The sequence below is a fragment of the Pantoea sp. X-Soil-OKNW-556 genome (assembly GCF_059730695.1).
In genome coordinates this window covers 57,134-114,132 of record NZ_AP035994.1, presented here as the reverse complement: position 1 = coordinate 114,132, position 56,999 = coordinate 57,134, and the positions used below count along the sequence as shown (strand labels likewise).

55 protein-coding genes and 1 pseudogene (2 of these 56 running past the window's edge) are annotated in these 56,999 nt (G+C 52.8%); 28 read left to right on the top strand and 28 right to left on the bottom strand.

Annotated features, from left to right (window positions below; genetic code table 11):
* The 5 genes from AC6I8T_RS26995 to AC6I8T_RS26975 form a co-directional block, all read left to right on the top strand.
* Positions 1–971, top strand: the 3' portion of a protein-coding gene (locus tag AC6I8T_RS26995) for a nitrilase family protein (protein ID WP_208727161.1). 16 nt of this gene lie to the left of the window's left edge; the window shows 971 of its 987 coding nt (coding positions 17–987); its start codon lies beyond the left edge, outside the window; it ends in the stop codon at positions 969–971.
* A 276-nt stretch (positions 972–1,247) separates the two neighbouring features.
* Positions 1,248–2,324 (top strand): alpha/beta fold hydrolase, encoded by a 1,077-nt coding sequence (locus AC6I8T_RS26990; protein WP_497834885.1) that lies wholly within the window; start codon positions 1,248–1,250, stop codon positions 2,322–2,324.
* Positions 2,325–2,435: 111 nt separating this feature from the next.
* A complete protein-coding gene (locus AC6I8T_RS26985) occupies positions 2,436–4,055 on the top strand; it encodes a methyl-accepting chemotaxis protein (protein WP_208727165.1) in 1,620 nt (539 codons plus the stop codon).
* 239 nt (positions 4,056–4,294) lie between these two features.
* Complete coding sequence (locus tag AC6I8T_RS26980; RefSeq protein ID WP_208727167.1) at positions 4,295–5,656, top strand: putative bifunctional diguanylate cyclase/phosphodiesterase; 1,362 nt, start codon at positions 4,295–4,297, stop codon at positions 5,654–5,656.
* Positions 5,657–5,751: 95 nt separating this feature from the next.
* Positions 5,752–6,300, top strand: coding sequence for a GNAT family N-acetyltransferase (locus AC6I8T_RS26975; RefSeq protein WP_208727357.1), 549 nt, complete (start codon positions 5,752–5,754; stop codon positions 6,298–6,300).
* A gap of 101 nt (positions 6,301–6,401) precedes the next feature.
* Here AC6I8T_RS26975 and AC6I8T_RS26970 read toward each other — a convergent pair whose 3' ends face one another.
* From AC6I8T_RS26970 to AC6I8T_RS26930, 9 genes and pseudogenes are all read right to left on the bottom strand, one after another.
* Complete coding sequence (locus AC6I8T_RS26970) at positions 6,402–7,148, bottom strand: anti-sigma factor family protein (RefSeq protein ID WP_497834884.1); 747 nt, start codon at positions 7,146–7,148, stop codon at positions 6,402–6,404.
* The gene (locus AC6I8T_RS26965; RefSeq protein WP_021185476.1) at positions 7,145–7,654 is read right to left on the bottom strand and encodes an RNA polymerase sigma factor; all 510 of its coding nucleotides are present in this window, start codon (positions 7,652–7,654) and stop codon (positions 7,145–7,147) included. The genes AC6I8T_RS26970 and AC6I8T_RS26965 overlap by 4 nt, the downstream gene beginning before the upstream one ends.
* Positions 7,655–7,663: 9 nt before the next feature.
* Positions 7,664–8,203, bottom strand: a complete 540-nt coding sequence (locus AC6I8T_RS26960) for a cytochrome b (protein ID WP_208727171.1) — start codon at positions 8,201–8,203, stop codon at positions 7,664–7,666.
* A complete protein-coding gene (locus tag AC6I8T_RS26955) occupies positions 8,200–9,255 on the bottom strand; it encodes a catalase family peroxidase (protein WP_208727173.1) in 1,056 nt (351 codons plus the stop codon). The genes AC6I8T_RS26960 and AC6I8T_RS26955 overlap by 4 nt, the downstream gene beginning before the upstream one ends.
* A gap of 538 nt (positions 9,256–9,793) precedes the next feature.
* A pseudogene (locus AC6I8T_RS26950) lies at positions 9,794–9,895 on the bottom strand (VapC toxin family PIN domain ribonuclease); the annotation flags it as partial.
* Positions 9,892–10,110 (bottom strand): type II toxin-antitoxin system VapB family antitoxin, encoded by a 219-nt coding sequence (gene vapB, locus AC6I8T_RS26945; protein ID WP_497834883.1) that lies wholly within the window; start codon positions 10,108–10,110, stop codon positions 9,892–9,894. The gene vapB and the pseudogene AC6I8T_RS26950, both read right to left, overlap by 4 nt.
* A gap of 80 nt (positions 10,111–10,190) precedes the next feature.
* The gene (locus AC6I8T_RS26940) at positions 10,191–10,733 is read right to left on the bottom strand and encodes a DUF924 family protein (RefSeq protein ID WP_208727175.1); all 543 of its coding nucleotides are present in this window, start codon (positions 10,731–10,733) and stop codon (positions 10,191–10,193) included.
* A gap of 50 nt (positions 10,734–10,783) precedes the next feature.
* Positions 10,784–11,506, bottom strand: a complete 723-nt coding sequence (locus tag AC6I8T_RS26935; RefSeq protein WP_208727177.1) for a metallophosphoesterase — start codon at positions 11,504–11,506, stop codon at positions 10,784–10,786.
* 7 nt (positions 11,507–11,513) lie between these two features.
* Positions 11,514–11,909 (bottom strand): ACT domain-containing protein, encoded by a 396-nt coding sequence (locus AC6I8T_RS26930; RefSeq protein ID WP_497831352.1) that lies wholly within the window; start codon positions 11,907–11,909, stop codon positions 11,514–11,516.
* A 115-nt stretch (positions 11,910–12,024) separates the two neighbouring features.
* Here AC6I8T_RS26930 and AC6I8T_RS26925 point away from each other — a divergent pair, with 115 nt between their 5' ends.
* Entirely contained in the window at positions 12,025–12,654 is a 630-nt protein-coding gene (locus AC6I8T_RS26925) for a LysE family translocator (RefSeq protein ID WP_208727359.1), read from the top strand.
* A gap of 49 nt (positions 12,655–12,703) precedes the next feature.
* Here the strand turns inward: AC6I8T_RS26925 and AC6I8T_RS26920 are convergent, their stop codons facing one another.
* Both AC6I8T_RS26920 and AC6I8T_RS26915 read right to left on the bottom strand, forming a co-directional pair.
* The gene (locus tag AC6I8T_RS26920; protein ID WP_208727178.1) at positions 12,704–13,246 is read right to left on the bottom strand and encodes a carboxymuconolactone decarboxylase family protein; all 543 of its coding nucleotides are present in this window, start codon (positions 13,244–13,246) and stop codon (positions 12,704–12,706) included.
* A 1-nt stretch (position 13,247) separates the two neighbouring features.
* The gene (locus AC6I8T_RS26915; RefSeq protein WP_208727180.1) at positions 13,248–14,054 is read right to left on the bottom strand and encodes an SDR family NAD(P)-dependent oxidoreductase; all 807 of its coding nucleotides are present in this window, start codon (positions 14,052–14,054) and stop codon (positions 13,248–13,250) included.
* Positions 14,055–14,232: 178 nt separating this feature from the next.
* Between AC6I8T_RS26915 and AC6I8T_RS26910 the strand changes: the two genes are divergently transcribed.
* Positions 14,233–15,177: a GlxA family transcriptional regulator gene (locus AC6I8T_RS26910; protein ID WP_021185465.1), complete on the top strand. Its 945-nt coding sequence runs from the start codon at positions 14,233–14,235 to the stop codon at positions 15,175–15,177.
* On the opposite strand, the gene AC6I8T_RS26905 is transcribed toward AC6I8T_RS26910, so the two are convergent.
* Genes AC6I8T_RS26905 through AC6I8T_RS26890 form a run of 4 tightly spaced genes read right to left on the bottom strand, consistent with a single transcriptional unit; the run spans position 15,129 to position 20,209 of the window.
* Positions 15,129–16,148, bottom strand: coding sequence for an XdhC family protein (locus tag AC6I8T_RS26905; protein WP_244634111.1), 1,020 nt, complete (start codon positions 16,146–16,148; stop codon positions 15,129–15,131). The genes AC6I8T_RS26910 and AC6I8T_RS26905 overlap by 49 nt on opposite strands.
* 18 nt (positions 16,149–16,166) lie before the next feature.
* A complete protein-coding gene (locus AC6I8T_RS26900) occupies positions 16,167–17,495 on the bottom strand; it encodes a c-type cytochrome (protein WP_208727182.1) in 1,329 nt (442 codons plus the stop codon).
* Positions 17,496–17,513: 18 nt separating this feature from the next.
* Complete coding sequence (locus tag AC6I8T_RS26895) at positions 17,514–19,754, bottom strand: xanthine dehydrogenase family protein molybdopterin-binding subunit (RefSeq protein ID WP_208727184.1); 2,241 nt, start codon at positions 19,752–19,754, stop codon at positions 17,514–17,516.
* Positions 19,751–20,209: a (2Fe-2S)-binding protein gene (locus AC6I8T_RS26890; protein ID WP_021185461.1), complete on the bottom strand. Its 459-nt coding sequence runs from the start codon at positions 20,207–20,209 to the stop codon at positions 19,751–19,753. Before AC6I8T_RS26890 ends, AC6I8T_RS26895 begins: the two co-directional genes overlap by 4 nt.
* A gap of 365 nt (positions 20,210–20,574) precedes the next feature.
* Between AC6I8T_RS26890 and AC6I8T_RS26885 the strand changes: the two genes are divergently transcribed.
* From AC6I8T_RS26885 to AC6I8T_RS26865, 5 genes are all read left to right on the top strand, one after another.
* Complete coding sequence (locus AC6I8T_RS26885) at positions 20,575–21,462, top strand: LysR family transcriptional regulator (RefSeq protein WP_021185460.1); 888 nt, start codon at positions 20,575–20,577, stop codon at positions 21,460–21,462.
* 275 nt (positions 21,463–21,737) lie between these two features.
* Positions 21,738–23,300, top strand: coding sequence for a PTS sugar transporter subunit IIA (locus tag AC6I8T_RS26880; RefSeq protein WP_208727186.1), 1,563 nt, complete (start codon positions 21,738–21,740; stop codon positions 23,298–23,300).
* 26 nt (positions 23,301–23,326) lie between these two features.
* The gene (locus AC6I8T_RS26875) at positions 23,327–24,346 is read left to right on the top strand and encodes a PTS fructose transporter subunit IIC (protein ID WP_208727188.1); all 1,020 of its coding nucleotides are present in this window, start codon (positions 23,327–23,329) and stop codon (positions 24,344–24,346) included.
* Between the two features lie 8 nt (positions 24,347–24,354).
* A complete protein-coding gene (locus AC6I8T_RS26870; RefSeq protein WP_497834882.1) occupies positions 24,355–25,209 on the top strand; it encodes a helix-turn-helix transcriptional regulator in 855 nt (284 codons plus the stop codon).
* The gene (locus tag AC6I8T_RS26865) at positions 25,206–25,595 is read left to right on the top strand and encodes a PTS fructose transporter subunit IIB (RefSeq protein WP_021185456.1); all 390 of its coding nucleotides are present in this window, start codon (positions 25,206–25,208) and stop codon (positions 25,593–25,595) included. Before AC6I8T_RS26870 ends, AC6I8T_RS26865 begins: the two co-directional genes overlap by 4 nt.
* On the opposite strand, the gene AC6I8T_RS26860 is transcribed toward AC6I8T_RS26865, so the two are convergent.
* Entirely contained in the window at positions 25,592–26,341 is a 750-nt protein-coding gene (locus AC6I8T_RS26860) for a phosphatase (RefSeq protein WP_208727361.1), read from the bottom strand. The two genes, AC6I8T_RS26865 and AC6I8T_RS26860, sit on opposite strands and share 4 nt — an antisense overlap.
* A gap of 395 nt (positions 26,342–26,736) precedes the next feature.
* On the opposite strand from AC6I8T_RS26860, the gene ptsP reads away from it, so the two are divergent.
* The 5 genes from ptsP to tal all read left to right on the top strand — a co-directional run bounded on the left by ptsP (position 26,737) and on the right by tal (position 33,192).
* Positions 26,737–29,247: a phosphoenolpyruvate--protein phosphotransferase gene (gene ptsP, locus AC6I8T_RS26855; protein ID WP_497834881.1), complete on the top strand. Its 2,511-nt coding sequence runs from the start codon at positions 26,737–26,739 to the stop codon at positions 29,245–29,247.
* A 59-nt stretch (positions 29,248–29,306) separates the two neighbouring features.
* Positions 29,307–29,627: a PTS fructose transporter subunit IIB gene (locus tag AC6I8T_RS26850; RefSeq protein ID WP_497831350.1), complete on the top strand. Its 321-nt coding sequence runs from the start codon at positions 29,307–29,309 to the stop codon at positions 29,625–29,627.
* Between the two features lie 174 nt (positions 29,628–29,801).
* The gene (locus tag AC6I8T_RS26845; protein ID WP_021185452.1) at positions 29,802–30,905 is read left to right on the top strand and encodes a PTS fructose transporter subunit IIC; all 1,104 of its coding nucleotides are present in this window, start codon (positions 29,802–29,804) and stop codon (positions 30,903–30,905) included.
* Between the two features lie 9 nt (positions 30,906–30,914).
* On the top strand, positions 30,915–32,168 hold the full coding sequence (locus AC6I8T_RS26840) for a class II D-tagatose-bisphosphate aldolase non-catalytic subunit (protein WP_021185451.1): 1,254 nt from the start codon (positions 30,915–30,917) through the stop codon (positions 32,166–32,168).
* A 73-nt stretch (positions 32,169–32,241) separates the two neighbouring features.
* Positions 32,242–33,192 carry a transaldolase gene (tal, locus tag AC6I8T_RS26835; RefSeq protein ID WP_244634112.1) on the top strand — a complete coding sequence of 317 codons (951 nt, stop codon included), beginning with the start codon at positions 32,242–32,244 and terminating at the stop codon, positions 33,190–33,192.
* A gap of 71 nt (positions 33,193–33,263) precedes the next feature.
* On the opposite strand, the gene AC6I8T_RS26830 is transcribed toward tal, so the two are convergent.
* The 4 genes from AC6I8T_RS26830 to rpiB all read right to left on the bottom strand — a co-directional run bounded on the left by AC6I8T_RS26830 (position 33,264) and on the right by rpiB (position 36,563).
* Entirely contained in the window at positions 33,264–33,563 is a 300-nt protein-coding gene (locus AC6I8T_RS26830) for a helix-turn-helix domain-containing protein (protein ID WP_208727194.1), read from the bottom strand.
* A gap of 8 nt (positions 33,564–33,571) precedes the next feature.
* Positions 33,572–33,919 (bottom strand): type II toxin-antitoxin system RelE/ParE family toxin, encoded by a 348-nt coding sequence (locus AC6I8T_RS26825; protein ID WP_208727196.1) that lies wholly within the window; start codon positions 33,917–33,919, stop codon positions 33,572–33,574.
* 162 nt (positions 33,920–34,081) lie between these two features.
* Entirely contained in the window at positions 34,082–36,073 is a 1,992-nt protein-coding gene (gene tkt, locus AC6I8T_RS26820; protein ID WP_497834880.1) for a transketolase, read from the bottom strand.
* Between the two features lie 31 nt (positions 36,074–36,104).
* Positions 36,105–36,563: a ribose 5-phosphate isomerase B gene (gene rpiB / locus AC6I8T_RS26815; RefSeq protein WP_208727258.1), complete on the bottom strand. Its 459-nt coding sequence runs from the start codon at positions 36,561–36,563 to the stop codon at positions 36,105–36,107.
* Between the two features lie 434 nt (positions 36,564–36,997).
* Here rpiB and AC6I8T_RS26810 point away from each other — a divergent pair, with 434 nt between their 5' ends.
* The 7 genes from AC6I8T_RS26810 to AC6I8T_RS26780 all read left to right on the top strand — a co-directional run bounded on the left by AC6I8T_RS26810 (position 36,998) and on the right by AC6I8T_RS26780 (position 44,099).
* Positions 36,998–38,341: an MFS transporter gene (locus AC6I8T_RS26810; RefSeq protein ID WP_208727257.1), complete on the top strand. Its 1,344-nt coding sequence runs from the start codon at positions 36,998–37,000 to the stop codon at positions 38,339–38,341.
* The gene (locus AC6I8T_RS26805) at positions 38,341–40,086 is read left to right on the top strand and encodes a dihydroxyacetone kinase family protein (protein WP_497834879.1); all 1,746 of its coding nucleotides are present in this window, start codon (positions 38,341–38,343) and stop codon (positions 40,084–40,086) included. Before AC6I8T_RS26810 ends, AC6I8T_RS26805 begins: the two co-directional genes overlap by 1 nt.
* 3 nt (positions 40,087–40,089) lie before the next feature.
* Entirely contained in the window at positions 40,090–40,866 is a 777-nt protein-coding gene (locus tag AC6I8T_RS26800; protein ID WP_208727256.1) for a triose-phosphate isomerase family protein, read from the top strand.
* Entirely contained in the window at positions 40,866–41,678 is an 813-nt protein-coding gene (locus AC6I8T_RS26795) for a sugar phosphate isomerase/epimerase family protein (protein WP_208727255.1), read from the top strand. Before AC6I8T_RS26800 ends, AC6I8T_RS26795 begins: the two co-directional genes overlap by 1 nt.
* 2 nt (positions 41,679–41,680) lie before the next feature.
* Positions 41,681–42,538, top strand: a complete 858-nt coding sequence (locus AC6I8T_RS26790) for a phosphogluconate dehydrogenase C-terminal domain-containing protein (protein ID WP_208727254.1) — start codon at positions 41,681–41,683, stop codon at positions 42,536–42,538.
* Positions 42,539–42,659: 121 nt separating this feature from the next.
* Complete coding sequence (locus AC6I8T_RS26785; RefSeq protein WP_021186470.1) at positions 42,660–43,628, top strand: sugar-binding transcriptional regulator; 969 nt, start codon at positions 42,660–42,662, stop codon at positions 43,626–43,628.
* Positions 43,629–43,661: 33 nt separating this feature from the next.
* Positions 43,662–44,099, top strand: coding sequence for a 6,7-dimethyl-8-ribityllumazine synthase (locus AC6I8T_RS26780; RefSeq protein WP_208727253.1), 438 nt, complete (start codon positions 43,662–43,664; stop codon positions 44,097–44,099).
* Between the two features lie 73 nt (positions 44,100–44,172).
* Here the strand turns inward: AC6I8T_RS26780 and AC6I8T_RS26775 are convergent, their stop codons facing one another.
* Together AC6I8T_RS26775 and AC6I8T_RS26770 are read right to left on the bottom strand one after the other, a co-directional pair.
* Positions 44,173–45,126, bottom strand: coding sequence for a ribokinase (locus tag AC6I8T_RS26775; RefSeq protein WP_497834878.1), 954 nt, complete (start codon positions 45,124–45,126; stop codon positions 44,173–44,175).
* 10 nt (positions 45,127–45,136) lie between these two features.
* Complete coding sequence (locus AC6I8T_RS26770; protein WP_208727251.1) at positions 45,137–46,018, bottom strand: MurR/RpiR family transcriptional regulator; 882 nt, start codon at positions 46,016–46,018, stop codon at positions 45,137–45,139.
* A 235-nt stretch (positions 46,019–46,253) separates the two neighbouring features.
* Between AC6I8T_RS26770 and AC6I8T_RS26765 the strand changes: the two genes are divergently transcribed.
* Together AC6I8T_RS26765 and AC6I8T_RS26760 are read left to right on the top strand one after the other, a co-directional pair.
* Positions 46,254–47,204: a sugar phosphate isomerase/epimerase family protein gene (locus AC6I8T_RS26765; protein ID WP_208727250.1), complete on the top strand. Its 951-nt coding sequence runs from the start codon at positions 46,254–46,256 to the stop codon at positions 47,202–47,204.
* Between the two features lie 63 nt (positions 47,205–47,267).
* A complete protein-coding gene (locus AC6I8T_RS26760; RefSeq protein ID WP_208727249.1) occupies positions 47,268–48,503 on the top strand; it encodes an MFS transporter in 1,236 nt (411 codons plus the stop codon).
* Between the two features lie 57 nt (positions 48,504–48,560).
* Here AC6I8T_RS26760 and AC6I8T_RS26755 read toward each other — a convergent pair whose 3' ends face one another.
* The 6 genes from AC6I8T_RS26755 to AC6I8T_RS26730 all read right to left on the bottom strand — a co-directional run bounded on the left by AC6I8T_RS26755 (position 48,561) and on the right by AC6I8T_RS26730 (position 54,422).
* The gene (locus AC6I8T_RS26755; RefSeq protein WP_497834877.1) at positions 48,561–49,970 is read right to left on the bottom strand and encodes a 6-phospho-beta-glucosidase; all 1,410 of its coding nucleotides are present in this window, start codon (positions 49,968–49,970) and stop codon (positions 48,561–48,563) included.
* A 135-nt stretch (positions 49,971–50,105) separates the two neighbouring features.
* Positions 50,106–50,906: a Cof-type HAD-IIB family hydrolase gene (locus tag AC6I8T_RS26750; RefSeq protein ID WP_497834876.1), complete on the bottom strand. Its 801-nt coding sequence runs from the start codon at positions 50,904–50,906 to the stop codon at positions 50,106–50,108.
* Between the two features lie 69 nt (positions 50,907–50,975).
* Positions 50,976–52,415: a 6-phospho-beta-glucosidase gene (locus tag AC6I8T_RS26745; protein WP_497834875.1), complete on the bottom strand. Its 1,440-nt coding sequence runs from the start codon at positions 52,413–52,415 to the stop codon at positions 50,976–50,978.
* 38 nt (positions 52,416–52,453) lie between these two features.
* On the bottom strand, positions 52,454–52,786 hold the full coding sequence (locus tag AC6I8T_RS26740) for a PTS lactose/cellobiose transporter subunit IIA (protein ID WP_208727245.1): 333 nt from the start codon (positions 52,784–52,786) through the stop codon (positions 52,454–52,456).
* Positions 52,786–54,102, bottom strand: coding sequence for a PTS sugar transporter subunit IIC (locus AC6I8T_RS26735; protein ID WP_208727244.1), 1,317 nt, complete (start codon positions 54,100–54,102; stop codon positions 52,786–52,788). Before AC6I8T_RS26735 ends, AC6I8T_RS26740 begins: the two co-directional genes overlap by 1 nt.
* Complete coding sequence (locus AC6I8T_RS26730; protein ID WP_208727243.1) at positions 54,102–54,422, bottom strand: PTS sugar transporter subunit IIB; 321 nt, start codon at positions 54,420–54,422, stop codon at positions 54,102–54,104. The genes AC6I8T_RS26735 and AC6I8T_RS26730 overlap by 1 nt, the downstream gene beginning before the upstream one ends.
* Before the next feature lie 271 nt (positions 54,423–54,693).
* Between AC6I8T_RS26730 and AC6I8T_RS26725 the strand changes: the two genes are divergently transcribed.
* Both AC6I8T_RS26725 and AC6I8T_RS26720 read left to right on the top strand, forming a co-directional pair.
* Positions 54,694–55,707, top strand: a complete 1,014-nt coding sequence (locus AC6I8T_RS26725) for a LacI family DNA-binding transcriptional regulator (RefSeq protein WP_208727242.1) — start codon at positions 54,694–54,696, stop codon at positions 55,705–55,707.
* A gap of 183 nt (positions 55,708–55,890) precedes the next feature.
* A protein-coding gene (locus AC6I8T_RS26720) for a beta-glucoside-specific PTS transporter subunit IIABC (protein WP_497834874.1) crosses the window boundary here: on the top strand, positions 55,891–56,999 show its 5' portion. The gene runs 697 nt beyond the window's last position; only the first 1,109 of its 1,806 coding nucleotides appear in the window; its start codon is at positions 55,891–55,893; its stop codon lies off the right edge, out of view.

Below are 56,999 nucleotides of genomic sequence, written 5' to 3'. Positions count from 1 at the left end.
GGGTTGCCACCGTGCAGTTTTGTCATCGTGCCAGCGACAAAGCGTACAACCTTGGTGTGATGAAAGGCTTTATTCAGCAAGCCGCCAGTCAGGGCATCCAGATTCTGGCCTTTCCCGAAATGTGTATTACCGGCTACTGGCATGTTCCCGATCTCACTGCTGACCAGGTAAACGATCTGGCTGAATCCATCGAGGATAGCCCCTCACTGGCCCCCCTCCGGGCATTGGCAAAACAGCATGAGATGGCGATTGGCGCGGGTTTCATCGAACGGGGGAAAGATGGACTCAATTACAATGCCTACGCGGTTTGTATGCCGGATGGTAGCGTCCATGTGCATCGAAAAATGTACGCATTTGAACATCCCGCCATTGCGCGTGGCGATCGCTTCACCGTATTCGACACCCCCTGGGGCGTTAAAGCCGGGGTGCTGATTTGCTGGGATAACAATCTGGTTGAAAACGCCCGTATAACCGCGCTGATGGGCGCAGATATTCTGATCGCCCCCCATCAAACTGGCGGAACACACTCCCGCAGCCCGTTTGGCATGAAACCGATTCCCGTTAGTCTGTGGGAAAATCGCCGCGAGCAACCCGAAGCGCTGGAAGCTGCCTTGCGGGGTGACAGCGGCCGGGGTTGGTTAATGCGTTGGCTACCGTCCAGAGCGCACGATAATGGGCTGTTTATTCTGTTCAGTAATGGCGTGGGTCTGGATAACGGCGAGATCCGCACCGGCAACGCGATGGTGCTGGATCCCTACGGCAGAATCATCAATGAAACCTGGTCTGCTGAGGATACGCTGGTGGTCGCAGAACTGGACACCCGTTTGCTGACAATGTCGACCGGACGGCGCTGGATCCACGGCCGCCGTCCTGATCTCTACGGTATGTTGTGCGAACCGCAAGGTTATGAGCGCGATGCCCGCGAAGCACGTTTCTCCAGCGAGACGCCCTCTTTTGGTAAAAAGAAATAGCCGCAAGCACCACGCTTAAGCAATGCAACAGGTGTAGAGGAGAAAACAGGGTCTTTACTTGTATCAGGCTGAACTAATCCTCTGAACCGGACCGCAAAAATAATACACGGATGTATTATCCTAAGAAAAACCGACTAAAAATCGTCTTGTTAAAACTCAAAAATTAAGAGCATTGTATGTTTTTTCTCTGATGTTGTTGATGTCCATTGGGATTTTTCTTAATTGAAACTAATATCAGGCCTCCAGGGGACTACATATAACTTAAGAGTTGCTTTTATGATTAGTCGCACGATATCAGGAATGGCGGGCGCCATTCTGTTAGCTTTATCACCTTTAGCCCAGGCAGCGAATGCATTACCCACTCCAAAAGAAGCTGACTGGGTCGCCAAAGAATTTAACTTTAATAACGGCGAAAAACTAAAAGATCTCCGCATTCATTACTACACGCTCGGCGACCGCAGTAAACCTGCGGTATTATTACTGCACGGAACTAATCAACCCATCAAAGCCTTACTGGCCCAGGGTTTTGCCGGTGAGTTATTCGGTCCGGGACAGGCACTGGATAGCAGCAAATATTTTATTATCATCCCGGAAAGTATTGGCTCCGGAAAATCATCCAAGCCTTCGGATGGTTTGCGTATGGCATTTCCCCACTATGATTATGACGATATGGTTACTGCCCAATATCGTTTAATTAAAGAGGGGCTGGGGATTTCTCATCTGCGACTGGTGATGGGATATTCGATGGGGGGGATGCAGACCTGGCTATGGGGTGAAAAATACCCGTCAATGATGGATGCGTTAGTGCCGATGGCCTCACAGCCCAATGAATTATCGGGACGCAACTGGATGCTGCGCCGAATGTTGATTGAATCCATCAAAGGCGATCCGGCCTGGGCCGAAGGCAACTACCGCCAGCAGCCACCGGTACTTAAAACCGCCAATATTATGTTCAGTATCGCCACAACCGGCGGCACGCTGGCTTACCAACACAAAGCGCCAACGCGCGCGCTGGCGGATAAGCTGGTTGATGAACGTCTCGCGGCACCGGTCACTGCCGATGCTAACGACCTTATTTATATCTGGGGTTCGTCAGCAAATTACAATGCGTTGCCCGCTTTGCATCGCATCAAGGCGCCGATCCTGATTATTAATTCTGCGGATGATGAACGCAATCCGGTTGAAACCGGCATTCTGCAAGGTGAATTAAATCAAATAAAACAGGCTGAGCTGCTGCTCATTCCGGCGAGCGCAGAAACCAGCGGCCACGGCACCATGATGCAGGCAAAGTTTTATCATGAAAAACTGAAAACGTTTTTAACGCACACGCCTGTCGCAACGGAAAGTCATTAATCGCCACTCTGGTCAGGAAGTCACTCAGGTTACTTCCTGTTTTTTTAATAAAGGAATTATTTTCGACAGCACACTCCTTTTTATCATTTAATCGTTAGCAGGGAATACTCTATGTTTCGTAGAATAAAGATCCGTACTGCACTCAGCATAATGATTTTTTCATTGACTGCATTATTACTCTTCGTAGGCGTTCTGGGATTATTTGCCGTGCAGTCGGGAAATAAATCCTTTGCCACGGTAGATACCGAAGTTTTGCCGGGATTAGTGGCGCTGAATGAAAGTTCAGAACTTTTATTACGCGGCCGGCTGGATTTGCGTTTATATGAATCACTGATGGGTAGCGGCGACACAGAAAAAGCCAAAGTCGCGCTGGAACGCGCCCGCGGTAAAATTGACAGCGCCAGCGCAAAATGGCAGGACTATCTGAAATACCCGCAATCCGCAGAAGAGCAGCCCATTGCGGCCAAAATGGCGTCCACCCGTGACGCGTTAATGAAAGAATTCATTGATCCCGCCTTTGCCGCGCTGGAAGCCGGTAAGCTGGACGAATATCGTCAGCGAGCCGGAAAATCGACGGCGCTGTATGGCGCATTTGATACCGCCTCCAAAGCGCTGGTTGCCTTTAAACTGAAAAGCATTGATGTCGCCTATGACGACTCCAGCGACCGGGTAAAACGTATGGAGTGGGTGCTGTACTTCGCCATCGCCTGTGCTGTGGTGTTGGCTGGTCTTGCCTGGTCGGTAATGACCAATCTGATCGTTAAGCCGTTGAATCATGTGATTAATGTATTTGACCGTATTGCGGAAGGTGATCTGCGTGATCGCATTGATATCAGCGGGAAAAACGAGATAGCCCAGTTGTTTGCCGCCGTGCAGCGCATGCGCGACGGGTTGGAAAATATGGTGCTGATGGTGCGCAGTGGTACAGATGCAATTGGCACCGGTGTGGAAGAGATTGCTTCCGGCAATATCGACCTTTCCAGCCGTACCGAGCAGCAAGCCGCTTCACTGGATGAGACCGCCTCCAGCATGGAACAGATTATGGCGACGGTGCAAAATAACGAAGACAACACCCGTAAAGCGAACGCGCTGTCACAGAAAGCCTCAAATTCCGCTTCACGCGGGGCCAATGTGGTGTCTGAAGTGGTTTCCACCATGAGCTCAATTGAGAAAAGCTCGGCAAAAATTGGTGACATCGTCGGTGTTATTGATGGCATCGCTTTCCAGACCAACCTGCTGGCGCTGAACGCCGCAGTTGAAGCAGCACGAGCCGGTGAAGCCGGACGCGGGTTCGCGGTCGTGGCTTCAGAAGTTCGCGTGCTGGCACAGCGTAGCGCCACCGCAGCCAAAGAGATTGGCACCATGATTAATGATTCGCTCAGCAGCATCGAACAGGGTTCCGGGCTGGTGAAACAGGCAGGCGTCACCATGAATGAAGTGATGGTTGATGTGAAGAAAGTGGTCGAAATTATGGATGAAGTGATGCTGGCTTCCGGAGAGCAGACCCGTGGCATCTCGCAGATCAATATCGCCATTCAGCAGATGGACGGCGTAACCCAGCAGAACGCTTCGCTGGTGTCGGAAGTGGCGACCGCCGCCAGTTCCCTGCAAGAGCAGGTGGTTAACCTGCAACAGTCGGTGACCCGCTTCCTGGTGGATGACGATAAAGCCACATTGGGCCATGATCTCTACAGCGGCCCGCGTGATTTGGCGCTGATTAACCTGAACTGATTACCGTCTCGCGGGCCTTTTATCTTCTGATAAAAGGCCCGGATAAATTATTCTTTCCTCGCCTTTCTTGCACAAAAACCGTTCTGTACCCCGCCAAATTAAACTCGCAGCACACAAGATATATCTTTAATCCCGACGCCAACGATAAAATAATTAAAAAAAATTATGACACCCAACAACTGCAATCTCGCTATAGTATGATTGTCCACCAGCTATAACATTAAAAAAGAGACAACAGAATGAATGCTTATTTCGCCACCAGATACGCAAAAGTAAAGAATTTACCATTCATTCTCAAAGGCAATAGCGCTGAGAGAAAGCTACGCCTGACCATTCTCATCTCTGGCACCTCCAGCATTTTGGCCGGTTTATACATGGCCAGTTTGAACTTCTCCATCGGAGAACACCTCATTTCACTTTTTTATTGTATGACCACAATATTGGGCATATATATTTCAGCGGCTGCCTTCTGGAACAATATCAATCGTCACATTTATATCATTACGCATAGTTTGTTGATTAGCATCATTCTACTTTGTTTCTTTGATAATAATCATGATTTCGCCAAACATTCTGAATACAATTATCTTGCGGCTTTGACCATTGGTGGTGCATTGGTATTACGACAGCAATCCTGGTATTTGAAACAGGTTTTCCCTCTCATCTGTCTGCTGGCCTATCTCTTTTTTGTTTCGACCGGCACCATCTGGCAGGATGGCCGTTTCCAGACTGATATGGCACATGTCTCCGGCTTTTATATCGCGAACTGTTCTGTGCCGGTTGTGGCGCTTTTATTAACCGTATTTACCGCACGCGGCAATTATTCTGAAACCGACTTGATTAAACGTGAGCTTTCCCTTGCTATTGAAAGGAATCAATTACAACTGTATTACCAACCACAACTTGATAGTCATAAAGCACTGATTGGATTCGAAGCTTTGCTGCGCTGGAAACATCCGGCGAAAGGATTTATCTCCCCTGAAGTCTTCATTCCAATTGCAGAGAAGAGTGGTTTAATTATCGAGATCGGGCGATGGGTAATGGAGCAGACCTTGCGCCAGATTGCGGAATGGGAGCGTCTTCATCACCTTGGTGACATCGCCTTCTCTATTAATATCAGCCCGTTACAATTAATGCACCGAGACTTTACTCAGGATACGTTGCTGACGTTATCTCAGGCAAAAATCCGGCCGGAAAGAATCAAGTTTGAAATTACCGAAACCACCTTCATTTACGACCAGGACAGAATTGCTGAAGTCATGCAACATTTTAGTGGGTTGGGTATTAAATGGGCGATTGATGACTTTGGTGTCGGATACTCATCGTTAAAATCAATCAGTGATTTCGCCGTCGATGATATCAAGATCGATAAGTCGCTTATTATGCAGGTGTTCAAAAATGAATCAGCCTCGTTGGTGGTACAAAAAACCATCGAACTCTCCCGTGAGATGGGGTTAAATGTTCTGGCCGAGGGAATTGAGAATGAAGAATACTTCGAATATCTGAAAAATATGGGTTGCCACCTGTTTCAGGGGTTCCACTTTTCTCGCCCTTTACCTGCGGCAGATGCCCTGACATGGATTAAAAAGCAAAGATTGTAATGGGAAATTCGGCCCCTCACGGTATTTAACCTTTGGAGCGCTGGACCGAAATAACCTATAATTCCCCTCATTGCTATCTCGCTTCAAGGAAGAAAATGCGTTTACTTTCCACCGCACGTACCGATATTTATCTGCTGACAGAAAATTTCGCCGAGGCTTATCTCGCCTTTTTGCTAAACAACCGGGATCATTTTTCCCGTTTTGAACCCCTACGCACTGAAGAATATTTCACACTTGAACACACCCGTCAGCGGATTGCCGATTCAGCCACTGATTTTGCCGCCAGAAAGAATTTGCTGCTGGTTTTCACACCCAAGGATGAAGACAAAATCATCGGCAGCATCAATTTTACCAACTTCGTGTATGGCGTTTTCCAGGCCTGCTATCTGGGGTTTTCGCTTGACCACGCTTATCAGGGCAAAGGATTAATGCACGAAGCGCTGGAGATAGCCCTTGCTTATGTGCAGAGAGAGTATGGTTTGCATCGGGTGATGGCGAACCATCTTCCCGGCAATCTGCGTAGCAGCAACACCCTGACTAAACTTGGATTTAGCCAGGAGGGTTTTGCAAAGTCCTACCTCAAAATCAACGGTAGCTGGCAGGACCATGTGCTTAATGCGCTTATCTTTGATGAGAGTATCTGACATCCCTCCCTGTCACATATTTACGCCAGCGCTGAAAAGCAGCCCTCACCCGCCAGAGCTGCCGAAATTAACACGGTGGTCAGAGTCGCGCATTGCGATGATTAACTCGTTGCCAACGCCACCGCCTTGCGTAACCCGCTCACCCCGGATGAATTGACCGGCGTCACCAGCGCGTAGTTGTAATGCTGGTCACTCCAGTACTGCGCCATCACATCATCAGCCCGGCGTTCACCATGAGGCAATTTGACCGGGTCCAGTGGGCGGATATACCACCCCACCCGAGTTCCCTGTGGATCCTGATACATAATCAGCGCGGCTGGCCCTTGCGCTGTCGCCATCAGCCGCGCGCCGACCAGCCTGAAACCAAACTGCTCGAGGTTGGGTGGCGGATTACCATTAATAAAATAACGTGCCACCCAGCTACTGAGTTCAGCGTGCTGGCTTGCCACCATGTCCATCGGGGTTTGCGTCTGGTTATCAAAAATTTTATAGGCCTGCACCGCATCTTCCATCGGCTGCGGGCTGGCGATGACCTGCGATTCCTTCAGTTGCCAACCCGCTAAACCGCCTGCGCTTGTCGCCAGCACCAGCATGCAAGCCGTCGCCAGTTGCCGTAACCGCTGCTGCCGCACCCGACGCCGCAGATATTGCGGATGGGGACGGTCAAGCGTTAGCGAGTGTCGACTGATGGCCTGACGTAATTGCTGTGCGTCAGCCCGCCAGCCCGCAACTTGCGCGGCAGCCTGCGGATTGTCCTTCAGATAACGTTCAACGCGCTCTGCCGTTGCTTCATCCGCTTCCCCATCCATCCAGGCATGGAGTTCGTGTTCATCAGGGGGCAAAGTCATTTCAGTCTCCTTAGCGGCAGCGGCGTCGCCTTACCTTCCAGTTGCTCATGCAGCAACTTACGTCCCCTTGAGAGCCGTGACATCACGGTGCCCAGGGGAATATCCAGCGTTTCGGCCGCCTCTTTATAGCTCAGCCCCTCAACGCTGACCAGCAACAAAATGACGCGATAATCCTCCGGTAATGCAGCAAATACCGCCAACGTATCGTCGGCAATCGCCATCGACTCGCTGGATTGCGCGAACATCTCCTCGCCAGTGAAAAAAGTCAGCAGCTTCATATAGCGTTTGCGCCGCCGTTCCCCATCAACAAACTGACGGTACAGGATGGCAAACAGCCAGGCACGCAGACTTTGATCCCCCTCGCTTTGACGTTGGCGAGTTAACGCTTTTGTCAGGCAGCTTTGTACCAGGTCTTCCGCGCTGTGCGGATTGCGGGTCAACCACAGTGCAAAACGTTCAAGATGCGGCATCACCTGGCGAATTTCATCATCAGTCAGCTGTGGCATGACTCTCCTTTAGCGTCTGCGGGAGCCAGACATGCTGGCAAAAACCCCATCGCGCAACACCAGGGCATGAAACAACGCGGCGGCCAGGTGCAGCAGCACGGTGATAAACAACATCAGCGCCACCAGAGTGTGCAAAGGACGCAGTATGGCATACCAATCATTATTCACCGGCAAAATCGGCGGCAGTAGCCATTTCCCCCCTAAAGCGATCGGCACTCCCGCCGCAGACAGCATCCCCCAGCCGATCAACGGCTGAATCAGCATCATGGCATACAGCGCCCAGTGCGAAAGATGCGCCATGCCACGTTGCCAGGCGGGTATGGTTGAGGGCAGTGCCGGAGTGACGGTAGTGAAGCGCAACCACAGTCGCACCACCACCAACACCAGAATCATCAGGCCTAATGGTTTATGGATTGTCACCAGCAGGCTATGCAGTGACGACACGGTGGCAACCATCGCCACGCCAATAAACAGCATCGCCACAATCGCCGCCGCCATTAACCAATGGATCACGCGCAGCGCAGGGTGAAAATAACCGACATGTTTCATAAGTGCGTCCCCGTTTGTTGCGCCTGTTCATGTGTACGCAGGTTATAGGATTTGGCATAGGCTGCTGAGCGCGCATTGAGCAACGGATCATCGGAGGCAGCAATCCCATCAGGCAGGATCAGCGGATCGTAATTGATGTCGTTGCACGGCCCCTGCTGCTGCGGCACCGCGCGGGTTAACACCAGGGTTCCGGCATTGATGGTTTGGCGATCGGCAGGCCAGACTTTTGTTGCATTGCTGCCATCATCACCCGGTTGCGCAACGGTGATCACCAGGTCCCATTCCAGTGGCCCCTGGTTCAGGCGTTGTTGCAGGTCCTGCTGAAGAAAATCTTTGTTATTTTTATCCGCCGCGCTAATCGCCTGATAAGCGGCATGAGGCACCATACTCCAGCGCACCAGATGCGCAGCGCCCGTTTTATCAATGAACCGGAACGCATTCAGACTATTGAAACGATCGCTGGCCCAACTGGACGACGGAACGTATTGTTTCGCCCAGGCGAGAAATGCTTTGAATTCAGGATATTTTTCGACGAAGGCTCCTAACTTTTGTGGATCCGGCTTGCCGGTCGCCGGGTCGGGCAGCGTCGCGGTTTGCAGCGCATAGAATCCTTCCGGCGTCGCCACCGGAAACAGCGGCATGGCATTCATCCCGGTGCGCCATTGCTCACCATCTTTTTGCTGAAACGCCAGCGCCATGCTGCGCACCGGCACCGCGTAATCCGGCGCGGATGGATTCCCCCCTGCGATGGCGAAACGCCCGGTTACCGGGGTATCACCCGGCGCGAAAAGGGCAGCGCGTGATAACGCGCTGGCGTTGCCGTTGGAGGCAAAGGTGCCAATCACGCAGATCCCTTTGGCATGGTTACGGCGATACCCCGGATGCTCACCCCCCGCTTGCTGCAACACCGAAACCAGTTTGTCGGAAGTCAGTCGCTCTGGCGTCAGCCAGCCTCCCGCCCATAAAAACAACACGAGTATAACCAGTGGAACCAGGCCGATTAGCAACAAGCGTAGCGTCTTCTGACCAGTGGAAAGTGGAGTTGGAATCATTTTTTAGCTCACCCTGCTCACATTGAGCCCATAAGACGAATGAGCGGCAGGTTTATTCCCACGGCATTAAAAAATTTTTAAGCAATGGATGAAGCTAACCATGAGATATAAGTTAAATGTGACTCAGGTTTCAGGCAGCACCGTCAGCGTGTTCATGTTGGTTTTCGGTGTTATGGCGGCGTAGGGGATCATCTGGGTCAGTCTGGCCGGAGCAACTCTTTCCTTACCGGGGCTGCTGCTGTTGGTGGCACAAATCAGGCGCGGCGGTGATATCACCTTACGAACAGCCGTTGACGCAGGTCACTGAAAAAAGCGCCTGAACGGCGCTTATGATGTAGCGGCGCGATTTATCGCGCAATCACGATGGACAGGTAACATTATGAGCCACCTTGCACACTTACGTACCTTTTTGGAAGCTTACCATAGCGGGTCCTTTTCGCGGGCGGGAAACAGCATGACAGCGGTCCAGGAGGTGATCATGTCTTCTCTTCCAGACCAAATCACTGGTGACTCCAGTCCTCCAGCATGAGATTAGTTACCCGCACAACACGCTTTGCTCAAGACGAGTGATCACCACCTCCGGTTGCTCACGCATGATAAATGAGCAGATGTTCGCGTCCAGCATGTAGGTCTTATTCACAGTTCAAAGCGTCCTTCGTCGCTGACAATGTCCTCGCGCTCTGTCATAAAATCTGCGTCAGCCTTTTCAAATTGACTGAACGAACTCCAGGTCGGCTGAACCGGACGTAAAAAAATGCTGTCACCTGCACTAATAATCTCCAGCTCACTAACGCCTTCAACATCGAAATCGCACGGCAAACGAAGAGCACGATTGTTACCTTTTTTAAAAATCAAAACGGTTCTCCTGGCTGTTCAGCCTGACTTAAACGCACCACGCGCCTATTCAGATATATGGTTCCTGGATATGACCGGATTCAGAAGAAAGATAAGCGCTGTTTCTCCAGGAAGTCCCGTTCATCAGCCGATGACGCCCTGCCCAATAGCGCATTACGATGTGGATAGCGGCCAAACCTCAGGATAATTTCGCGATGTTCCCGCTCACTTTGTGCATACGAGCCACCTTTAAGTTGTGCAAACAGTTCTACCGCTTTTTCATGAATGTCCACCGACTCCGAGTGCATCCAAGGCATTAACATAAACCCCTTTTCGTCGAGCGTGAGATATTCCCATCCTTCAAGCTTTAATGCCTCCTGAGCAAGGATCAAGGCCATGCCATCCTGCTGCCAGGCGGCGCTACTCTGACGATTCAGGTTGCGGGAAAATTGGTCGAGAACAATGATTTCAGCAAGCCGGCCATAGAGATTTTCACGCCAGGTAAACAGTTCGCCTCGGCAGGCGGACTCCCAGCAACGGCCAAATAACCGGCGTATTTCGTCGTCAAACGCCTGATCGTTTTTGAACCATTTATCTTTGCTGGTACGACTGAACCAGAACTGGAGAACATCTTCGTAATTCATGACTTAACCCCCGCGCGATAAATCGCGCCGCAACGGAATGTTCCTGTACGTCAGAGGGAAACATGGTGACTGGTCAACACATTATCCACATAGCGATGAATCATCAGCGCCGGCGGATCGTTAACCGGGGGGATCGTATCTGTACCAAACCAGACGGGATTTGCCGGGCACAGCGAGCCGCAGATATACGCCGGAACACCGGCTAATGACCCGGCGATCGGTCGGTGGACATGCCCGGTGGCAATTGCCAGAACCTTGCCGGGCATATGCCTGAGCAGCGCGGCCAGTTCCGCAGTCCCTGCACACATCGTCTTGTCCAGCGAGGGGATCCCCGAAGCAAAAACATGATGATGCAGAAATAGCAGCGCTGGTGACGTATGGATATCCCGGAGTTGTTGCTCCAGCCAGGCAATATGGTTGACTACACTACCTGCGGTCGTGTTCACCAACGTGGAGTCCAGGCCGATCAGACGAAGAACTCCAGCATCATAATTGAAGTGCAGAAACTCATCTGCGGCAGCAGCCCCCCAGACAGCACGCATCTGGCGGCGATCATCGGAATTACCAGGAAGTATCCGCGAACACCATTTTTTGCTGCTCAGCCGCTCTGCAATCTGCGAATACCCGTCAAGCCACTGGTTATCAATTACATCACCGCTCAGCACCAGCACGTCCGGCTTAAGCTGATCGAGCCAGGCAAGCGCCTTATCAAACCGTTGCAGATTGTCATTGTCGGGGGAAGCATGAATATCTGAAACTTGCGCGACCAGCATATTGACCTCAGCGTGCGGCAAGGGAACGAATCACGGCGATGGCGCGCTCGGTATCGTCCCAGGCGACAAAAATATGATCATGGTAGTAACCAGCCACCACGTTACAGCTGATGCCCTCCTCTGCCAGAGCCGTAGAAAATGCCGCAGTCAGGCCCACGGCGGCGAGTGAAGAATGGACTTCGAGAGTGATCCATCCGGCGAGGTAGTCATAATCGATGTCCCGTGCCTGCGCCACCGCCTGCGGCAGCACCAGCGTAGTCCCTTCACGCTCCTGCACCACAACCACCGCCTGTGCCAGCAACTCAGCCGCCGGTTGCTGCAACGTACAAAATACATATTGCCCCTCATTGCGTCGGGGCGTCGCCGTGCGCAGCAAAACCTGGAGATTATTTTCACCTGACATCATTTTCTCTCTTGTCATCATGGTCGTTGGTTGCGATCCCAACAACAGGATAGCCCCAGTCCTGCCTGGCGTGTATTCTGCATCCTATAATTTCAGGGTGATGATTGGAGAAACTATGTTGTTGTCGAGTTTGATGGCGATTGCTGCGGTTTTAATTATGGGCGTGATCAGCCCTGGTCCAAGTTTTATCTACGTTGCCCGTAATGCCGTCGCACGCTCGCGATTACATGGCCTGTTAACTGCACTCGGCATGGGAACCGGGGCGGCGATCTTTTCCATCATGGCGATGTTTGGTCTGGAAAGAATTCTGATTGCATTGCCCGAATTATTTACCGGATTGAAAATTGCTGGTGGCCTCTATCTTATCTGGATGGGCTATAAAATCGCGAAGAATGCATCAAAACCCTTTAGCGTGACGTCTGAATCCTTATCCGAAGCGCACTCCTTGCTGGGCACCTGGCGTGACGGATTATTGACCCAGTTGAGTAATCCGAAAACCGCCCTGGTCTTTGCCTCCATTTTTACCGCGTTGTTGCCCAAAGAGATCCCCGGCTATTTCTATTACATTATTCCGCTGATGGCATTTGTGATTGATGCCGGATGGTATTCACTGGTGGCTATTTTATTGTCCTCGAAAAGACCACGGGATATTTACCTGCGCCTTAAGCGCGCCATTGACACCATTTCTTCGGCGATTCTGGTGTTGTTAGGGGTTAAAATTATCTTCACCGCGTTTCAGAAATAACCATCAACCAGGCAGGCTTCCGTGCTGAAAAGCCTGTCTGGTCATAACCCTACAGTGATGAAATCGGCGGAAAATCAACTTCGGTATCATTGACCCGATTAATCATGTTGGTGAACAGAATCGCGGTCACCACACCGATGGTTTCAACCACTTGCTGGTCATTAAAACCGGCGTCACGAAATGCACTGACATGATGGGCGGATAACGTGCCGCGCGTTGATACCAACAGTTGTACAAACTTCACCAGCGCATCGATTCTGGCATCATCGACCAGAAATCCCTGACGCAATTCAAGCGTCTGCGCCTCGCTGTAACCGGCTTTGATCGCTTGCGGCGTATGTGCAGCAAGGCAATAATCACAGCCACTTTCCTCACTGACCGCGAGGTTAATCGCCTCTCGCTCACGCGCGCTGAGACTACTCCTGGACAGCGCCGCGTTAAGCTGTAAGGTTTGCGCCAGAATATCAGGGGCATTGCTGCCAATGGTCAGATAAGCATTCGGGACTTTACCCATCGCCTGCTTAATACCTTTGAACAATTCTGCGGCTTTGCCACTCGCTTCCTCAAGTGAATCCGTATGTAAACGACTCATCTTATTTCTCCTGTGATCCCAGGTAACGCGCGGCCGGGATATTGTGTGAAAAGTCCTGAATCACGGTCTGACGTGCCTGTTCCCATTGCTGCAAACGGCTTTCGTCATGCAGTGACGGGATGGTGATCAGCTCACCATGCAGGAATCCGGTCAGGGCGGCATCGACCATGTCTTCGGCTTTCATCACAATCTCCGGGTCGAGCTGACTTAACGGCAAACCGCCGTTATCCCAGAAGGGGGTCGCTGTCGCGCTGGGCAGCACCACCTGAACCTGAATCCCTTTATCAGCTAACTCATGATGAAGAGACTGGCTGAATGCCAGCACATAGGCCTTGCTCCCACCATACACCCCGTTCAGGATCTCAGGCGCGATGCCGACAATCGAAGCAATATTGATGATAGCCCCCCGCCCCCGGCTGATAAATCCTGGCACAACGGCGTAAGTCAGCCGGGTCAACGCGGTGACGTTGAGATTAATCATCGTCGTCATTTGGTCGACATCGCTGTCCACCAATGGCGTGTGCGTGCCGATACCGGCGTTATTCACTAATAACGTAATGCTGGCATCATGGCGTAACTTCATCTCCAGCGCCGCCAGTTGCCCGGCGTCGTTCAAGTCTGCGGCCACCACTTCCACGTTACGCTGGCTATCCGCTGTGATATGGCTGGCCATCTGGTTCAGACGATTGTGGTTTCGGGCGACAATGATCAGGTCATATCCCATCTTTGCCAGTCTGGCGGCATAAATGGCCCCCATCCCGGTCGACGCGCCTGTCACCACCGCAGTGCCTTTCGTTGCATCACTCATCTCATTCACCTTGCATGATGTGTTGGATGCATTGAGGTTACGCCATAGTAGGAGGGAGAAAATGACGTAGAAGGGTACGATTTCGGACATTTTTTTGCCCAAAAGAGATTGATTGCAGGGCCTGATTCTTTCAGGATGGTTTGCCCATCGATGTGGTTGCCAATACAAGGATCCCAAAATGCATCGGGTTGGATTGCTGATTGCCGACCAGTTTCAGTCACTGGCGTTATCGACACTGACCATTTTCGAGTTTGCCAACTTAGTGCTTGGCGAGCCTTTTTATCAATGTGCGGTTTACTCCGAGCACGGCGGTCAGGTTTCCTCTTCCTTTGGCATCAGTGTGACGACCATTGCCTTAAGCGATGAGGCTTCTGCTGATACCTGGCTAATTGGCGGGGTGCTCACGCCGGTCACACTTCCGGCTAGCGAGCGGGTGGTTCATTTCCTGAAAAATCACGCCTTGCGGGCGCGCCGCGTCGCAGGCATTTGCACCGGTGCTTTCGTACTGGCGCAGGCTGGATTACTTTCTGAACGCCGGGCGACCACCCATTGGGCTTATGCGCAGAGCCTGAAAACATTGCATCCCACCATCAGAACCGAAGACGACCTGATTTATATCATTGATCACCAGATCTGGACCTCTGCCGGGATGACGGCTGGCCTCGATATGGTGCTGGCGATGGTGGAAAAAGATCATGGTAGCGAGGTTGCCCGCAGCATTGCTCAGCGTATGGTGATGAACCAACGACGTTCGGGCGGTCAGCGCCAGCATTCGGAACTGCTGGCCCTGTCACCCCGCAGCGATCGCCTGCAAACCGCGATTGAATATATCCGCAGCAACCTCACCAAATCACTCTCCGTCGAGCAACTCGCGGATGCGGTACATCTGAGTTCGAGGCAACTGAACCGCCTGTTTTTGGCTGAGACAGGGAAATCACCGGCGCGCGTCATCGAGCGTTTACGCCTTGAAGCCGCGCGGCTGTTGATAGAACAAACCCGACTGTCGCTGGACGTGGTGGCGCGAGATTCAGGATTTCGCGATCGCCGCCACATGCGTGATGTTTTTATGCGGGGCTACGGCATCCCTCCGCAGGCGCTGCGCACCGGAAAGAAGGATGCCTGATCACTCGCCAGACCATTTTTATGGCGCACGATATCGGCCATAATCGACAACGCAATTTCCGCCGGGGTTTTGCTGCCAATCGCCAGCCCAACCGGGGCATGGAGGCGGCTTAACTGATGCGGTGCAACATCGCCATACCGCACCAGCCTTTCTTTGCGGCGTTGGCTGTTCTGGTGCGAACCCATTGCGCCGATATAGAAAGCCGGCAGGTTGACGGCTTCCATCATGGTCAGATCATCGATACGCGGATCATGGGTTAACGACAGGATCGCGGTGGCCGGATGGCACCCCTCGCGCTCAAGATAAACCGCCGGGAACAGCTTTATCAGCGTCACGCCAGCATCCAGATCCGCAGCCAGATTGCTCAGAACATCCTCACGGTGTTCGCAGACGAGGGTTTCAAACCCCAGCGCCAGCGCGAAATTGGCGCAATATACCGCGACGCTCGACAAGCCGCCGATCACCAGCCTGGGCGGTGCAGAGAGGGTCAACGTCACCTCATCCCCCTCGATGTGGGTCGCGGTCCGACTGCGATACGCAGCCGGTTCGAGTGAAATACATGGCGCAGGCAGGGTGATCCTTTTGGTCAGCGCCGTCGCACTGACCAGGGCATCGTGCATCTGCCCCAGATAACCGATAGCCTCACGACCAGGGAGCAGCCTTTCCACCAGAATATCCAGCACCCCACCGCACGGTAGCGCCCGGTCAGGTGCCAGCCCGTCATCACCATAACGTACCAGCTGGCTCGACGCCGAAAAGGCATCGTCACGAATCCGCGCGATAAAACTCTCTTCCACACAGCCACCGGAAAGCGAACCACAATATTGCCCGTCTTTGCGGATCACCATCATCGCCCCCGGTGGTCGCGGTGAGGAGCCGTAGGTGCTCAGTACGGTACACAGCCATAGCTCATGCGCTTCCGCCCACTGCCGGGCGGTACTGATGACCTGCACATCAAGATTCTGCATCATTTCTCCTGACGGCTGTGGCTAACGCATTTGCAGGATGATGACGTTGCTGCTGGCCGGGTCGGTTTTGGCGCGTAATTCGCCGACCGCCTGCGCATCGGTTTTTTCACCCTGATTGCCCCATGAAGAACGAATAAAATTCAGCACATCCGCCGCTTCCTGATCGGTAAGTTGTTTCCGATACGGCGGCATACGATAGGCATCAGGCACGCCATCCGCCACCACGCGTGCCGAACCGTTGAGCAGCACGTTGATTGAGGAAGCGGTATCGACCTGCATCGACGTTGCCCCGGCCAGCGGCGGGATCCACGGTGCCTGCCCTCGTCCATCCGGGCCATGACAGCTGCTGCATCGCGCCATATAGGTCTGGCTACCGGGGGTGGCTGGCGCATCGTCATGCTGATACTGCCAACCCTTGCCACTGTTGTTACTGCCCGGCGGCAGAGACTTCAGATAGTGGGCAATGGCGCGCAGGTCATCGTCACGCATAAACTGCGTTGAGTTGTTAAATGCATCAGCCATTGAACCAAACACCACGGCATGCTGGTTGCGGCCATTCTTCAGGAATTCAACGACATCCGCTTCGCTCCAACGGCTGATGCCGGTGTTGGCATCGTTACGCAGACTGGGCGCATACCAGCCATCCAGCAGCGCTCCCGCCAGATAATCCGGGCTGCTGGCATCGAGGGCTTTCTCATTAAACGCCAGTCCACGCGGCGTATGGCAACTGCCGCAATGTCCCGGACCTTCCACCAGATAAGCACCGCGATTCCACACCGCATCCTGATTTGCCACCGGCTGTTGCGGTCCACCACGCGAGAAAGCCGCGCTCCACACCGCCAGCGGCCAGCGCATATTCAGCGGCCAGGGGATCTCACTGGCGCGATTCTGGCGGGATACCGGTTTGACGTCATGCATCATAAAGGCGTAAAGCGCCGCAACATCCTCATCCGTGAGCTTCTGATAGGAAGGAAAAGGCATCGCCGGGTAGAGGCGGTGACCATCACGCGCCACGCCATGTCGCACGGCGCGATCAAAATCAGCCAGTGAATAGTTACCGATTCCCGTTTCCGGGTCCGGAGTGATGTTGGTGGTATAGATTTTACCCACCGGTGTCGCCATCGCCAGCCCACCGCTGAACGGCGCGCTGTCCGGTGTACTGTGGCAGGCCACACAATCGCTAAGCCGGGCAACGTACTCGCCCCGACGGATCAGCTCGGCAGAAACCGGAGGTTGATCCGCATTTGCGCCATCAAAGGTGGAAGAAGGCGTGCGCAGCAACCACAGCAGCGCGCCTGCGACCACGCACAACACACCAATCAGGATCAGGCTAAGCCTTTTTATCGTCATGTCATCCATCCCTCAGGCTCAGGTGAAATCATAGTGTGAAAGCGGCATTGAACGGATACGTTGCCCGGTCAACCGGGAAACCGCATTGGCGACCGCCGGAGGAATCGCAGGCAATGGCGGTTCACCGATACCCCCCATCTTCGCCCCGCTCTCCACGATGCGTACTTCTACCTTTGCCATGCGTGAGGGCGGCAGAATCGGGTACATATCGTAGTTACGCGCCACCGGTTGCCCCTTCTCATACACGCTCTCCTCAAGCAGTACCTGAGAAAGTCCAAGCGCTATCGCGCCATTGACCTGCGCCTCGACGATCGCCGGATTGACGATGCTGCCAGGGTCGACGGCTTCCCACACCTGATGAACCTTGACCTGGCCGTTTTCAATCGACACTTCGGCAATCGCTGCCGCTTCAGTGCCGAACGGCGAAGCCATCGCGACACCGCGGGCGCGGCGGCTGCCATCTGCGGCGGTGTAAGGCCCGGCCTGCCATCCCCCGGACATCTCCGCCACGGTATTGAGCAGTTTGGTCAGCCGTTCGTTACCCTGTAACAAATGCAGACGCAAAGCGAAGGGATCAATCTTGCCTTGATCAGCAATCTCATCAAGGAAACACTCGTAGAGAAAATCGTTCATCGAATTGCCTACTGAACGCCAGTAGCCCAGCCTTACCGGGCCTTTTTTGTAGATCTGGGCGATGCGTACATGGGGGATTGAGTAGGATTTCCCCGCCAGACCTTCTACTGCCGTTGGGTCCAGTTTGGCACCGTGTTTCCCGGCCAGTCCTTCTGTCGGGCCTTCACAAATGCTGATCGCCTCCAGCGCCAGCGGATAGCCTTTATCATCCAGACCGGCACGAAAACGCACCGCTGCCATCGGTCGATGGGTATCGCGTAAAAACTCCTCTTCGCGGCTCCAGATCACCTTAACCGGGCGACCGACCGCCTGTGCCAGTTGAATGGCCTGGGGATAGACCATAGCGGTGTCATAGACAAAATGGCGGCCAAAAAAGCCCCCCAGCAGTGGCGAATGGATAATGATTTTTTCTGCGGGCAGACCGGTCCGTTTCGCCGCATCGGCCTGGAACATTTCCGGAGCCTGATTAGGTAGCCACAACTCCAGGGTGCCGTCGGGATTAAAGCGCGCCAGCGCGGAGGGCGGCTCCAGTTGGGCGTGATTAAGATACTGGCTGTGATAGGTCGCGCTCAGCGTGGTTTTCGCCGCTGACATTCCCTCGGTGATGTTACCTGTGACTTCCGCGTCTTCACCGTTACCCGGTTCTTTCGCCAGCGCATCGGCAAAGTCCGCTGAGGAGAAGTCAGCAGGCATATAACGACCGTCCGGCGTCTGAGGTTCCTGCCACTCGACCTGCAAGGTTTCAACAGCACGCTTCGCCTGCCACCAACGCTCGGCCACGACCGCCACCGCACCCGGCAGCACATGCACCGAATGTACCCCTTTCATCGCCTTCACCTGCTCGGCATTGCGCAACGGGCCAACGCTCAGCCCCAGGCGTGGCGCATGCTGCACCGCCGCATGCAGCATGTCATCTACGCGACAATCGATGGTATAAATCGCCTGACCGGTCGATTTTTCATGCATATCCAGACGCGGCACCGGTTTGCCAATCCAGCGAAACTGCGCGGGGTCCTTCAGGCGCACCGAATCCGGTGACGGAACCGGCAAATCACGCGCCCGCGCAGCCAGCTCACCATAAGAGAGCGAACGGCCTGAATCGTCATGGATCACTTTGCCGGGTTCGGTACGCAGACGCTCAATGGGGACAGACAGCGTAGTGGCCGCCGCCTGAAGCAACATCTGCCGCGCCAGCGCGCCGAGACGGCGCATGGTGGTGTAGCTGGTGCGCACCGACTGGCTACCGCCGGTAATGCGCAACCCGCTATCCATCACTTTATACTGGGAACCTGCCGGTGCATTTTCCACCACGAAGCTGGCGGGATCGGCATCCAGTTCTTCACCGACAATCTGCGCCATTGCGGTAAAAATGCCCTGCCCGCCTTCGATAAAGGGCGAGAGGAACTTTACCGAGCCATCCGGTCGAATCTCGAGAAAAGCCGGAACCAGCGTGCCCGGAGCGGGTACAGCGCCAGTGGTTTGTGCACGACTTTGCGCAACAGGTAAGCCAATACCCAGCACCAACGCACCCGCCACAGTGCCAGTTGCCACCAGAAAACGCCGCCGGGAGAGGTTCGCGGGCCGATCCTCGCTCAGCGATGCCATCACTTCGTCGTGGTCGCTCATGCTGTTTCTCCCTTACCAGCCACATCATGAATGGCCGCACTGATGGCGTTATAGGTGCCACAGCGACACAGGTTCACCATTGCGGCGGCAATCTGTGCGTCTGAGGGATGAGCATGTTGTTTGAGTAACGCTGTCGCCGCCATCACCTGCCCTGACTGACAATAGCCACACTGCGGCACCTGATACTTAACCCAGGCCTCGACCACGCGTTTACCCATTTCATCGGCTTCAATCGCTTCAATGGTGGTGATCTGCTTGCCAGCCAACTTATCAATCGGCGTGACACACGCGCGGGTAATCTGACCGTCAATCATTACCGAACAGGCGCCGCATTGCGCCAGACCGCAGCCATACTTGGTCCCGGTCATCCCCAGATCGTCGCGGATTACCCACAGCAGCGGCGTATCACCCTCTGCATCGACCTGCCAGATTTTGTTATTAATGTGCAGTTCCATAGGTCTCCGGTATTAAAAAGTGAGAAAAGTCAGAGCGGGAAAATAGCCAGAATGGAAAGTCGTAATATAATGATTTCTACAACGACATTGAATTCCGCACGGAAAGGAATCGTGGACATACCTAAGTCGTGATTATTATTAAGCGTAGCGCAATGTTTAATAGTGAATATCGAAATGCCGTTATGAAAAAAATTCACCAATCAAGGTTTATCGGTTTGCCAATGAGAAATATTCTTATTCAACACTTCTGTTTAATATTCTGTGCTGAACAACAACCTCAAGGGTAAATGACGTGGATTACCTCGAACAAATGGGATAATTTGCACCTGGTTGTGAAAAATAATCACAAATAAGGCGCAGATTTAATGAATGATATCCAGGCGTTTATCACCGTAGCCAGAGAGAGAAGCTTCACCCGTGCTGCGGCCCTTCTTGGTGTCAGCCCTTCGGCTTTGAGCCATACCATGCGCAATCTTGAGGAAAGAATTGGCGTTCGCTTGCTGGCGCGTACCACGCGCAATGTTGCTCCCACAGAAGCCGGTGAGAAATTATTACTCTCCGTCGCCCCGCTGTTTGAGCAGATAAACAGTGAAATAGAACGGATTGCTGAATTACGCGACACACCCGCAGGTAATATTCGTATTACCTGTTCTGATAATGCAGCTGAAGATTTATTACGTCCGATGTTGCCCGCTTTTCTGGCGCAATATCCGGATATCAGTATTGAGATCTGCATTGACTATGGTTTTACCAATATCGTCTCCGAACGTTTTGACGCCGGTATCCGGTTGGGTGAGTCGATTAGCAAAGATATGATTGCGGTGCGTATGGGACCTGACTGGCGGCTGGCGGTGGTCGGCACACCGGAATATTTTCAGGCCAATCCGGCGCCATTGACCCCACAGGATCTTGCCCGGCATCGCTGCATCAATATCCGCCACTCTCCCGCGGGCAGTGTTTATGCCTGGGAGTTTGAAAAGGAAGGGCGGAAATTGAATATTCGGGTCAACGGCCCGTTAATATCGAACAGCATCCTGCATGTGATGAATGGCGCGCTGGATGGTATCGGGCTGGCCTATGTACCAGATTCGATGGCTCAGCCGCACATTGAAGCCGGACGTCTGGTGGAAGTGCTGTCTGACTGGAGCCCGATGTTTGAAGGTTTTCACCTTTATTATCCGAATCGGCGTAATACCTCCTCCGCCTTCGCCGCCTTTGTTGACGCCGTCAGATACCGGGGAAAAATTCGTTGATGCTGAAAAAGGCAAAAACTTTAAAATTGTGACCTGTGCCGCAATCCCTCGCTGATCGCTCCCAATCAATATTGATAATAAAAACAATGCGCCCGCCTGGATGCGGTCGCCTTTTAATATGACAAGTGTCACAAATTCATCATCAGGTCACTATTTTCCAGAAAAGGTAACGTTTTTACTATATTAGCGTTTACTTAAACGGTTAAAGATACCCGCCACCGGAGCGATAACTCAAACCGGTCAACCCGCGTATTGACCTTATGCCTGGAGTCTGAATGGTGGTGGAAATAACTTATCAATGCGAGATAAGCGAGGGGATCCACGCCAGACCTGCCGGGCATATCGCGCGTCTGTGCAACACCTTTCAGTGCGAGGTGGTGTGGCAAAACAGCCGAACCGCGCTGGAAGCAAACGCCAAAAGTGCCCTCTCCCTGATCGCCACAGATACGCTGCTGGACGATAGCTGTCTGATTACGTTGCACGGTGCTGACGCGCTCTCCGCCTCTGTCGCCCTGCAAGCTTTGCTGAATAACCTTCCGGCGTTTACCACCCTTGTTGAGCCGGCGCTGGCCGTCACTAACGGTTCCCTCCCGCGCTGTCTGCACGAACTGCAACCGCAATATCTGACCGGCGTTCGCATCAGCGGCGGTATCGCCATCGCCAAACCGCGAGTGCTCAAGGGGGTAACCTTTGGTGAGTTACTGACCCGTGGCCCTGACACTACCGCTAACCGTGAGACGGAGATAGCGCGTCTGACGGAGGGGCTGCGAATGCTGCGGATCAATAAAGAAGCGGCGCTGGCAGTCGCCCGGGGTATTGAGCAGGACCTGCTCGAAGCCCATTTGTTATTTATTACCGACAGTGCCTTTCGCGACAGCATCATCAGCTATCTTGATGCGCAGATGAATGCCTGGTCTGCCATTATCACCGCGGCGATGGGCTTCAGCGCCATCCTCGAACGCTCATCCAGCCATTATATTCAGGAACGCACGCTGGATATGCTGGACATCGCCACGCAACTGCTGGTCGAGATATACGGTGCTCAGTCTGGGTTGCCACCTGCGCTGTCATTAGATGAGCCGGCCCTGGTGATTGCCGATAGCCTGACGCCCGGCCAGTTCCTGGCGCTCAACAAACAACATCTCGCCGGTCTTATCTTGTCCTCCACCGGCAAAACATCGCATACGGCTATTCTCGCCCGTTCTCAGGGCATCCCTACCCTTGCTGATATTAATTTTGCCACTCAGCCATTTTCACCTCGGCAAGAGATGGTGCTCGATGGCGATCTGGGGCTGCTGATCACCCGCGCGGATGACAAGATCCTGCGTTATTACCGTCATGAAAAAGACGTGCAACAACAAATGCGCCTGAAGAGGCCCTCCACCCGCACAGATAAGCCTCTGTTGACGCCGGACATGATCTTGTGGGGGTTGGATGCGTGCGACAAAAACGAAGTGATCAAAAAAATGGTCGATAACCTGTGGCTACACCAACGCACCGACTGCCGGGATAAGCTGTGCCAGGATATCTGGTCACGGGAGGTTCCCTTCCCCACCGTGGTCGGTTCTGGCTTTGCTATTCCGCACGCCCGCAGCGATGCCATTCTCGATTCCACCATCAGCGTCGCGACACTGCACCAGCCCGTTGTCTGGGGCGGGGTGTCGGTGGATACGGTGTTTATGTTGACCATCAGCCAGGCCGCAGCGGAAAACGAGCACATGAAATATTTTTCCACGCTGGCGCGGATGCTGATGAACGACGAATTTGTCGCCAAAGCCAAAAGCGCAGCCACACCTGATGTGCTCTACCACCTGATAATCAGTACCTTAGCGGGCTAGTTGCCAAACGCGATGATGAGGCGGGTATGTTAAAACTATTAAAAAATACCAAAAGACATTTTATGACCGGGGTGTCGTACATGATTCCGTTTGTGGTGGCAGGTGGTGTCCTGCTGGCGCTGGCGGTGATGTTCAACGGCCAGGCGGCGATCCCCGATCACGGCTTTCTTAAAGCGATGTCGCAGATCGGTCTGGCGGGTCTGACCCTGTTTATTCCAATTCTCGCCGGTTTTATTGCCTATTCGATGGTGGATAAACCCGGTATCGCCCCCGGTGCCATTGGTGGGCTGATGGCGTATCAAATGGGGGCCGGATTTTTAGGTGGTATGTTGGCTGGCGTGCTGGCCGGGCTGATTGTCTGGGGACTGCTGACGATCATCGACCGCCTGAAAATCCCGCATTTCCTGCGCATGGTGCTGCCGATTTTTATCATCCCGCTGGTCGGTACTTTTCTCACCGGGATGGCGGTTTATTACATTATCGGCGATCCGGTCGCCGGGCTAATGAAATGGCTCAGTGTCTGGCTCGGCAATATGCAAGGGGCGTCGTTTATCATTCTCGGCAGCGTGTTGGGTTGCATGATCGCCGTGGATATGGGCGGCCCAATGAATAAAACCGCGTTTTTCTTTGCTGTCGCGCTCATCTCCACCAACCCACAATTGATGGCTGCGGTCGCTGCCGCCGACTGTACGCCACCCCTCGGACTGGCGCTGGCCACCTTCCTGTTTAAGGGGATTTTTAACGACGTTGAACGCGAGGCGGGTAAGCCTGCGGTGATTATGGGTTTCATGGGTATCACCGAAGGGGCGATCCCATTTGCGGCCGCCGATCCGCTGCGGGTGATCCCGGCGATTATGCTCGGCAGCGCAGTGGCTGCCGTGATTTCATTGTGGTTTGGTGCCACCAATGCTGCCCCCTGGGGCGGTCTGATCGTCCTGCCGGTGGTCGGTAATCATTTGGGCTATATCGTGGCCGTCGCCGCCGGGACCGTCACTACGGCACTGGCGGTTAAGGTGCTGAAAACCGTCGTTAAACCGCAGGCATAAGGCAGGCTATGAGCGCATTTATCCAGTCGATTTTGAGCGAGTTCAGTATGCAATGTTCCACCAGCGACAGCGTGCTGGTGGCAAATGGCAAAGCCCGGCCACCGGCGATGGCCTACCATCTGCATGTGCCGCGTATCGAGCTGACGGTGAAAGGCAGCCTCAGCATGCTGCTGCCGAAAGGGGAAGATAAGATCGTCAAATATCAACGGCCGGTCGGCACGGTCACCTATATCCCCGCCAATAGCTGGAACTCTCCGTTATGGGGCACCCCGGTGATCTGCATGTCGATTGTGTTCTGGAAGCAGGATGTGGGTTTCAGCATCAGCAACTGGGATGGTACGCAGTTCAAAGAAGTGGAGAAATTTAATCTTGAGAACTCCAGCAGCTCGGTGCGCGACCGTCTGCTTGAACTGGCGGAATCGCTGGCGTGGGTGCACAACAACAGGGGTGAAACCTTCGCCCATATTGTCTATGCGTTGCTGAATGACCTGCTGCACCAAATCACCGATGGCATGAGCAATGCCCAGGGGCCGCTCTCCCTGCTGGATGAGATCAAAAGTCATATTGATAGCCATTACCAGGCGGATATTAATCGGGAGAGCGTCGCAGCGACATTCAACATCTCCCCCGGTTATCTGTCGCGCCTTTTTTCCCGAGAGTCAGACGTAAAATTCAATGAATACCTCAAGTTAGCCCGGATATCGCGTTCGAAAACCTTGCTGACCAGCACCAACCTGAAAATTAATGAAGTCTCAGAGAAGTGTGGTTTCACCGATACCAACTATTTCTGCAAGGTGTTCCGGGACATCAATGACTGTACGCCGCTTGAGTACCGGCGTAAGAATAAGGGAGTAAGTATATGATGAGCCGAGCAGCAAAAGACGAAGTACACCCCTTCTCCAGCGAACGTAACCTGTATATCGTGGCGGTTACCGCCTGTGCCACCGGTGTGGCCCATACTTATATGGCAGCCGAACAACTGGAAAAGCTGGCGAAAACCTATAATTTCTCAATCAAAATTGAGACTCAGGGCGTATTGGGGTTGAAAAATCAGATTAGCGGAAAAAATATCCTCGATGCTGACCTGGTGATCATCGCCTCTGATATCACTATCGATCAGCCATTGCGCTTCGAAGGCTGTCGGGTGCTGAACATCTGCATTAACTCCCTGCTGCTGCGGCCGACGGAAGTGATTTCCGCGATTCGCAAGTCACTGAGCCTGCCCAGAGGCAACGTCATCGACCTCTAGCCTGCCGCATTCAACGCCGCATAAATTTCCTCGATTCTTTCCCCGCCGTGCCGCTCAAGAAACGCAAGGACGCGCCACGGCGAAGCATTCAGAATCCTGTCGGCTGGAAAATCTGCCTGTTGCAGCAGCGGCAGGCAGGCACTGAAGTCGCCCAGCGTAAAGGCGGAGTGAGAGTCAGTGCCGAGGGAGATCAGCCCCCCGCTGTCGCGCACAGCAGCAACAATCTTGCGACAATTGCCTTCACTGCCACGTCGGGAATGGACAAACGAGGCGTTATTAACCTCGAGGGCCACATTACAGGCTTTCGCCGCTTCGACCACCGCTGGGATATCAATGGGGTATTCGGGATTACCCGGGTGGCTGATGATATGCACCTTACCGCTGGTCATCACCGCGATCAGCGCATCGGTATGGGTCACAATATCCGCCGGAGCGAACACCTGTTTGTGAAACCCGGCAATGACCAGGTCCAGCGCTGCGCGCATTTTCTCGCTGCAATCCGTCTCACCGCCCGCTTTGATGTTCGCTTCAATACCGCGCAAAATCCCCACCCCATCGACCACCCGCGGCAGAATACGCATGTTGCTGAAGTGAAAAGCATGAGGAGCATCGACCATTTCCGGTCCGTGGTCCGTGATGGCGATTAATTTAAGATTTTTACGCGTGGCGGCAGCAATATAATCATGCACCGTGCTGTAAGCGTGGGTGCTGGCTACGGTATGCATATGAAGATCAACGTTGTACATCATCCTTCCTTTTATTGTCAGAACTGTCACGCAATAATTTCTTTCTGATTAATCCTGCATAATTTCGTAGCGGCGCGATTTATCGCGCGTATTTAAAAAGTGCGATAAATCGCGCCGCTACGCACAGTACCAACATTAAGCTAGCTCTGGAGGGTAAAAATAAAGGGTAAAAATGATCATTCAGTAGCAATTTTGTCACACCGCCTACGCAATTAATTAATTTATGATCATGCTCACAAATGAGTAATCAGAGTGCTTTTTTTAAGTAAATGACACTTTTTTTCTATTCAAAGCCCTCGATGAAAACGGAAGGATATAAATCATCAAGTACGGAATTGCGCGCCTGACCAGAAAAAATTATCAGCGTCTACCTTAAAGATTTATTGGGAGTGGTTATGTCAGAATTAATAAGCTATCAATGTGATCTCAGCGAGGGAATTCATGCCAGACCGGCGGGGCACATCGAGCGTCTTTGTAATTCTTTTCAATCCAACGTGTGCTGGGAAAATAGCCGTACTGGTCTTGAAGGAAATGCGAAAAGTGCCTTGTCATTGGTCGGCACCGATACCTTATTCAATGACATCTGCGCCATTACCATTAGCGGAGAGGATGCCCTGGCTGCGGCAAATCAATTATCTGCCTTACTGAAAAAACTGCCTGAATTTGAGGTGTCACCGACCGAGGAAAGCGCCGCACCAGCGGGCTATTTGCCACGCTCACTGCGAGAAACACAGCTCAATTTTATTCAGGGTTCACGCATCAGTGGCGGCGTGGCGATCGCCAAACCGGTGGTGGTTCGCAGCCTTTCTTTTGCTGAGATGCTGACGCGCAGCCCAACGCAGAAATATCCGCTGCAACAGGAAAAAAATGCCGTCATTGAAGGTATCGAAATCCTGAAAAATGAAAAAATCTCTGCGCTGGAAAGCACATCTGGCGTTGAGCACGATATTGTCCAGGCTCATTTATCAATAATGACAGATATCAGCTTTCAAAATGCCATCATAAATTATATCGACAGGGGTAAAAATGGTTGGCAGGCCATTATTTTATCTGCTATGGATTTTTGTGACGTACTCAACCGATCAGCCAGTAAATATATCAAAGAAAGAACCCTCGACGTCTTTGATATTACCAGCCAATTATTAGTCACCCTGTATGGTGATGATGTATTGCCGAAAAACAACCTCGACTTACAACAACCGTCAATAATTTTAGCCGACAACCTGACACCGAGTAAATTTCTCAGCATCGACAAACGTTGGCTGGCCGGTCTGGTGTTATCCTCCACGGGAAAAACATCACACACCGCAATCCTGGCGCGTTCGTTGGGTATTCCAACCTTAACGGATATTGATTTTCACGCACTACGTCTTGACGCACAGCAGGAAATTATTATTGACGGTAATCCCGGCATCTTAATTACTGCGCCTGATGCGCGCGTGCTGCGCTATTACCATCATGAAATGTCCGTTCAGCAGAAGATGCAGCAACAGATGCTGGCGACGGTCAACCAAACCGCCACTAGCGCCGACGGGCACCGTGTGGAGATTGCCGCCAATATCGCCAGTCTGGCAGAAGCTAACGCGGCGTTTGACAACGGTGCCGAAGGCATCGGCCTGTTTCGTACCGAAATGTCATTTATGGACCGGGAAACACCGCCTGATTATGCCGAACTGGCAGAACTCTATACCCAGGTCGCCATTCGCGCAGAAAACAAGCCGGTAATCTTTCGCACCTTCGATATCGGCGGCGATAAACCGGTGGACTACCTCAGTATCGGCGACGAGGAAAACCCGTTTCTGGGCTTTCGCGCAGTCCGTACCTATCGGCGCTATCAGGATTTATTCGCCATGCAGTTGCAAGCGATTCTGACCGCCTCGGCACACGGCAACGCCAAAATCATGATTCCAATGATCTCGAACGTCGAGGAGGTCATCTGGTGTCGTGAGGTACTGGCAGGTGTTATGCAGGAGATGAATCACGCAGGGCTGGCGTATAACGCGGGTATTGAGCTGGGTGTGATGCTGGAGGTGCCTTCCGTCATCTTCGCCATCCCGGAAATCGCTGAATATGCTGACTTTTTTAGTGTGGGCAGCAATGACCTGACGCAATACTTTTTTGCCGCCGACCGTGGCAATCGCCAGGTTGCAGAGGTTTATGACAACTATGCGCCCTCATTTATACGGGCTATGCAATTCGCGGCGCAGGAAGTACATCGCGCAGGCAAGTGGATCGGCATCTGTGGCGAACTGGGGGCCAGCCCGGACTTCCTGCCGTTATTCACCGGTATGGGCTTTGACGAACTCAGTATGAGCAACACCGCCATTCCTGGCGTCAAGCATGCACTACGCGAATTGAATTTCACCAAATGCCAGCAGTTAGCCCAGCAGACGGTGCAGCTTAAACGTTCAGCGGCAGTCAAAGCCGCCTTGCAAACGCCGGATGTCAAAGCGGTCAGCACCCGACCGCTGCTGGCACCCGAATTTATCCTGTGCGGTCTTGAGGCCAGCGATAAAAACGAAGTCATTAAAAAGATGACCGATAACCTCTGGCTGCACCATCGCACCGATAACCGGGAACAGTTATGTGACGATATCTGGGCGCGGGAAGATTCCTTCTCCACTGCCGTTGGCTATGGTTTCGCCATCCCCCATACCAAATCCGATCATATTGGCTACTCCACCATCAGCATGGCAACACTTGCGAAACCCATTCTTTGGGGAGACCAGGAAGTGGCTACCGTCTTTATGCTGACGGTCAACAAATCTGCCGATCCCCAACAACATATGAAATATTTCTCCATTCTTGCCAGAACATTAATGAAAGAGGAGTTCCGCGATGCAATAAAGAATGCCGATAACGTCACCCTACTCTACAACCTGATGACCAGAACATTAGACGTATAAATTCAAGGTCAGATCAATATTTTAATAAACAGCCAAAGAAGCATAGCCAGGAGTTAATGATGAAAATCGTCGGAGTCGCAGCATGTATTACCGGTATTGCACATACCTATATGGCGCAGGAAGCGATTGAGCAGGAGTGCAAAAAAAGAGGTTATGACGTCAAAGTCGAGACGCAAGGCGGCATGGGAATTGAAAACGAATTAAGTGAAGATGAAATTGCTGACGCGGATGTGGTCATTCTGGCGGTGGCGATTGGCATTGAAGGTGTCGAACGCTTTGAAGAAAAAGAGGACGCCGGGCGTATTATTTCATTGAATCCGGCAGAGGTGATTCGTAATCCGGCTGCGATCATTGATAAAGCCGAACAATTGACACAATAACGTCTGAATAAAATAGACCCCGTTTATTTTAACGACGGAATAATCGTGTAATACAACATCTCATAGATTTCTGTGAACGCCGTATTTCTGCAACCGGGCCATTCTGCCTGCGGATAAACACGCGCTAAGTCAGCGCACCGATTGTGGAAAACAGGGCGTTCGGGAGGAATAAACATGTCGGATAAGATGAAAACCATTAAGGATGATTTAGTCAAAGCCTTCAGTACCGGTGTGTCATACATGATGCCAGTGGTGGTGGTGGGCGGGATCTGCCTGGCGCTCTCTCTGGTGGGGGGGGAACCCACGCCCGGTAAAGGGATTGTCGTCACCAATCCGTTTTTATTGAATTTAGGGGCGATCGGCAGTGCGGGGCTCGGCATGATGATCCCGGTACTTGCTGCCTATATTGCCTACTCCCTTGCCGGTAAACCCGGTCTGACACCGGGTTTAGTCACCGGGTTTATGGCTGCCACACCGCTGGGAGAAGCCCATGTGGTGACCGGTTTTCTTGGCGCGATGCTGCTCGGTATCCTGAGTGGTTACGTCGCTAAATGGGTCAAGACCTGGAAAGTCGGCAAAGTACTGATGCCGGTGATGCCGATCCTGATCATTCCTATCGTCACCTCCTGCCTGGTCGGCATGCTTTATTTGTACGTGCTGATTGGCCCCATCGGGATGGCAATGAAGTGGCTGGTGTCGATGCTGTCAAATATGCAGGGGGGCAGCGGCCTGGTATTGGGTCTGATCCTCGGGGCAATGGCTGCCTTTGATATGGGTGGGCCGGTAAATAAAACCGCCACGGCATTTACCCTGGCATTAATGGCAGAGGGGATTTATGGCCCGAACGGTGCCTATCGTATCGCCTGTGCTATTCCGCCGCTGGGTATTGCGCTTTCAACCTTTATTTCCCGCAATAAATGGGCCGAAGATGAGAAACGTATGGGCACCTCTGCCGCCTTTATGGGGTTAATCGGGATTACCGAAGGCGCCATTCCCTTTGCAGTTAAAAACCTTAAAACCGTACTCCCCTCCATTATTATCGGCAGCGCCGTCGGTGCCGGTCTGGCGATGATTCACGGCGTTGAATCCATGGTGCCGCATGGCGGATTAATTGCCATTGCTGGCGTAAATAAAGGCGCAATCTGGTACGTCATCGATATGGCCATTGGCGTCATTGTCACTGCTATCTGTCTGCATATTTTACGTCCCAACATTAGCGACGCGGTTAAAAACGAAACCGTCAAGAAAACTATCACTTCTGATATGAATAAAGCCTAAGGAGTTGTCATGAAAAATACCATGAAGCAGTACGTCGATTATATCGTCAACGGTGGTAAATCAACGATGCTGGGTATAGGCCCGATGTCACCTGCCCTTATTCAGGCATGTTTTGAACTGGGCAAAGAAAAAGACCTGCCATTGATGTTTATTGCCAGCCGTAATCAGGTCGATGCCGATGAATTCGGTGCCGGTTACGTCAATAACTGGGACCAGTTCCGCTTTGCCGCCGATCTCAAAGCCATGGCAGAGAAGGTGGGGTTTGATGGCGACTACTTCCTGTGCCGGGACCACGGCGGCCCGTGGCAGCGTGACAAAGAACGTAAGGATCATATTCCGGAAGCGGAAGCGATGAAGCTGGCACGTCGTTCCTATCAGGTCGATATGGATGCCGGGTTTGACCTGTTGCATATCGACCCGACCAAAGACCCGTATGTGGTGGGTAAAGTTATCGATATCGAACTGGTGCTGAGCCGTACCGTTGAACTGATCCGCTTCTGCGAAGATTACCGTAAAGCCAACAACCTGAAAGAGTTTTTCTATGAAGTGGGAACAGAAGAAACCAACGGTGGCCTGACTGACATCAGCGCCTATGAAGGTTTCATTATCGAACTGAATAAACGGCTCTCTGCCGAAGGGTTACCGCAACCGCTGTTTATCGTTGGACAAACCGGCACCCTGACGCGTCTGACCAAAAATGTCGGACACTTCAATGACACCCAATCCGCTGAACTGTCGGCAATCAGTACCCGCTACGGTGTGGGGTTGAAAGAACATAATGGCGACTACCTGCCGGATGATATTTTGCTGAAACATCCGGGGCTGGGGATCACCGCCATGAACGTCGCCCCGGCTTATGGCACCATTGAAACCCGCGCCTACCTCAAACTGGCCGAAGTCGAAAAAGATTTAGCCGCGAAAGGACTTATCCAGTCAGCGTCTAACCTGAAAAGTGTGCTGACCCGCGAGTGTGTACTGAGCCACAAATGGGAAAAATGGATGACCGACGAGCATAAGAATAAGTCTGAAGAGCAGATCTTCAACGAGCCGGAGTTACTGAAAGAAATCCTTGAACTCAGCGGCCATTATAATTATGAAAAGCCCCCGGTGGTGAAAGAGATGAAAACCCTGTTTGCCAATCTGCGCGCATTTGGCGTGGAGCCAGAACGTTATGTCGTGAACAAAATTAAAGACATGATCCAGAACGAAGCGGAATGCTTCAATATGCCTGGCCTGACCTCGCGCGTCGCTCAAGCAAAATAATCTTTTCATCACGTCATAACAGGGAGCCTGGCGCTTCCTGTTATGCACATCCATCATTATCAGGGTTAAGATTATGAACCAGCTTGAGAAATTAAAGCAGCACACCATTATTGTTGCTGACAGTGGCGACATTGACAGCATCATTGCGTATCAACCCGAAGACGCGACCACCAATCCCTCATTAATTTATAAAGCCGCCCAGTTGCCGCAATATCAACAGCTGATCAAAGAGGCGGTGAGTGCAGTGAAATCACGTCAGCCTGGCAAAGCCGTACTCCCCTCCGCAGTGGCCGATTATCTGGCGGTCAGCATCGGCGCATTGATTTTGCAAAGCATTCCGGGACGGATCTCAACCGAGGTTGATGCCCGGCTTTCGTTTGCCTGCGATGCCAGCATTCACAAGGCACGGGAACTGATTGCCCTTTATGAAGAGAGGGGCATCACTAAAGACCGCGTCCTGATCAAACTGGCTGCGACCTGGCAAGGGATCCGTGCGGCTGAAGTGCTGGAAAAAGAGGGGATCAAGTGCAATCTGACGCTGCTGTTCTCCTTCGCCCAGGCCAGAGCCTGCGCTGATGCCGGTGTGTTCCTGATTTCGCCTTTTGTGGGCCGTATTTATGACTGGCACCAAAAGAACCATCCAGACACGTTGTTTACCATCGATAATGATCCTGGTGTGGCGTCGGTGCGGAAAATCTATCAATTCTACAAAATGCACGACTATCAGACGGTGGTGATGGGGGCCAGCTTCCGTACGCCGCAACAGGTACTGGCGCTGAACGGTTGCGACCGCCTGACCGTTTCACCGCAACTGCTGGCACAGCTGCAACAAAGCGAGGCAAACATCCCGGCCCCGCTGGCCTGGGACGGAATCGGCCAACCAAAACCGGATGCCATCACCGAAGCTGAATTTTACTGGGCGCACAATCAGGATGCGATGGCAGTAGAAAAACTCGCCGAAGGGATTCGCCTGTTTGCGGTGGACCAGAATAGTCTGGAAGGTTTGCTGATGCAGTATCTTTAAACTTTTCGCTCGGGAGACCGCCCAAAATATTAAACAGGGACGGAGGGCGGCTCCTGAACTAATACTGGTACTTAAAGGGTAAAATCCACATGCTCACCGCCGGGCATGTTGACACCAATGGTAAGCTGACCGCCCAGTGCCTCGACATATCTTTTCAGCGTGGCGATCTTAAGATCTTCCCCCCGACTTTCAATCGCCACTACCGAAGGCTGAGCAATCCCCATTGCTGCTGCCTGTTCGCGCTGAGTACGGTCTAACGCCTCTCGTAGCTTATACAACTGACTTTCCAGGCGCATCTCACTGACTTTTTTATCAATTCTTGCGAGGCTTTCTGCTGAAAGACCCGCTTTCAAATCATTCAGAGTTTTCATGCATTTCCTCACTTTAGTTTTTCCAGGTGACGCACATATTCACTTTCAGCAGTCTTTATCATTTCTTTGTAGAAGCGTTTTTCATCCCGTCCCTTCTTGTTTCCTGCACACAGAACAATCGCCTTTCTCTCAGGGTCGAATACAAAAAAACCTCTAACCGGTCTCCCATCGCTCTGTACCCTCAACTCCTTGAGGTTTGACAGTTTGCTACCATGTAAGGTATCCACATAAGGACGCCCGAGATGTGGCCCTTCCAGTTCCAGCATGGTTAGTGCGGCGATCATGTCTTCGCGTAATGCTTCATCCTGCTGTAGTAACCAGTCATAAAACAGGTCACTGAGTTCGACCTTCCACACAGTGTCATCCCTATATACTGTAGTCTATATTTTTATAGTATAGATTGTAGTTTATCAAGGCAAGCTAAAGGTGGGTACAGGTCATCCGTTCCAGCGTGGCCAATCTTCTGGCAATCAGACCGCTGCAAACATAATCGGGCAGCCTGATGGCCGCCCGGGTGATTACAGAATCGATTTCGCGGTTGCGACCACATTGGCAACGGTGAAACCAAACTCTTCGAACAGTTTCTCTGCCGGGGCTGATTCACCAAAGCGGGTCATACCGACGATTGCACCGTTCAGGCCGGTGTACTTGAACCAGTAATCGGCGATACCCGCTTCGATAGCCACACGCGCAGCCACTGCTTTCGGCAGGACAGATTCACGGTAAGCCGCATCCTGTTTGTCGAACGCATCGGTGGACGGCATGGAAACTACGCGCACTTTACGGCCTTCGGTGGTCAGCTGGTCGTAAGCACCGACCGCCAGTTCCACTTCTGAACCGGTGGCGATCAGGATCAGTTCCGGCTGACCGGCACAGTCCTTCAGCACATAACCACCGCGTGCCACATTTGTCAGCTGCTCAGCGCTACGATCCTGCTGCGCCAGGTTCTGACGGGAGAAGATCAGCGCGCTCGGGCCATCTTTACGCTCAATGGCGTATTTCCACGCCACCGCAGATTCCACCTGGTCACACGGACGCCACAGGCTCATGTTCGGGGTGGTGCGCAGGCTCGCCATCTGCTCAACCGGCTGGTGCGTCGGGCCGTCTTCGCCCAGACCGATGGAGTCGTGGGTGTAGACCATGATTTGACGGATCTTCATCAGCGCCGCCATACGTGCCGCGTTACGCGCGTATTCCACAAACATCAGGAAGGTGGCGGTGTACGGCAGGAAACCGCCGTGCAGGGCGATACCGTTGGCAATCGCGGTCATACCGAATTCGCGCACGCCGTAGTGGATGTAGTTACCGGCCGCATCTTCGTTGATCGGTTTAGAACCGGACCACATGGTCAGGTTGCTCGGTGCCAGGTCAGCTGAACCGCCGAGGTATTCCGGCAGGATTTTGCCGAAGGCTTCGATGGCATTCTGCGACGCTTTACGGCTGGCGATTTTCGCCGGATTGGCCTGCAACTGCTCAACAAATTTCTGCGACTCTTCAGCCCAGTTGGCCGGCAGTTCGTTGTTCATGCGACGTTTGAATTCGGCAGCCAGTTCCGGGTGCGCAGCAGCGTAGGCCGCGAATTTCTCGTCCCATGCGGCTTCTTTCGCTTTGCCCGCTTCTTTGGCATCCCACTGAGCGTAGATGTCTGCCGGGATCTCGAACGGCGCGTAGTCCCAGCCCAGCTGTTTGCGGGTCAGCGCCACTTCGGCGTCGCCCAGCGGTGCGCCGTGGGAGTCGTGGGTACCGGCTTTGTTCGGGGAACCGAAACCGATGATGGTTTTGCACATCAGCAGGGATGGCTTGTCAGTAACGGCTTTGGCTTCTTCCACCGCTTTTTTGATGGCGTCGGCATCGTGACCGTCCACGCCGCGCACCACATGCCAGCCATAGGCTTCAAAGCGTTTTGCGGTGTCGTCGGTGAACCAGCCATCGACGTGACCGTCGATGGAGATGCCGTTGTCGTCATAGAAGGCAACCAGTTTGCCCAGCTTCAGCGTACCGGCGATGGAGCACACCTCGTGTGAGATACCTTCCATCATGCAGCCGTCGCCCATAAACACGTAAGTGTTGTGGTCCACGATGTCGTGGCCCGGACGGTTGAACTGCGCAGCCAGTGTGCGTTCGGCAATCGCAAAGCCGACGGCGTTAGCGATACCCTGACCCAGCGGGCCGGTGGTGGTTTCGACGCCTGCGGTGTAGCCGTATTCCGGGTGACCTGGCGTTCTGGAATGCAGCTGACGGAAGTTCTGCAACTCGCTCATCGGCAGATCGTAGCCGGTAAGGTGCAGCAGGCTGTAAATCAGCATCGAACCGTGACCATTAGACAGCACAAAGCGGTCGCGCGCCGCCCATTGCGGGTTGGTCGGGTTGTGGTTGAGATAATCGTGCCACAGCACTTCAGCAATATCGGCCATCCCCATTGGGGCACCCGGGTGCCCCGATTTGGCTTTCTGTACTGCATCCATACTGAGCGCGCGGATGGCATTGGCCCGTTCACGGCGTGATGACATAAGGTTCTCCAGAGATAAAGATGGCGGTGAGTTACTTCGCCTGACACACCTGTTCGTAGTAGCCAATTTTTTCGACTTTCGCGGTTGAACCGCCGCCTTCAAACTCCGACGCCAACCAGGCATTAACGATATTCTTTGCCAGCTCCGGTCCAATCACGCGAGATCCCATCGTCATGATTTGCGCGTTGTTACTTTTGCGCGCGCGTTCCGCTGAGAAGGTGTCATGGCATTGCGCCGCGCGCACGCCAGCGACTTTGTTCGCCACAATCGCCACCCCAATGCCGGTGCCGCACAGCAAAATGCCACGATCATGCTCGCCCTGCTGGATGGCGGTTGCCAATGCAAACGCGACATCCGGATACATCGGACGATCATTCTGCGCGTCGTTGCTGTAATCCTGGACAACGTACTGCTTCTCTTCCAGATAGCGTTTAATCAGGTTTTTCAAATCGATAGCCGCGTCATCGGCACCAATGGCAATGGTTTTCATACATCTTCTCCAGCAGGTTATGCGCTCATGCCTGTGTGCAACACAGGCGATCAACTCTTCTTCGCCTACAGCCTGCCACAATATCGTTCATATGTTCAATATGAGTTCTTTTGTTTTGTTGCTGAAATATTGCCATCCACCCGCCACAAGAGCCGCACAAAACAAGGCGCAGCGCTTTTTTACGCCACGAACTCCGAATTATTGATCAGTTTCATAACATATGAGCCGTCTCACAATTTTCAAAAATGGCACTTGAGAGCTGCTCATTTATCCGTGTAATGTTCATTTGTTCGCTACAGATACCAAAGCACAAGAAGACCCTTGAAGGACTCGAATATGTGTAATCAGCCCTGTATCACCTGCCGCCATCGCGCCGTTTGCGTCTGGCCAACACCACTTATCAAGTTCAACCGCGCACGTCATGGAGGTGCGTTATGAGTCAGCCAAATCTGGCGGCGGTGGAGCAATCCGCTATCCGCAAAATATCCTGGCGCCTGGTGCCGTTCGTCGCGCTGATGTTCTTTATCAACTTCCTTGATCGCACCGCCATCTCCTTTGCCGGTCCGAATGGTATGACCCAGGATCTGGGTCTCACCGCGTTGCAGTTTGGCCTGGCCTCTGGCGTGTTTTTTATCGGTTATATCCTGCTGGAAGTGCCAAGCAACCTGGCGCTGCATCGCTTCGGCGCACGCCGCTGGCTGGCTCGCATCATGATCAGCTGGGGAATTGTGTCGTTGCTGTTCACCTGGGTCAGCAGCGTAGAAGGCTTGTACACCCTGCGTCTGCTGCTGGGTATTGCCGAAGCGGGCTTCTTCCCCGGCGCAATTCTTTATCTGAGCATGTGGGTACCGGCACGCCACCGCAGCAAGATCCTGTCGCTGTTCTACCTCGCCCAGCCGCTGACGGTGGTGTTTGGCGCACCGATGGCCGCTGGCCTGATTGAGCAACACGGTTTGTTCGGTCTGGAAGGCTGGCGCGTGATGTTTATGGGTGTCTCGATTCCGGCGATTCTGATTGGTATCGCGGCGTTGTTCTGGCTGGTGGATTCCCCGCGTCAGGCCAAATGGCTCAATGCTGAGGAGAAAGATTGGCTGACCCGCGAACTGGACGCCGAGCATCAGCAGAAACAACACAAAGCTCACCACAGCGTACGTTCGGTGATGGGCAATGGCCGAGTCTGGATGCTGTGCCTGATCTACTTCGGCTTTATCTATGGTCTGTATGCGCTGGCATTCTTCCTGCCTACCATTATCGCGGGCTTCCAGCAGCAGTTTGGCACCACCTTTAACGTAATGCAGAAAGGGCTGATTACTGGCGTGCCCTATCTGATTGCCGCCGTAGTGATGTTCTTCTGGTCAAAAGATGCTACCCGTCGTGGCTGCAAAACCTGGCACATCGCGATTCCGGCGATTGCGGGCGGCATCAGCGTACCGCTGGCGCTTTACATGGATTCGCCACTGACCACCATTCTGGTGATCGCCATCACCGCCAGCTCGATTTTTGCGGCCTTACCTAATTTCTGGACCTTACCGACGCAATTCCTGACCGGTGCCTCAGCCGCCGCCGCCATCGCCCTGATCAATACCCTGGGCAACGTGGCCGGTTTCTCTGCCGGCTATATCACCGGCGCGCTGCACGACGCTACCCAAAGCTATGCCCTGCCGATGTTTGTGGTAGGAGGATTCATGTTGCTGTCAGCCGTCCTGATGTTGCTGCTTAACCGCCGCCGTCCACAACCTCTGCATCAGCCAACTTCTCTCGCACAGGAGCAACAATAATGACGTACCTGTTTAACCAACCTTCGGCCTTTGCCGCAGAACTGATAGAAGGATTTGTCGCGGCAAACGCTGACAAAGTGCGTCAGGTACCGGGCGGCGTGGTACGCAGCACCCGCAGCCAGGCTGATACTGTCGCGGTGGTGGTGGGAGGCGGTTCCGGTCACTACCCGGCCTTCGCCGGGTTGGTTGGACAAGGTCTGGCACACGGTGCGGCGATGGGCAACCTGTTCGCCTCCCCATCGGCGCAGCAAATCTACAACGTAGCGCGCGCTGCCCATAACGGCGCAGGCGTGCTGCTGATGTTCGGTAACTATGCCGGTGATGTGCTGCATTTCGGCCAGGCCTGTGAACGTCTGCGCGCTGAAGGTATTGCCTGCGAAGTGCTGGCAGTCACCGACGATATCTCCAGTGCCAGCGTCAACGAACGTGAAAAACGTCGCGGCGTGGCGGGGGACCTGACGGTGTTCAAAGCCGCCTGTGCCGCAGCAGAAGCCGGCTATGACCTCGCTGCGGTATTGAAACTGGCGCAACACGCCAATGAACGTACCCGGTCATTTGGCGTGGCATTTTCCGGCTGTAGTCTGCCGGGCGCGCAACATCCGTTGTTTGAAGTAGAAAAAGGACGGATGGCGCTGGGGATGGGGATCCACGGCGAACCCGGTATTAAAGAAGACGATGTCCCGCGCGCCGATGTGCTGGCGGAGATCTTCGTCGATCGTCTGCTGGGCGAACTGCCACCGGGCATCGAGAAACCCGCCGGTCAACGGGTCGCGGTAATCCTGAACGGCCTCGGCTCGGTGAAATACGAAGAACTGTTTGTGGTGTATCGCCGGGTGGCACAACTGCTGGCCGAGGCGCAATTGCAGGTGGTGGAGCCGGATGTCGGCGAGTTTGTCACCAGCTTCAATATGGCCGGGGCTTCCCTGACGCTGATGTGGCTGGATGATGAACTGGAAACCTTCTGGCGCGCCCCGGCCAATACCCCTGCCTATCGCAAAGGTAGCGTGATTGCCGCCGAGCCGCTCAGCGTGGCGGAGTGTCTGGAAAGCGCGGAAGAACCGCTGCCGCCCGCTTCCGCCGAATCGCAGGAGAGTGCGCAGCGCGTGCTGCAACTACTGGAAGCGGTGACCGCCATGCTGCAACGCAATGCGCAGCAGTTGGGCGATATCGATGCGGTCGCAGGCGATGGCGATCACGGCATTGGTATGGAACGTGGTTCACTCGGTGCCGTGGCGAAAGCGCGTGACGTCGCCGCTCGCGGTGCCGGAGCGGGCAGCCTGTTGTGTCGCGCAGCGGATGCCTGGGCGGATAAAGCCGGTGGCACCTCCGGTGCGTTATGGGGCGTGGCGCTGACTGCACTCGGCACCGCGATTGGCGATCAGCATGCACCTGATGCGCGACGCGTCGCCAACGGTGTGCGGCACGCCAAAGAGGGCATTATGCATTTTGGCAAAGCCCGCGTGGGTGACAAAACTATGGTGGATGTGCTGGTCCCCTTCAGCGACAGCCTGAGTACGGCGGTAGCCAAAGGCGTGTCGTTGACCGATGCCTGGCTGACGGCAGCCGGGGTGGCCGAACAGGCCGCGCAGGCCACCGCTCAACTGCTGCCGAAGATGGGACGTGCACGCCCGCTGGCCGAGAAAAGTCTGGGTACCCCGGATGCCGGGGCCATTTCGCTGGCGATGGTGGTCAATACCGTGGGTGATTTGTTGAAACAGCAAACCACCAGCGAGCAGGGAGCCTGATCGATGGCGCAACCGAAAGTCTGGCTTGGCGTCAGCCTGAAAATGTACTTTGGCTATCAGCAAACGCTGACATGGTGTCGGGATGTCGCCGCGCTGGCACAACGCCATCCGGCCATTCAACAAGGCGACATCGGGTTGTTTGTATTGCCCGCCTTCCCGGCGATCCCGGCAGTGGCTGAGATCTTTGCCGATACCCCGGTGCGTTTTGGCGCACAGGACGTATGTCAGGCAGCAAATGGCGCATGGACCGGTGAAGTCAGCGCCAGCATGTTGCAGGAGTTGCGCTGTTCACTGGCGGAAATTGGTCATGCCGAACGCCGCCGTCACTTCCATGAAGATAAAAACCAGATCGCCGCCAAAGTGGCGATGTCACTGCGCCACGGTCTGGCCCCGGTGCTGTGCATCGGTGAAGAACAGCAAGGCCATCCTGAGCAGGCGATTGCGCTCTGTGCGCAGCAACTGGCAGAAGCATTAGCAGAAGCGGAACACCAGGGTTTGCAAGGCAGCCTGTTGTTTGCTTACGAACCGCAGTGGGCGATTGGCGCGCCGCAGCCCGCACCGGACAGCTATATCCGGGCGGTCTGTGACGGACTGCGCCAGTTACCCACGCCACAAGGCATTACCTTACAGGTGATTTACGGCGGCAGCGCCGGGCCGGGATTGATTCAGCGTCTGGGCGGCAGCGTAGATGGGCTGTTTCTCGGGCGTTTTGCTCATGACCCGCAGGCGCTGGCGCAAATTGTTGATGAAGCCAGTGTGCTTTTGAAGGAGATCCGTTAATGAGCCGTATCGGACTCAGTACCTATGCGTTTTTCTGGCGCATGTCAGCGAAAGTCCCTCAGCCACTCACGCTCAGCCAGATGCTGGAGCAGACGGCGGCGCTGGACGTGTCGGTTTTCCAGATCTGCGATTACCCGGCGATTGAAAGCTGGTCAGATGAACAGTTGCAGGCGCTGCGCCAGCAGGCGGATGCGCTGGGCATCACGCTGGAGCTGGGCACCCGTGGCCTCGGCACCGCGCATCTGCGCCGTTACCTGCATATGGCCGCAATCCTCGATGCCCGCGTGGTGCGTTCGATGTTCTACACCGCTGACCATCGCCCGTCACTGGAAGAAGCCAGTACGCTTATCGCCGCCGTGCTGCCGGATTTTGCCCGTCAGCAGGTGCGGCTGTGCCTGGAAACCTATGAGCAGGTCAACAGCGGCGCAATGATGTCGGTCATCAACAAATTTCTCTCCCCCTGGCTGTGCGTCTGCCTTGACCCCGCGAACTGCGTAGCCGGGCTGGAGTTGCCGGAACAGGTGATTGCCAATACCGCCGCGCGCGTCGGCAATCTGCATATCAAAGACTTCGCTTTCACCCGCCGCGACGGTTGGGTCGGCTTTACCTTTGCCGGTTGCCCGATGGGTGACGGCCTGCTCGATTACGACCGGATGATTGCCAGCGTGCGCCCGGCGGAACGGGACATTAATCAGATCGTCGAACACTGGCTGCCGTGGCAGGACGATGCAGCCCTTACTTGTGAGCGCGAAGCCGAATGGACGCGCCGCACCGTGGAATTCTTACGTAGTAAACAAGATCAGGAGTCATAACCATGAGCAATACACTGAAAACCATCACCGTTATTGGCGCAGGCGGCAAAATGGGCATGCGCATTTCTGCCAATTTCCAGAAAAGCGACTATCAGGTGTTTTACTGTGAAAACTCAGCCAAAGCGCAGGAACAGGTCACTGCCCAGGGGCGTGAGCTGTCAGATGCGGCATCGGTGGTGCCCCTGAGTGACGTGGTGATTCTGGCGGTGCCGGATATAGTGTTGGGAAAAGTCTCTGAAGGCGTTGTGCCGCAGATGAAAAAAGGTGCGGTATTGCTGACCCTCGATCCGGCAGCAGCGTACGCCAACCTGATTGCGCAACGCGACGGCATTGAATACGCTGTGGCCCATCCCTGCCACCCTTCAGTCTTCCTGGCGCGTTACACCAAGGAAGAACACGCCGACGCCTTTGGTGGTGTGGCCGCGATTCAACATGTTGCCGCGTCTTATGAAACCGGTAGCGACGCGCAAAAAGCCGAGCTGAGCAAAGTCATCAGCGTGATGTATGGCCCGGTAGAGCAAGTCCATTGGGTAACGGTGACGCAACTGGCTTATCTGGAGCCGACGCTGGTGGAAACCGTGGCCTGTATGGTCGGTGCCTTTATGAAAGAAGCGCTGGATGAAACCGTGAAACACAGCGGCGTGCCCGAAGAAGCCGCCAAAGCGATGCTGTACGGCCATATTCAGATTGCGCTGGCTGTGGCGTTCCGTGCCACCAACCCGTTCTCTGATGCCTGTATGATTGCGATGGAGTACGGACGTGAGAAAATCGTGAAACCTGACTGGAAACAGATCTTCGATCAGAAAGAACTGGATATCGTGATCGCCCGTATGCTGAAAATCGACGCGATCCGCCGCTAAACGTGATGCCTATAGCGACTCGCTGCGCCGCCGTCTGGTAAAGCGAGTCGTATCAGTGATATAACTCCCCCCTATCGCATATTGATTCACTCAGATATCACGCTGTCAGGCAGGTTAACCCATGAATAAAAACACGCTCTCTCAGGATGCCGAGCTGCTGACGGAAATTGCGGTTGCCTATTATCAGGACGAAATTACTCAGGAAGAGATCGCGCAAAAGTTTGGTATCTCACGCATTAAGGTAGGCCGTCTGCTGAAGCGCGCGCGTGAAGAAGGCATCGTTGAAATCAACGTGCGTTACCATCCGGTATTTAGCACCCGCCTCGAACAACAACTCCTGGAACGTTTCCCACAACTGCAACGCGCGCTGATCGCGCTGGACCTTCAGGATACGGACGAGCAACGCCGTCAGGTGGCGGCGCTGGTCTCCTCCCATCTGGCGCAGTCGCTGAAAGAAAACACCGTGGTTGCCGTCGGTCAGGGCAGCAACGTGGCGGCAGTCGCCGATCATCCCGGCCAGGTGCCAATGCGCCAGTGTCAGTTCATCTGCGGGATCGGTGGCACACACCGGCCTGGTGATGCCATCAATGCAGACCATATCAGCCGCCGTCTGGCGAAAAAGTTTGGTGGCACCAGCGAAACATTGTATGCACCGGCTTACGTGGAAAACCGCGCGCTAAAAGATGCCTTTATGCAGAACGGCACCATTAAAGAGACGCTGGATCGCGCACGCAAAGCCGATATTGCGCTGGTAGGCATCGGTGATATGAATGAAAACAGTTATATGGTGAAGCTGGGCTGGTTCTCGCCCCATGAAATCATTGATGCCAGCGTTAATCAGGGCGTGACTGGCGACATCGCGGGTTATGCTTTTTTTAATGCGCAGGGACAACAAGTTGATACTGTGATGAACGATCGGGTGATTGGCCTTAGTATTGATGAACTCCGTAAGATCCCCTGTGTCATCGCCGTGGCCTCGGAGAATACCAAAGCAATGGCGATTCTCGGCGCGCTACGCACCGGTGCCATCGATATTATCGCCACCACGGCACAAAATATTCGCACTATTCTTAGCCTGTCAAAACAATAAATACCGAAATTGCAGTGGAAAACTGGAGTCACTATGAAGAAATTGAATATCGCCTTTATTAAAGCCAGCTGGCATAAAGAGATTGTCGGTAAGGCGCTGGAAGGTTTTCAGCAGGAACTTACGCTGCAAAATGTCGCTGCCGAGGTGAAGGCGCTGGACGTCCCTGGTGCGTTTGAAATGCCTTTACTGGCACAACGCCTGGCAAAAACCGGCCACTATGACGCCATTGTCTGCGCCGCGCTGGTGGTCGATGGCGGCATTTATCGTCATGATTTTGTCGCTCAGGCGGTCGTGGATGGCCTGATGAATGTGCAATTAAGCACCAATGTCCCGGTGTTCTCGGTTTCACTGACGCCACACAATTTCCAACCCGCCGACGAATTTATTCAGTTTTATGAAAAGCATTTTGTGAAGAAAGGCGCAGAAGCGGCACGCGCGGTGCTGGCGATAACCCAGTTGTCAATCGACTAATTTACGATGTTGGACAGGCTATATTCTGACCTGTCCAACGTGGATAACATAACGGAATAACTTGGTTATATTTTTATCGCTGCTCAGTGGCTGCCACTGATTGAACGCTTTCCTGATTAACACGCAGCGCATGAGCCACATCAGGCAACATAGGGAAAGAACTTTGTCCACCGTATTTCTGGATTGAGCAGGAGCTGATCTCGGCAGCAAACGGTACGGCTTCCGCCAATGAAATCCCCTTCACAAGACAGTAAGCAATCCCGCCAATAAAGGAATCGCCTGCCCCGGTGGTATCCACAACATCCGGACAGAAAACCGCCGGAAAATGTTGCGCAATCACGTCGCCAGAGATGACCGCCCCCTTCTCGCCTAACGTGACGATCACCTCACCTGCGATGCGTTTCTTCAGCTGCACGGCGCAGCTCAGAGCTTCCTCAACCGAGTTAACGGGCGCAGCGTGCATAAAACTCGCCTCGGTCTCGTTGACCACCAGATAATCGATCAGCCTTAGCGTTTCATCGGGAATATCACGGGCAGGTGCGTTGTTGACCAGAATTCTACTGCCCCACTTGTGCGCTTTTTGAATAGCATATTCCACAATGTTGGCCGGAATTTCTGACTGAAAGATGACCAACGGTTTATTTGCAAACAACTCATCAGTAATGTCGTCTTCGGTGATGAGATAATTTGCACCCTTGATGATCGTACTACAGTAATCGCCTGATTCTAATATCTGGACAATGCCGATGCCTGAGTTATTGCCGCGCGCGGCAATATGATCGACGCCAACATGGTTCTCATGCAGCGATGAAATTAATTCACGGCCATAAATATCATTACCAACACAGCCTACCATGCTGACGGCTAATCCAAGCCTGGCACATTGTACGGCTTGATTCGCCCCTTTCCCGCCTGGCATCAACATTAATTCATTGCCCGTGAAGGTTTCACCAATATCAGGCAGACGGTCCTGTTGCACCAGGATGTCATAGTTCAGGCTGCCGATAACAACCACATCAACATTCATAATAAAATCCTTAACTGACTGTGCGTTTAGACGTCACAGCGTTTCTGGTATTGTGTAAACTTTCCTGACTAAATTCACTGGTCTTGCTGGCAATAATGGTAAAAATGGCATCCAGAATATTCAGATGAACAATGCGCGTTGTTGCATTCTCACCCGTGATCGGATTGTTTTTTACCGATGAGATAATCGCGTGGCGCGAGATATGACTTAATGGGCTGTTAGGATAATTAGTCAGGCAAATCGTCTCCGCACCTTTCTCATTCGCCATCCTGGTCATATTGATAATATCGGTTGTTTGCCCGGAATGAGACACTGTCAATAAAATATCGCCCGGCCTCATCAGTGAGGCGCTCATCAATTGCTTATGGCTATCGCTGAATACCGACGAGAAAATACCAATTTTAAGTAGCTTGTGGTTAAAATCTTCGCATATCGATCCAGAGCCACCACATCCAGCAATGACTATCCGCGCGTTTTCACTGCGATGAATAAACAGCGCGGCAACTGATTTCACCACCGCAATATCTATCGCCTTCAACGCCTCCTGTAGGGCAAGAATGGAGTTATAAAGTGTACTTTCCACAATCTTTTCAGTGTAAAACTCACCACCGGAAACCGGAGGGACATCAATAAACTCTTCAGAGACAGTGACATTCTTCCCGATATTCATTTTTAAATCATGAAAACCGGTAAAACCGAGTTTTTTCGCCACCTTAGTAATACTGGCGACACTGACATCGAGATAATCGGCAATATCACTGATAGACATGGAAGCCAGCGTTTCGGGATTATCATCAATAAATCGTGCAATGGACCTTTCTTTTCTTCCTAACTCCGGTGCCAGCGTACGCGCCAGTAAAAATATTTCGTTTCCTTTTAAACGATTATGCATACTACTCACCCACCAAATAACCTTCTGCGGAAAAGGTTAGCATGTGCTCTCAGCGCGAAAATGTTAACTGCGTCACAGGTTGTGAAATGTTTTATTTTTGTATTTTACTCGGAGTAAAATTTTAACCTTCATTCTCTGATTATGATTTTACTTTCAGTATCATTTGCATCATGGCATTTACCCCAAAAGCAAGTTGCCTTATAACTCTGCCGACGTTCCATTAAAGGTAAAAGCCATGAAATTCTCGTCCCGTATCAATTCATTCCGATCTCGCCCTGAATTATTCTCAGCAAAGAATAATATGGACACCTGTGATCTTATTACTCGCATGGGTCAGGCTGAAGGTCTTACCCACATTGAATTGAATTATCCTGAACATTTTATCGGTCAGGACAAGTCTGTGATTAAATCCTGCATCGCCGATAACGGTTTAAAAGTTGGCGGCATTGCCCTACGTTATAACAAAGAATTTATTAACGGCGAATTTACCAATCCCGATGAGGCACTGCGTAATAAGGCCATCCGCATTACGCTGGAAGCCGCAGAAATGTGTAAATTCCTCGGCGGCAACACGGTCACGCTCTGGTTCGGCTATGACGGCTACGATTATCCCTTCCAGCAGGATTACTTCAGAGCCTACGAATTACTGGTTAACGCCTTGCAACAGGTGACTCAAGCTCACCCGGATATGCAGTTCAGCTTTGAATACAAACCTTATGAGCCGAGGACGTTTTCCTTTATCGGGGATGTTTCTTCAACATTAATGTTGATCGACGATGTGGGTTCGCCAAACTTCGGTATCACTCTTGATTTCTGTCACATGATCATGAAAAAAGAGAACCCGGCTTTTTCATTATTCCTGTCGGCGCGTAAAAACAAGCTAGTTGGATTTCATCTGAATGATGGCTATGGTCATTTTGATGATGGATTAATGCTGGGTTCTGTACATCTGATGCAGACGCTGGAATATATCTATTATGCGAAGCGTGTGAATTTTGACGGGCTGGTTTATTTTGATACGTTCCCCAGCCGGGAAGATCCGGTAGCAGAATGCGCGCAAAACATTCGCATGTATAAAACGCTGTCGAATTTTATTGATCAAATTGGTCTGGAAGAAATGGAACGTCTGATCAGAGATCAGGATGCGATCAAAGTTCAATCCCTGGTTCTGAAGATGATTAATTAATAAAAATTATATTTATCTTACCTCGTCTCTTTATCCATACAGTGTCCTGCACTGGGGGGAACTATGTTTAATCTACTGGGTTTACCTAAAAATTTGTTGTGGGGTTATATTGGTCTGACAATATTCATGATTGGTGACGGTGTTGAACAGGCATGGATATCTATCTGGTTAGTTGAAAAAGGGTTATCCGTTGCTGAAGCCTCATTCCTGATTACCGCCTATGGCATCGCGGTAACGCTGGCGGCCTGGGTCACTGGGGTCTTTGTGCAGACACTGGGGCCGCGCAAAGTGATGCTGTATGGTTTGATTGCTTTTGTCGTGGGAAGCATTGGCTTTATCGGCATCGGCTTACATTCGATGCACATGGCCGTGATGCTGCCGTTCTATGCCATTCGCGGCATCGGCTATCCACTTTTTGCTTACTCCTTTCTCGTGTGGATTAACTACAGTACACCGCTGGAACGCCGTTCAACCGCAGTGGGTTGGTTCTGGTTTACCTTCTCCCTGGGCTTGAGCGTGATTGGACCTTTTTTCTCCTCGCTGGCGCTTCCGGTGATGGGGGAGATCCATGTGCTCTGGACCGGGATGGGATTCGTAATTGTAGGCGCCACCCTGGCAATTTGGGTAAATCGCGACAAGGTTCCTGCATCAGAAATCCATCCTTTTAGTGCCGCCGAATTGATGAAGGGCATCACTATCCTGCAACGCCCGGTGATTGCAATGGGGCTGGTGGTCAAATCAATCAATGGCGTCGCACAATATGGACTGGCAACCTTTCTGCCGCTGTATCTGATCAGTTTTGGCTACAGCAAAACCGAGTGGTTGCATATGTGGTCGGCTGTGTTTGTCGTGGCTATTTTCGCCAATCTCTTCTTTGGCTTCTTTGGCGACAAATTTGGCTGGCGTAATACCATTCTTTGGGTCGGTGGCGTGGGCTATGCCATTGTGTTGGTTCTGGTCTGGCTGGTGCCCCAGCTGCTGGGCCATAACTTCTATGTGATGGCGTTTGTCCTCTGCCTGTGCGGGGTTACAATGGCGGGTTATGTACCGCTTTCCGCCTTGTTCCCGATGCTGGCCCCTGAAAGTAAAGGTGCCGCCATGTCAGTACTCAACCTCGGTGCCGGATTGGGTGCCTTTATCGCTCCGGCAATCACCGCCCTGTTCTACACCTCTTTAGGTGCTGGCGGTGTACTGGGTATCTACGCCGGGCTATATATTCTGAGCGCAGTACTGACACCGTTCCTGAAAACCCCGGATGAGCTGGGTTCCCAGGTGGCGATGAAAGATAAAGCCGCATGATTCCGTCATACAGAATATGACAACCAAAGTGCCTGTGGCGCTTTGGTTGTCTTTTGCTTAGGCGTGCGTTTTTCTATCTGCCAGTAACCGATCCACAAACTGCACGACTTCCGGCTTATTTCTTTCTATTTCTGCGATTTTATCTGCAAACTTCGGCAACCAGGCTTTGTGCGCATACAACAGTTCATCCAGCACTTTAATCGCCGTGTCGCCCGCCGGTATCAACGGATTGATGGTAAAGGCATGTAACGCCGCACCATAATCACCGGTAACAGCCGCTTCAATCACCGTCTCTTCCATCGCCTTCATCAGCTGAATCATGCCGCGTGCGGCAGACGGCAATGCGCCCCAGCGCAACGGTTCAGGGCCATGTGCGGTAATCGATGCCGTCACCTCCACGATGCAGTCAAACGGCAGGTCGGCAATTGCTCCGTTATTACGGGTGGACACCACCATTAATTTGCCGCTGTTGTTATGAATCGATGCGATGAGATCACAGGCGGCATCACTGTAATGCGCGCCTCCGCGCTGGCTGAGTTCTTCCGGCTTATAGTTCAGGTTAACGTCTTTATACAGTTCAAACAGACGCGCCTCGGTCTTTTTCACCACTTCAGCACGGGTTTCATAGCGTTCGAACTCCTCAACCGCATGGGCCAGCATCGGCTCCTGAAGGTAGTAATAACGATGATAACCACAAGGCAGCACCCCGAGGTGTTTCACCTGCTCATAATGAAACGGGATCTGGTGGATGTTCTTCAGTCCCTCATCCGTTTTCGCCCGGTGCTCCGGCGCATAGATTTTCTCGATCAATTCGGCGGTACGTTCATTACCCTGCTGGTCCCACACGCGGTGCCAGTGAAAATGGTTAAGACCGGCAAATTTGAAGAACAGATCCTTTTCCTCTTTCGCCAGCACTTCACACGCCTGGTTGATATGGCCGAATGGCACATTACACAAGCCGACGGTTTTCTCCCATTTGCCTTGTTTAATCGCTGCTTCGGTCACCATCCCGGCCGGATTGGTAAAATCCACCAGCCATGCATTTGGACAGAGTTCGCGCATATCTTTGATGATATCGAGGATCACCGGAATGGTGCGGAAAGCTTTAAAAATACCGCCAGGACCGTTGGTTTCCTGGCCGAGCAGCCCGTTTGCCAGCGGGATCACCTCGTCTTTCAGTCGGGCATCCAGTAAACCAACGCGGAATTGGGTGGTGACGTAATCAGCATCTTTCAGGGCTTCACGCCGGTCGAGGGTCAGATGTACCTGCCAGTCCAGTTTTGCGGCGGCAATCATACGCTTTGCCATGTTGCCGACGATCTCCATTTTCTCCGCACCCGCGTCGATATCGACCAGCCACAATTCGGCAATCGGCAATTGTGCCTGCCGGATAATTAACCCTTCGATCAATTCAGGGGTATAGCTTGAACCTCCACCGATAGTGACAATTTTTATCTTATTTTGCATAGGACAGCACTCCGTCAGGTTACAGGTCAGGCAACAGCGTGCCAGCCTGATAATGACCAGCATTCGCCCTCACCTCGTGGATGATATCTTTCCTGGAGACTGAATATTTTTATTGAAAACAGGACGCAGGTTTTATTAATTTTGTAGCGACAAAATACGTTTGATAGTATTTAACACCGCATTTTCATCATTAGAACCTGTAATAAAATTCGCCACTTTTTTGGTTTCATCAAATGCATTGCGCATGGCGAAGCTGTATTCCGCTTCAGAAAGTAATTCAATATCGTTATAACCGTCACCGAACGCCAGGGTTTCATGACGACCAATATTTAACATTTCCTGAAGTCGCCGGATGGTGCTGCCTTTATGTATCCCCTCATTGGCAATATCGATCCACGCAGCTTCGGCTACCACGATATACACCTGATGTTCAAACGGCGTCAGAGACGGACGCGTTTGCGGGCAGTTTCCCGTTTCGTCATAGACGGTAATTTTGACAAAATCGTCAGTCAGGCTACTGAGATCCTCCACCTTCCGCAGGCTGGCATAAGAGTGGCGAACACGCTCGGCCAGATGGGCGGGGGTATCCTGACGGATCACCGCACCAGATGGGGTACAGGCGATCACCACATGCCGGGAACTCGCCTGGTGCAGGGCGGCGATGATTTGCTGCCCCAGATGATTATCAATCAGCGACTGATAAATAAATTCGCCGTTGCGTTTAATGCGGGTGGCGCTGTCTCCCAAAATCCAGATATCATGCGAATTATCGCCAAATAACTCCTCCACCCGTTCACATTGTTTACCGGTGCAGGCGGCAAAATGGACACTTTTTTCCTGCATCAACTGGCGAACTTCGCGATACAATTTTCGATCATAATCACCCTGACTATTCAGAAAGGTGCCATCCAGATCGCTGATAATTAATTTAATCAAAACATGATTCCATAATATATTCCGTCGCGGCACGATGTAAAACGCGCCGCGACGTGTTAATTGATCGACTTAAAGTTGCTCACCATTGCTGGCGATAACGGTTTTATACCAGTCGAAGCTTTTCTTTGTGTTGCGGGAGAAATCGCCGGTTTCATCATCATTACGATCGACATAAATAAAACCGTAGCGTTTGCTGTACTGGCCGGTGCCAAATGAGACACAATCCAGACAGCCCCACGGGGTAAAGCCCATCAGGTCAACACCATCCTCCAGCACTGCTTTCTTCATCTGCTCGATGTGCGCACGCAGGTAGCTGATGCGATAGTCATCATTGATCTCGCCATTGGCTTCCACTTTATCGATGGCGCCAAAACCGTTTTCCACGATAAACAGCGGTTTCTGGTAACGCTCATACAACGCGTTAAGGGTGTAACGCAGCCCGACCGGATCAATCTGCCAGCCCCAGTCTGATGCCGGCACATGCGGGTTTTTGCGGCTGCCGGGAAAGGCTTCCAGCGGCGTATGCGCGGTTTGCGTCGCCGTTGCGTATTCCACGGCGTTGCTCATGTAATAGCTGAAGCCGAGATAATCGGTGCAGCCTTCACGCAGCGTCTGCTCATCACCGGGGGCCATTTCAATGTGGAATCCGCGACGCTCCCATTCTTTCTTAATGTAAGAAGGGTAAGCACCACGCATATGCACATCGCCGAACAGATAGCGATCCTGCATCGCTTTTTGCGCGTACATCACATCGTCCGGGTTGCAGGACCAGGGATAGAGCGGCACCATCGCCAGCATACAGCCAATTTTGAAATCCGGATTGATGGTATGACCGAGTTTCACCACCCGCGCGCTGGCGACAAACTGATGATGCAGCACCTGATACATCACCTCTTCTGGCTTCTCATGGTCAGTGAAAATCACCCCGGAATTGCTGTAACCGTACAACGGTCGGCGCCAGTTGCGCTGATTGTTGATCTCGTTGAATGTCATCCAATACTTCACTTTGTGTTTATAGCGCTTCAGCACCACTTCGCTGTAACGCACAAACAGATCGATCAGTTCACGGTTCAACCATCCGCCGTACTGCTTCACCAGATGCAGTGGCATCTCAAAGTGCGACAGGGTAATGACCGGTTCGATGCCGTGTTTCAGCAGTTCATCGAACATGTCGTCATAGAACTGCAAACCCGCTTCGTTCGGGGTGAGTTCATCTCCTTTGGGGAAGATGCGCGTCCAGGCAATCGAGGTGCGGAAGCATTTGAACCCCATCTCAGCAAACAGCGCGATATCTTCTTTGTAGCGATGATAGAAATCAGTCGCCAGATGGTTGGGGTAATGTTTTCCCGCTATCACGCCGTCGGTGATCTCACGATCCACACCGTGTGCGCCACCGGTTAACACATCAACGATGCTTGGGCCTTTACCGCCCTCATTCCAGCCACCTTCTACCTGATGGGCCGCCACGGCACCGCCCCATAAAAAACCTGCCGGTAATTTGTCAGACATAATCCTTCCTTTAAGTAGATTAACGACGTCTTGCGACATTAATGCGTTTGGGTTTTGCTCAGTTCCTGCACCTCGCGGTGCAGATAAATCAGTTCTTCCACCAGGTCACGGCACAGCATGGCGTTCATCAGATGGTCCTGCGCATGCACCATGATCAGATTGACCGGAATCTTGCCGCAGCCTTCATCCGCACCAATCAGTGAGGTTTGAATTTTGTGCGCTTCACGCGCCGCCTGGCTGGCGTTTTCCAGCATCGCCTCCACCACGCCCCAGTTGTGTTTGCGTGCCTCCTGTAAGGCCTGCATCGCCGAGGAACGCGCTTCTCCGGCATGGATAATCAGTTCCATCACCGTGGTTTCCATATCGTTCATCACTTCATCTCCTCTGCCAGGGTTTCATGCGCCATCTCCGCTTCCTGTTGCAGCAGCTGGCGTTCATACATCTTGAAGAACGGGTAATAAATCAGGGTCGACAGGCCAATCAGGAACAGCACCAGTACCACTGCACGCCAGTCCCAGCCGGTAGACCAGGCCGCACCAATCGGACCGGGCGTGGTCCAGGGAGCCAGAGAAATCACATGGTTGATCAGATTGGTACGCGTGGCCGTCCAGGCGATGATGGCGTTCAGCAATGGCGTCGTGATAAACGGAATAAACAGCAGCGGGTTCATCACCACCGGTGAGCCGAAGATAATCGGTTCGTTGATGTTGAACATGCCGGGCACCAGGCCGAGACGCCCGATAGAACGCAGATGAGCGGAACGACTGCGCAGGTAAAGAATCACCAGCCCCATCGTCGCACCTGAACCGCCGACGGTAATAAAGAACTGCCAGAAAGGTTCGATAAAGATTTTCGGAATAGGCTCCCCGGCGGTTAACGCTTCTTGGTTAAGCCCCAGATTACTCAGCCAGAATGCCTGCAAAATACCGCCGACAATTGCCGCACCATGAATACCGGCAAACCACAGCAGATGGCACAGCAGCACCGCAATCAGCACCGCAGGCAGGGAATCAGCCGCGGAAATGATCGGTGCGAATACCGCCATAATTGCCTGCGGAATCAGTAAGCCAAAGTGGCTCTGCATAAACAGATTCAGCGGATAGAGCGTCAGAAATATCACCACAATCGGGATCAGCAGATCGAAGGACTGACGAATTTTCGGCGGCACCTGCTCCGGCAGTTTGAAACCGATGTTGTACTTCACCAGCAGATGCATCACCTCGGTACAGTACAGGCTGATCAGAATGGCGGTAAAAATTCCTTCCCCGCCCAGCGAAGCGACGGAAAGCGCCCCATCTTTTGCAGGGGCGGCCACCACCAGAAACGTCATCAACGCCAGCAGCGCCGCCATCAGGCCGTTAAGTTTGTAGCTCTGGGCCAGGTTATAGGCAATCGCACCGGTAATAAACACCGCCATAATGCCCATCGTCATGTTGTAGGGCATCATCAGTTGATCGTTGTATTGCTTAACGATACCCAGCCACCACTGGGCAAATCCCCACTGGCTGGTTTCACTGAACGGAGGATGCGAGAACAGCAGCATAAAAGAGCCAACAATTAAAAATGGCATCGATGCAATAAAGCCATCTTTTATCGCCACCACATGTCGCTGCGAGGAGAGCCGCGCGGCAATGGGACTGATACGATTCTCGATCACCCCAAATAATGAATCAGCCAGTGTGCTCATTATGCCCCCTTATGGGAATCAATCAGGGAAAGGGCAGACTTCAGAATTTTTTCACCATTCAGCATGCCGTAATCCATGGTGTTAATGACGGTGACAGGTTTATTAAATTCTGCTGCGCGTTGTTGGAAATCCGTGAGCTTGTATTTAATTTGTGGACCGAGCAGACAACAGTCGTAATCGGCGATTTTATCCCGGAACTCCTCCATACCTACCGCTTCGATACGGGCATCCAGACTCAGCTGCACCGCGGCTTTTTCCATTCGCTGCACCACCATGCTGGTGGACATTCCTGCCGAGCAACACAATAAGATTTTAACCATGACACCCTCCTTTTTTTCTAAATTCTTACGCGTCACTCGCCATCTCTGCAACCGGTTACAGATTCAATTTATCTTTTTTGTGATCTATAACTCAAACGAAGTATCGGCTTATTTTGTGATAAAGTTAAAATAATCTGCAACCGGTTTCAGATTATTCCATCCCGATGCTGTTTAATTTTAACAACATAGCCAACGCGTTATTTTAAGGCAGGCTTTTACTGTTGCCGGTATTATTGGTTACAATAGGCAGGTGAGCTAACAAGGAACACGAATGATTACCATGCTTGATGTTGCCCAACGCGCAGGCGTTTCGAAGGCAACCGTATCCCGTGTACTGGCCGGACACAGTTATGTGTCCAAAACGGTGCGCGACAAAGTGATGCAGGCAGTCGACGAGATGGGGTATCGTCCCAATCTGGTGGCACGTAACCTGGCGACCAACCGTTCGCATAGCATTGGCCTGATGGTGCCTAATACCCTTTATCATGGCCCGTTTTTCAGCGAACTGATGTTTCAGGTGGCGACCCTGACCGAACAGCTCGGCTCCCAGTTGGTGCTGGCCGATGGTAAACACAGCGCGCAGCAGGAGCGCGATGCCATTCATTTCCTCATCGACAGCCGTTGTGATGCGGTGATCATTTACCCGCGTTATCTGAGCGTGGAAGAAATCGACCAACTGATCCCCACCCTGAGCAAACCCCTGATCATCCTGAACCGCCGGCTAAAAAAGTTTCCCCAATATTCCGTCTGTGCCGACCATGAGAAAGACACTTTCGATGCGGTGAATTATTTGATTCACCGTGGGCATCGCGATATCGCGTTTATCAAAGGGATGGGCAGCTCTCACACCGGTCTCAGTCGATTAAAAGGGTTTCAGGCCGCGATGACCCAAAATAATTTGCCAATGGCACCGGCGTTGATGCTGGATGGCAGTTGGACCATGGAAAGCGGTAAGCAAGCCGCTGAAGAATTGCTGGCACGCAACGTGACATTCTCGGCGATTGTTGCCAGTAACGACGATATGGCTATCGGGGCCGCCTCTGCCCTGTACAATGCGGGCAAGCGCATTCCGCAGGATGTGTCGCTGCTCAGCTTTGATGATATTCCCATCGCCTCCTACACCATCCCGGCGCTGACATCGGTGCATGTTCCGATGGCAGAAATGGTCGCCAGCGCCCTCGCGCAACTCACGAAAATGCTGGATGGCGAGGAGGTTAGCGCGTTGTCCCTGATGTGTGGCGAATTGATCCATCGACAATCCGTTGGTGATGGCCCCTATGGTTAAGTAAAACGTCGTGTACATCACAATTCATCATTAACCGCTCGGGATTGTTTTGACAGCACTTTGCCGCTGACGTTAGAAATGTCGACAGGCGTGTAACTGGGTAACCAGGCAAGACCTGAAGCTCGCTTCCAAATCGGAAGCCGGCTTCAGGTCTTTTTTTTTGGCAAAAAAAGAGGGTGGTATATGGATTATCAAGCCACAGCGAAAGCCGTCATTGCGCATGTCGGCGGTGCCGGGAATATCGATCACATTGAACACTGCTCCACCCGACTGCGTCTGACCCTGCGTGACAATACGCGTATCGACCAACCCGCTCTCGCTGCCATTCCCGGCGTGTTGGGGGTACGCGTCAATGTGCAATGCCAGGTAATCATTGGCAAGGATGTGGTGGAAATCTATGACGCAGTGAAAGCGCTGGCAGCCGGACAGCCAGCAACCGGTAGCCACAGTGAAGCCCGTTGGGCAGCGCGCTGTGTAGATTTTGTGATTAGCGTCTTTCAGCCACTGGTGCCTGCCATCGCGGGTGGCGGGGTACTGAAGTCACTGCTGATCCTGCTTGATCTACTCGGTTGGCTGCCGCGCAGCAGCGATACCTACAAAATACTGGACAATATCGGCTCGGCACCCCTGTACTTTTTGCCCATTCTGGTCGCCATTACCACTGCCAACAAACTTAAAGTGAATGTGCTGGTCGCGGTATCCGCCGTGTCGGTGATGGTACTACCGATGATGTCAAAGCAGCTGGCGGAAGGTATCACGCTGTTCTCCTTCGACCTGAAGAATATCGCCTATGCCTCACAGGTGTTCCCCGCCATCTTGTGCGTACTGTTTTATTCCCGCGCGGAACGGTTCTTCAATCGTTACTCCCCCTCGGCGCTACGCATTTTCCTGTCACCAATGTTATCCCTGCTGGTCACCGTGCCAGTGACGCTGTTGATCCTCGGGCCACTCGGTTTTGAGCTGGGTTCCGGGTTGGCGACGGTGATCCTGTGGCTGTACAGCAAGCTGGGATTTGTCGCCACCGCTCTGCTGGCCGGGGTATTACCCTTTATGGTCGCGGCAGGAATGCATAAACCAATGATCCCTTATGTCGTGGCGTCAATGGGGCAGTTCTCCCGTGAGATGTTGTATCTGCCCGCCTCGCTGGCGCATAACATTGCCGAAGCGGGTGCCTGCCTGGCGATTGCGTTGCGCAGTAAAGACAAGATGATGAAGTCTACCGCGCTCTCAGCCGGGATCTCTGCGTTGTGCGGCATCACCGAACCCGCGCTGTACGGCATCACGCTGCTGAA

Bases quoted from the DNA above. Each gene is read 5' to 3' on its own strand.
- AC6I8T_RS26990 (WP_497834885.1), top strand. From the start codon at position 1,248: ATGATTAGTCGCACGATATCAGGAATGGCGGGCGCCATTCTGTTAGCT.
- AC6I8T_RS26985 (WP_208727165.1), top strand. From the start codon at position 2,436: ATGTTTCGTAGAATAAAGATCCGTACTGCACTCAGCATAATGATTTTT.
- AC6I8T_RS26980 (WP_208727167.1), top strand. From the start codon at position 4,295: ATGAATGCTTATTTCGCCACCAGATACGCAAAAGTAAAGAATTTACCA.
- AC6I8T_RS26975 (WP_208727357.1), top strand. From the start codon at position 5,752: ATGCGTTTACTTTCCACCGCACGTACCGATATTTATCTGCTGACAGAA.
- AC6I8T_RS26970 (WP_497834884.1), bottom strand. From the start codon at position 7,148: ATGACTTTGCCCCCTGATGAACACGAACTCCATGCCTGGATGGATGGG.
- AC6I8T_RS26965 (WP_021185476.1), bottom strand. From the start codon at position 7,654: ATGCCACAGCTGACTGATGATGAAATTCGCCAGGTGATGCCGCATCTT.
- AC6I8T_RS26960 (WP_208727171.1), bottom strand. From the start codon at position 8,203: ATGAAACATGTCGGTTATTTTCACCCTGCGCTGCGCGTGATCCATTGG.
- AC6I8T_RS26955 (WP_208727173.1), bottom strand. From the start codon at position 9,255: ATGATTCCAACTCCACTTTCCACTGGTCAGAAGACGCTACGCTTGTTG.
- AC6I8T_RS26940 (WP_208727175.1), bottom strand. From the start codon at position 10,733: ATGAATTACGAAGATGTTCTCCAGTTCTGGTTCAGTCGTACCAGCAAA.
- AC6I8T_RS26935 (WP_208727177.1), bottom strand. From the start codon at position 11,506: ATGCTGGTCGCGCAAGTTTCAGATATTCATGCTTCCCCCGACAATGAC.
- AC6I8T_RS26930 (WP_497831352.1), bottom strand. From the start codon at position 11,909: ATGTCAGGTGAAAATAATCTCCAGGTTTTGCTGCGCACGGCGACGCCC.
- AC6I8T_RS26925 (WP_208727359.1), top strand. From the start codon at position 12,025: ATGTTGTTGTCGAGTTTGATGGCGATTGCTGCGGTTTTAATTATGGGC.
- AC6I8T_RS26920 (WP_208727178.1), bottom strand. From the start codon at position 13,246: ATGAGTCGTTTACATACGGATTCACTTGAGGAAGCGAGTGGCAAAGCC.
- AC6I8T_RS26915 (WP_208727180.1), bottom strand. From the start codon at position 14,054: ATGAGTGATGCAACGAAAGGCACTGCGGTGGTGACAGGCGCGTCGACC.
- AC6I8T_RS26910 (WP_021185465.1), top strand. From the start codon at position 14,233: ATGCATCGGGTTGGATTGCTGATTGCCGACCAGTTTCAGTCACTGGCG.
- AC6I8T_RS26905 (WP_244634111.1), bottom strand. From the start codon at position 16,148: ATGATGCAGAATCTTGATGTGCAGGTCATCAGTACCGCCCGGCAGTGG.
- AC6I8T_RS26900 (WP_208727182.1), bottom strand. From the start codon at position 17,495: ATGACGATAAAAAGGCTTAGCCTGATCCTGATTGGTGTGTTGTGCGTG.
- AC6I8T_RS26895 (WP_208727184.1), bottom strand. From the start codon at position 19,754: ATGAGCGACCACGACGAAGTGATGGCATCGCTGAGCGAGGATCGGCCC.
- AC6I8T_RS26890 (WP_021185461.1), bottom strand. From the start codon at position 20,209: ATGGAACTGCACATTAATAACAAAATCTGGCAGGTCGATGCAGAGGGT.
- AC6I8T_RS26885 (WP_021185460.1), top strand. From the start codon at position 20,575: ATGAATGATATCCAGGCGTTTATCACCGTAGCCAGAGAGAGAAGCTTC.
- AC6I8T_RS26880 (WP_208727186.1), top strand. From the start codon at position 21,738: ATGGTGGTGGAAATAACTTATCAATGCGAGATAAGCGAGGGGATCCAC.
- AC6I8T_RS26875 (WP_208727188.1), top strand. From the start codon at position 23,327: ATGTTAAAACTATTAAAAAATACCAAAAGACATTTTATGACCGGGGTG.
- AC6I8T_RS26870 (WP_497834882.1), top strand. From the start codon at position 24,355: ATGAGCGCATTTATCCAGTCGATTTTGAGCGAGTTCAGTATGCAATGT.
- AC6I8T_RS26865 (WP_021185456.1), top strand. From the start codon at position 25,206: ATGATGAGCCGAGCAGCAAAAGACGAAGTACACCCCTTCTCCAGCGAA.
- AC6I8T_RS26860 (WP_208727361.1), bottom strand. From the start codon at position 26,341: ATGTACAACGTTGATCTTCATATGCATACCGTAGCCAGCACCCACGCT.
- ptsP (WP_497834881.1), top strand. From the start codon at position 26,737: ATGTCAGAATTAATAAGCTATCAATGTGATCTCAGCGAGGGAATTCAT.
- AC6I8T_RS26850 (WP_497831350.1), top strand. From the start codon at position 29,307: ATGAAAATCGTCGGAGTCGCAGCATGTATTACCGGTATTGCACATACC.
- AC6I8T_RS26845 (WP_021185452.1), top strand. From the start codon at position 29,802: ATGTCGGATAAGATGAAAACCATTAAGGATGATTTAGTCAAAGCCTTC.
- AC6I8T_RS26840 (WP_021185451.1), top strand. From the start codon at position 30,915: ATGAAAAATACCATGAAGCAGTACGTCGATTATATCGTCAACGGTGGT.
- tal (WP_244634112.1), top strand. From the start codon at position 32,242: ATGAACCAGCTTGAGAAATTAAAGCAGCACACCATTATTGTTGCTGAC.
- AC6I8T_RS26830 (WP_208727194.1), bottom strand. From the start codon at position 33,563: ATGAAAACTCTGAATGATTTGAAAGCGGGTCTTTCAGCAGAAAGCCTC.
- tkt (WP_497834880.1), bottom strand. From the start codon at position 36,073: ATGTCATCACGCCGTGAACGGGCCAATGCCATCCGCGCGCTCAGTATG.
- rpiB (WP_208727258.1), bottom strand. From the start codon at position 36,563: ATGAAAACCATTGCCATTGGTGCCGATGACGCGGCTATCGATTTGAAA.
- AC6I8T_RS26810 (WP_208727257.1), top strand. From the start codon at position 36,998: ATGAGTCAGCCAAATCTGGCGGCGGTGGAGCAATCCGCTATCCGCAAA.
- AC6I8T_RS26805 (WP_497834879.1), top strand. From the start codon at position 38,341: ATGACGTACCTGTTTAACCAACCTTCGGCCTTTGCCGCAGAACTGATA.
- AC6I8T_RS26800 (WP_208727256.1), top strand. From the start codon at position 40,090: ATGGCGCAACCGAAAGTCTGGCTTGGCGTCAGCCTGAAAATGTACTTT.
- AC6I8T_RS26795 (WP_208727255.1), top strand. From the start codon at position 40,866: ATGAGCCGTATCGGACTCAGTACCTATGCGTTTTTCTGGCGCATGTCA.
- AC6I8T_RS26790 (WP_208727254.1), top strand. From the start codon at position 41,681: ATGAGCAATACACTGAAAACCATCACCGTTATTGGCGCAGGCGGCAAA.
- AC6I8T_RS26785 (WP_021186470.1), top strand. From the start codon at position 42,660: ATGAATAAAAACACGCTCTCTCAGGATGCCGAGCTGCTGACGGAAATT.
- AC6I8T_RS26780 (WP_208727253.1), top strand. From the start codon at position 43,662: ATGAAGAAATTGAATATCGCCTTTATTAAAGCCAGCTGGCATAAAGAG.
- AC6I8T_RS26775 (WP_497834878.1), bottom strand. From the start codon at position 45,126: ATGAATGTTGATGTGGTTGTTATCGGCAGCCTGAACTATGACATCCTG.
- AC6I8T_RS26770 (WP_208727251.1), bottom strand. From the start codon at position 46,018: ATGCATAATCGTTTAAAAGGAAACGAAATATTTTTACTGGCGCGTACG.
- AC6I8T_RS26765 (WP_208727250.1), top strand. From the start codon at position 46,254: ATGAAATTCTCGTCCCGTATCAATTCATTCCGATCTCGCCCTGAATTA.
- AC6I8T_RS26760 (WP_208727249.1), top strand. From the start codon at position 47,268: ATGTTTAATCTACTGGGTTTACCTAAAAATTTGTTGTGGGGTTATATT.
- AC6I8T_RS26755 (WP_497834877.1), bottom strand. From the start codon at position 49,970: ATGCAAAATAAGATAAAAATTGTCACTATCGGTGGAGGTTCAAGCTAT.
- AC6I8T_RS26745 (WP_497834875.1), bottom strand. From the start codon at position 52,415: ATGTCTGACAAATTACCGGCAGGTTTTTTATGGGGCGGTGCCGTGGCG.
- AC6I8T_RS26740 (WP_208727245.1), bottom strand. From the start codon at position 52,786: ATGAACGATATGGAAACCACGGTGATGGAACTGATTATCCATGCCGGA.
- AC6I8T_RS26735 (WP_208727244.1), bottom strand. From the start codon at position 54,102: ATGAGCACACTGGCTGATTCATTATTTGGGGTGATCGAGAATCGTATC.
- AC6I8T_RS26730 (WP_208727243.1), bottom strand. From the start codon at position 54,422: ATGGTTAAAATCTTATTGTGTTGCTCGGCAGGAATGTCCACCAGCATG.
- AC6I8T_RS26725 (WP_208727242.1), top strand. From the start codon at position 54,694: ATGATTACCATGCTTGATGTTGCCCAACGCGCAGGCGTTTCGAAGGCA.